Raw genomic sequence first — 57,671 nt, forward strand, 5'->3', positions numbered from 1 at the left:
CGGCCTTCGCCGCGGCGGCCGCCCGGGACGTGCCGGTGTTCCTCTCGATCGGCTACGCGGCCTGCCACTGGTGCCACGTCATGGCCCATGAATCCTTCGAGGACCAGGACACCGCCGACTACCTGAACGCCCACTTTGTCTCCGTCAAGGTGGACCGGGAAGAGCGCCCCGACGTCGACGCCGTCTACATGGCCGCCACCCAGGCCATCAGCGGCGAGGGCGGCTGGCCGATGTCCGTCTTCCTCCTGCCCGACGGCCGCGCCTTCCACGCCGGCACCTACTTCCCGCCCYGGCCCATGCCCGGCCGTCCGTCCTTCCGCCAGGTCCTTGAGGCCGTGAGCGAGGCCTGGGCCGAACGCCGCGGCGGCGTCGAAGCCAACGCCGCCACCCTGGCGCGCGGCATCGCTGCGTCCCAGCCGGCCGCCGCCGTCCGCCTCGACGGGCCGCCCGAACCCCTGGACGCGGCGCTCCTGGGCGAAGCCGTTGCCGCACTGTCCGGTGCCGAGGACCCGGCCCACGGCGGCTTCGGCGGCGCGCCGAAGTTCCCGCCCTCGGCCGTGCTCGAGTTCCTGATCCGGCACGCGGCGGCCGGACGGCCGGCTCCCAGCGCCCCGGACACTCTCGACACCCTGGCACCGGACGCCGAAGCCGACACCGCCGCCGACACCCCCGCCGCGGCCCGGGACATGGCGGGCCGCGCCCTCGCGGCAATGTCCCGCTCGGCGTTGTTCGACCAGCTCGATGGCGGCTTCGCCCGCTATTCGGTGACCGGTGACTGGTCCGTTCCGCACTTCGAGAAAATGCTCTACGACAACGCCCAGCTGCTGCGCGCCTATGTCCACTGGGTCCGGCTGGGCGGCACCCGGGAATATCCGGCGGACGAGGCCGCAGTGACCGCCGGGCGCACCGCCGACTGGCTCCTGGCCCGGCTCGGGGTGAGGGCGAATCCGGCGACAGGCCGGTCGACAGACCCCGCCGCAGACGTGGAAGTCGTGGCCCTGGCGTCGTCCCTGGACGCGGATACGGTGGTGGACGGCGTGCACGCGGAGGGGGCCACCTACCTGTGGACCCCGGCCGGGCTGGAGGCGCTCCTGGGCCCGGCGGACGGCGCCGCCGTGGCGGACCTCATGAACGTCCGCACGCCCGGGAGCGTGGAGGCCGGCGGTTCGCCGCTGCATCCGGGCCGGGAGATCACCGGCGAAGACGCCGCCCTGTGGCAGCGGGTGCGTCCGCTGCTGGAGCAGGCGCGCAGCGGGCGGGCCCAGCCGGGCCGGGATGACAAAGTGGTGGCCGGCTGGAACGGGCTGGCCGTCGCGGCGCTCGCCGACGCCGGGGCCGTCCTGGCGCGGCCGGAGCTCGTGGACGCCGCGGAACGGATCGCGGCCTATCTCGAGCGCGTGCACTGGCGCCCCGCGGCGGGCGGGCCCGGCCGGCTCACGCGCGTCTCCCACGACGGCGTGGCGCGCGGAATCGGCGGCCTGCTGGAGGACTACGCCCTGTCTGCCGAGGGGCTGTTCGCTCTCTACGGGGTCACCGGCCACACCCGCTGGTATGACCTGGCCGAAGCTATGCTGGACGCCGCCTGCACGCGGTTCGCGGCCGACGGAATCCTGAAGGACGCGGCGGGGGAGTCCACCCAGGTCACGGCCGCCCAGGGCGGCCGGGACGGCATGGACCCGTTCGACAGCGCCACCCCCAGCGGTGCCGCCGCGTTGGCCGGCGCCCTGGTGACCCACGCAGCGCTCTCCGGCTCGTCCGAACACCGCACCCTGGCGGCCAACATCCTCTCCCTGCTGGTGCCCGCGCTTGCGGCCCGGGCGCCCCGCGCGGCCGGCTGGCTGTTCGCGACCGCCCAGGCCGCGCTCGCCGGCCCTGTCGAGGCCGCCGTCACCGGCCCGGACACGCCAGAACGGGCCGCGCTGCACCGGGAGCTGCTGCTCTCGGCCAGCCCGGGACTCGTGGTCGCGGTCCAGGACGACGACGCCGCCCCGCAAGTGCCGCTGCTGCGTGGCCGGGGCGCGGGCCCGGACGGCGCCCCGCGGGTGTTCCTGTGCCGCGGCATGGTCTGCGACCTGCCCGCGGGTTCCGTCGAAGGAGTCCGCGAGCGGCTGGCTACGATGGCCTGATGAGAAATCAGGACGGTTTTGAGCTGGTGGTGTTCGATTGCGACGGCGTGCTGGTTGATTCCGAGGTGATCTCCATCCGGGTGGACCAGCGAGTGCTGGCCGATCTTGGCTGGGAATTGGAGCTCGACGAAATTGTGGAACGGTTTGTCGGGAAGTCCGAGGCGCACTTTGTTGCCGCCGTCGAACAGCAGCTCGGCGTGCGGCTGGCCGAGGGCTGGGACCGGGACTACGGACGCTGGTACCGGGACGCGTTTGAGCGCGAGCTCGAAGCGGTCGATGGCATCGAGGAAGCCCTGGACCGGCTGACCCTGCCGCACTGTGTCGCCTCCAGCGGCAGCCACGAAAAAATGCGCCGGACCTTGGGCAAGACCGGCCTGCTGCACCGCTTCCAAGGCCGTATCTACAGCGCCACGGAGGTCGCCAACGGCAAACCCGCACCCGACCTGTTCCTTCACGCCGCCGCGAGCCTGGACACCGCGCCGGAGCGGTGCGCCGTCGTCGAAGACAGTGCCTACGGCGTCCAGGCCGCCCGGGCCGCCGGAATGCACGTCTTCGCCTACGCCGGAGGCGTCACGCCGGCCGAACGGTTGGCGGGCCCCGGGACCACAGTCTTCTCCGACATGCGGCAGCTGCCCGGGCTCATCGCGGCGGGACCGCCCGCCTGAGGCCAGGCTGCCCCGGCCCCCGCCGGCCCGCGCAGTCCCGCGCCGTCGGAATTTCCCCACCTTTGACGCCGGTGTCCTGTGTGTCGGACAAAGGCGCCGGTGATTCCCGCCGTCGCTGCCTCAAAGGTGGGGAGAATCCGCGGCAGGCGGGCGGGCAGGCGGGCAGGCCGGCAGGGTCAGCTCAGGACCGCGATGGCAATGGCAATGTAGTGCGCGGCGAAGGCACAGACCGTCAGGGCATGGAACAGCTCGTGGAAGCCGAAGTGCTTGTAGCTGAAGTTGGGTTTCTTCAGGGCGTAGAAGACGGCCCCGGTGATGTACAGGACGCCGCCCACGCAGATCAGCACCGCCGAGGCGGCGTTGGCCGCGAAGAACTCCGGGAGGTAGAACAGCGACCCGCAGCCCAGGGCGATGTAGATCGGCACGTAGAGCCACCGCGGGGCGTTGGTCCACAGCAGGCGGAACAGCACACCGAGGATGGCGCCTGACCAGATGACCCACAGCAGCAGTTCGGCCTGCTGCCGGTCCAGGAGGGCCCAGGCAAGCGGTGTGTAGCTTCCGGCGATCACCAGCAAGATGTTCGTGTGGTCCAGCCGCTTCAGGACCATCTTGACCCGCGGTGACCAGTTCCCGCGGTGATAGACGGCGCTGACGCCGAACAGCAGCACACCGGTGACGGCATAGACCGCGCAGGCGACCTTCAGGTCCGGCGGGGCCAGGATTACAAGCACCAGCCCGGCGGCCAGCGCCAATGGGGCCGTCACGGTGTGGATCCAGCCGCGCCATTTGGGCTTGATCATCAGCAGCTCGGCCAGCTTCACCGCGGCGTCGTCCACCGGGGTTCCCCGCTGCGCCGAAGGCTCCGGCCGCGGCTCCAAACTGTTGCTATCCATGCCGCAATAATATCTTACGCACTAGTAAGTTACTGATAGGTAACAAGAGTTCCGGGCCCGTTCACAGGCGAAGCTGCGCGCGGCAGTGGCCTCCGGCGGGTACCCTAGGATGTGCACTGAACAAGGACCTCAAGGAAGCCAGGTGAAACTCCGGATGGAAATGCCCGGGTTCCTTTACGGCTTTTATAAGCGCAAGCTGCAGCGTTCCCTCGATCCGGAACGCATCCCCCGGCACGTCGGCGTCATGGTCGACGGCAACCGGCGCTGGGCCCGCCAGTTCAACGCCCCCACCAGCCAGGGACACCAGGCCGGTGCGGACAAGATCCACGAATTCCTCGGCTGGTGCCAGGAACTCGGCGTCAAGGTAGTCACCTTGTACATGCTCTCCACGGACAACATGAACCGCTCCGGTGAGGAACTGGACCTCCTGATGGGGATCATCGCGAACACCCTGGACCGGCTGGACGAGGACGCCAACATCTCGGTGCACGCCATGGGCGCCCCCGAACTGCTGCCGGACTACCTCGCCGAGCGCCTGAACAATCTCACGGCGCGCACGCCCGCGCAGGAAAAGCTGCACGTCAATGTAGCCGTCGGCTACGGCGGACGGCGGGAGATTGTCGACGCCGTCCGGGAACTGCTGCACGACGCCGTCGGCCGCGGAGCGGACATCGGCAAACTCGCCGATGACCTCACCGTGGACGACATCTCCCGGTTTCTCTACACCCGCGGCCAGCCGGACCCGGAACTCGTGATCCGGACCTCCGGAGAGCAGCGGCTGTCCGGGTTCCTCATGTGGCAAAGCGCGTACAGTGAGTTCTACTTCTGCGAGGCTTTGTGGCCGGCGTTCCGCAAGGTCGACTTCCTGCGGGCCCTGCGCGATTACGCCGGCAGGCAGCGCCGCTTCGGCGCCTGAGCCGTTCACACGGAGTTCACGAGACGGCAACAAGAATCGCCGAAAAATTATCGGACAAACCCGGCCCCGGAGACGTACGTTTATCCCATCGGCGGGCAATTCGCCGGCCGATCGGGGAGGCCAGTACATGGAGCGGATTTTCGCACCGGGTGTATGGGAGGCCGCGTCCGGCCTCCAGGCCGAGCCGCCTCACCAATAACAAATCCGGGCATTTGCCCCGGGGCTGGAGTCGATGTGGCTATTTCTGAGCAACTGCCCGACGTTATTTCCGATCAGGGAGATCAGGGACAGAAAGCTACCTCTCGCGCCAAGCGAGCCACCTCAAAGACCGGTGCGGCACGTAAAGATGCTGCGGCCGGTCTTGCTGTTTCCGGGGAAGGAACAGGGAATCGGGGCACGGCCCGCAGTTTCGTGATCGATACCTCCGTGCTGCTCTCCGATCCGCGGGCCCTCCTGCGCTTCGCCGAGCACGAAGTCATCCTGCCAATCGTCGTCATCACCGAGCTCGAAGGAAAACGCCACGACCCGGAACTGGGTTACTTTGCGCGCAAGGCCCTTCGGCTGCTGGATGACCTGCGGCTCGAGCACGGCGGCCTGGACCGCCCCATCCCGCTAGGCCCCGACGGCGGCACGCTCATGGTGGAGCTGAACCACATCTCCGCCGAGGTGCTGCCCGCGGGCTTCCGCGGGGCGGACAACGACAGCCGCATCCTGGCCGTGGCCAAGAACCTGGCCAACGAGGGCCGCGACGTCACAGTGGTGTCCAAGGACCTGCCGATGCGCGTCAAAGCCTCGGCCATGGGGCTGCTGGCCGACGAATACCGCAATGAACTCGTCAAGGACTCCGGCTGGACCGGCGTGGCCGAGCTCGACGCGGGCGAGGACCAGGTTGCGACCCTGTACGGGCACGAGCCGGTCTTCATCCCGGCCGCGGCCGAGATGCCCACGAACACCGGGCTGGTGCTGCTTTCCAGCCGGGGCTCGGCCCTGGGGCGGGTAGGGGCGGACAAGCAGGTGCGGCTCGTCAAGGGGGACCGCGACGTCTTCGGACTCCACGGACGCTCGGCCGAGCAGCGGCTGGCGATCGACCTCCTGATGGACCCGTCGGTCGGCATCGTGTCCCTGGGCGGTCGGGCCGGAACGGGCAAGTCCGCGCTGGCACTGTGCGCAGGCCTGGAGGCCGTGCTGGAGCGCCGGGAACACCGCAAGGTGATCGTGTTCCGTCCCCTCTACGCGGTGGGCGGCCAGGAGCTGGGCTACCTGCCCGGGTCCGAGGCGGAAAAGATGAACCCGTGGGCGCAGGCCGTCTTTGACACCCTGGGCGCGCTGGTCAGCCAGGAAGTCGTGGAGGAAGTGATGGACCGAGGCATGTTGGAGGTCATGCCGCTGACGCACATCCGCGGACGCTCGCTGCACGACGCCTTCGTGATCGTCGACGAGGCGCAGTCGCTGGAGAAGAATGTGCTGCTGACGGTGATGAGCAGGATCGGCCAGAACTCGAAGATTGTTCTCACACACGACGTCGCCCAGCGGGACAACCTTCGGGTTGGACGGCACGACGGCGTGGCAGCCGTCGTCGAGACCCTGAAGGGGCACCCGCTGTTCGGCCACATCACGCTCACCCGCTCGGAACGCTCACCGATCGCGGCCCTGGTGACGGAGCTGCTGGAGGGGGCGGAGATCTAGGCCCGCCCTGGTTTGGGGCCGTGGTCCGGTTACCGGACCACGGCCCTTCGCCGTTGTTGGGTGCCTTATTTGACGTGCTGTGGTTGCCGGTGCCGTGGTTGGGTTTGCCGGGACGCGGCCTTTCGCCGTCGCTTAGACACGGCGCATGGGGACCCGCTGCGGTCGCTGGGCGACCTTCGGGGTCCGATGCGCCGCGATGCGCTCCTTTGCGAAAGACCGCGTCCCGGCTTGGTGAGCCTCCCACCTTCGCGGGGTTGCGGTGTTCCGCTAAGGAGCGCATCGCCGACCAAAGCGAAGCGAAGGTCGCCCAGCGACCGCAGCGTAGCGGCGGGAGGTGTCTAAGCGACGGCGGGGCGCCGCAGCACCGCAAACCCAACCACGGCACACAGCGAAGGGGAGGTGTCTAAGCGACGGCGGGGCGCCGCAAACCCAACCACGGCACACAGCGAAGAAGCGGTGTCTATGGGCTGGCGGGGCGCCGTAGCACCGCTGCGGCGCCGTTGTTGCTATGCGTCGATGCCCAGGTACTTCGCTGTTGCTTCGTGGCCCTTTACCTGCAGATTCCAGTCGGGGCGTTTGAAGGTTGCTGGGGTGAGGCGGACGTTTTGGACCTCCTGGGCCTTGCCGCCCCAGGCGGCGCGGGTGACACCGTTGAGCTCGTAGCCGAGGGAGCGTGAGACGCCCAGGGACTGCTGGTTCCAGCTGGCCGCCTCGGATTCCGCCACTTCCGCGCCGAGCCAGTCGAAGGCATAGAGGGCGACGGCGGCCCGCATCTCCTTGCCGAGGCCGCGGCCCTGGACGCTCTGACGGAGCCAGGAGCCCGTGGTGACCGTCTTGAGGGTGGCGAAGTTCTTGGCCGCGATGTCCTGGCAGCCCACGAAGTCGTCGTTGTGCCAGATGCCGAGCAGGAGGGTCCAGTCCTCGGGGCTCATGGTGCCGCGGCACCGCCAGTACCACTGGGCCATGTTGGTTCCGAGCTCGTGGGCCGGGACTTCGGTCCAATGGTTGCTGAACGGGTTCCGGCCCGGCTCGTGCACGCCGCTCAGGGCTGCCTGAACCGCGGCGGGGATCTCCTCGTCGCGGATGGGGCGCAGCTCTAGGTGCGGCGTGGTGAGGGTCAGGCCGAAAGGGGGCCAATAGCCGACGGGTTCAGTCATCGGGGAAGCCTAACGGTGCCGGCGCCCGGATGCCAGTCACAGGCCGGCTACTCGGCGGGAACGTCCCAGCTGATGTGGCGCCGGACGTCTGTGAGGTTCATCGATTCGGCCAGGAACAGGTCATCGAGCATGTATTCATCGACGCCCAGAATCCTGAGCCAATGGCCGTAGCCGTCCTGCGCGTTGCCGCCCCCGGGCCCGTCCAGCCAGCGGCTCGCGACGCAGACGCCCGTGCCAGAGTCGATCCTCAGCAGCGTGTGTCCGGGCCTGCACAGCGGGGCCACGGGATCGGCGGGGCGGTACGAAAGGTTCGGGCTGACCGTGGTTTCCAGGGCGGGCCGGCCCTCGTGGTCAACCTCAGTGATGGGCCCAAGCTCCACAGCGTTCGAATTGGGGAACTCCAACGGAACAGGTGAGTTCCCCGCCAGCTCCACCGGGTCCAGGACGGCGGCGAAGCGGCCGTTGCCGAACGACGGCTCGCCGTAGGCTGCCTCCGGGCGGCGGCGGACCAGCCCGTCGTCGTCGTACACCGGGGTGACCAGATGCGGCGGCAGGAGCCAGGTCTTCCGCGTGGAACTGACATATTGACCGCCGCGTGAATCATTGATGCCGGTGGTGCTGCCGATCACGAGGCCGCCGGCGGTCTCCAGCCGCAGGGCACCGGGCCTGCGCAGCCACCCCCTGACGAGGTCGTCGGGAGAGGGTACGGCCGTCAGGGAGCCCGCCGAAGCCGCGAGGGGCCGGTCGAGGTATTCGAACCTCAGCGACTGCCACTTCCAGGGCGAGGACCGGCACAGGTCCCGGAAGGCCGACGCCTGGTTCCCCGGGCCGCGGGGCGCGGCCGCTCCGTTCCGGTCCCTGCTGTCCCATGCGGCCATATCCACAGTTTACGCGCGGGGACCGCCGGGCCCGACGAATATCCAGTAGCATCCGAGAGTGATCGAACGACTCGGCACCCTGGGCGCCGCCAACCCTTTGGCCTTCTGGCTCGCCCTGGCCGCGTGCGCCTATTTCGCCGTGATGGCCGTCCGGCTCAGCGTCATTGACGTCCGGCACCACCTGCTGCCGGACCGGATTGTGTTTCCTTCCTATGTGATCGCCGGAGTTCTCCTGCTGGGTGCGGCCGCCAGCCTGCTTCTTCCCGGCGGGCAGGACATGGCCGGCACGGCGGACGCCGGAGCGTTCGGAGTCCCGGGGCTGCGTGTCCTCGCCGGCGGGGCGGCACTCTGGCTCTTCTATTTCCTCCTGCACGCGGTGTATCCGCCGGGAATGGGGTTCGGCGACGTAAAGCTCGCCGGCGTCCTGGGGATGTACCTGGGGTTTCTCGGCTGGGAGCACGTTCTGGCCGGGACCCTGGCGGCGTTCGTCCTGGGCGGCCTGTGGAGTGTCGGAATGCTCGCCGCACGCCGCGGCACGCTCCAGTCGGCCATTCCCTTCGGACCGTTCATGCTGGCCGGCACGGCGGCCGCGATGCTGCTGATTCCGGCCGGTTAGGCTGACGCATGGCCACCCCGGACTTCATCCTGAGACTGCGCGAGAAGATCGGACACGAACCCCTCTGGCTGCCCGGCGTCAGGGGAGTGGTGTTCGACGACGCCGGCAGGGTCCTGCTCGGCCGGCGGGCCGACAACGGACAATGGGGCCTGATTACCGGGATCCTGGAACCGGGCGAGGACCCCGCTCCCGGGCTGCTGCGGGAGATCTTCGAAGAGACCGGCGTCGTGGCCGAGGCGCAGCGGCTGGTCTCGGTGGACGCCGTGGGTCCCACCCGCTATCCCAACGGCGACGTCTGCCACTTCCTGACATTGGTGTTCCGCTGCCGCTTTGTTTCGGGAGAGGCCCGGGTCAATGACGACGAATCCCTCGACGTCGGATGGTTCCATCCGGAGGACATCCCGGACCTTATGCCCGGGCACCTGGAGATGATCCGGCAGGCCACCGACCCCGCCGGCGAGGTCCACTACCGGCGCTGACCGGGCCCCGCCTTCTGACCGGACGCCCGCCTGCTGACCGGCGTCGACCGGCCGGGAACGCAGCAGGGGCGCCGCAACCCCCAAGATTGCGGCGCCCCTGCAGGCATTGCCTGTTGGCTGACGCCAACTACGGACGATCAGCCCCGCAGGCGGGTGAGTTCCTCGCCGTGCGTGTGGCCTTCGGTCCCGGGGTTCTCGGTGCCGGGCTCGTCCCTGCTGGGTTCCCCGTCATTGCTGTCCGCGCCGTCGGCGGCGTTGCGGGCTGCTGCCCGTTCCGCCTCGAGCCGCTCGGCCTCCTCGCCGCCCACCGCTTCGCCGCGGGCCACCATTCCGGCGGTGTCCGAGAGCGGAATCTGCTTGAGGGTCAGGGCCAGGATCAGGGCGATGCCCAGGAACGGCAGCAGGTACCAGAAGACCGGGGCGAGTGAATCCGCGTAGGCGTTGACGATCGCATCCTTGAGCTGTGCCGGGAGCTGGCTGAGCATCTGCGGGTCCATGGTCCTGGTGGACTGCGCCGCCTGCTCGGCGGATGCCCCGGCGCCGGTGAAGGCATTGGTGAGGGATTCGGCGAGCCGGGTGGTGAAGATGGAGCCGAACACGGCGACGCCGAGGGACGCGCCAACCTCACGGAAGTAGTTGTTGGTGCTCGTCGCCGTGCCGATCTGGTCCGCCGGCACCGAGTTCTGCACCACCAGGACAATCACCTGCATGATCGAGCCAAGGCCGGCGCCGAAGATGAACAGCTGCACGCAGATGACCCAGATGGGGGTGGCGGCCGTGAGCGTGGTCAGCCACAGCATTGCCGCGATGGTCAGGGTGGCCCCGAGGACCGGGAACATCTTGTACTTGCCGGTCCTGGAGATCCGGATGCCGGAGAAGATGGCCATGCCCATGAGCCCCACCATCATGGGGAGCATCAGCAGGCCGGATTCCGCGGCGGAGGTTCCGGAGGACATCTGCAGGAACGTCGGGACGAATGCGATCGCGGCGAACATGCCCAGCCCAAGGGTGAAGCCGATGGCAGTTGAGTTCACGAAGATGCGGTTCTTGAACAGGCTCAGCGGAATGATCGGGTCCTCGGCCCGGCGCTCCACCAGGACGAAGGCGGCAGCGGCGAGCACCAGCCCTGCACCGAAGGCCCACGTCAGCGGCGAATCCCAGCCCTCGTCCTTCTTGCCGCCGAAGTCGGTGAAGAAGATCAGGCACGTGGTGGCGGCGGAGAGCAGCAGCACGCCGAGGATGTCGATGCGCTTCTCGGCCTTCTTGTTCGGCAGCGTCAGGGTGAACCAGGCAATGGTGAACGCGGCGATGCCGATCGGGATGTTGATGTAGAAGGCCCATTCCCACGTCAGGTGGTCCACGAAGAAACCGCCCAGCAGGGGTCCGGCGACGGCGGAGAGGCCGAAGATGGCGCCCAGCGGACCCATGTACTTGCCGCGTTCCTTGGCCGGAACGATGTCGGCGATGATGGCCTGGGACAGGATCATCAGGCCGCCGCCGCCCAGACCCTGGATGGCGCGGAAGATCACGAAGCCCCAGAAGTCCGTGGCGAGGGCGCAGCCGACGGACGCGAGGGTGAAGAGTCCGATGGCGACCAGGAACAGGTTCCGGCGCCCCAGGATGTCGCCGAACTTTCCGTAGATCGGCATGACGATGGTGGTGGCCAGCAGGTAGGCCGTGGTGATCCAGGCCTGGTGCTCCACGCCGCCGAGTTTGCCGACGATCGTGGGCATGGCGGTGGAGACGATGGTCTGGTCGAGGCTGGAGAGGAGCATGCCCGCGATGAGGGCGGAGAAGATGATCCAGATGCGTTTCTGGGTCAGCAGCAGCGGCTCGGCTGCTGGTTTGGTGCTGACGGCGGCGCTCATTGCGCTCCTTCGGAGGAGATGGGCTGGACGGTTTTGGAGGGGACGCTGTCTGAGAGAACGCCGTCGGAGGGGACGGCATCTGTTGCGGRCAGGTCGAAGTGGGACGGGTCGAACGGGAGGGAGAACAGCGCGCGGGCGGCGGAAATGTTCTCGATCAACATGTCCTTGTACGGCCGGGTGTTGCCTTCGGAGAAGTAGTCGGCGCTGGTCCTCCTGGCGATGTTTCCCAGGACCACCACGGCCATGCGGACCACGGGATGGTCGGCGGTAACGCCTTCCCTGGCCGCGAGCAGGAGGGCGAACTCGGCCTCGCGCTCCTCGGAGGCGCCGATGATCCGGAGCATCAGCTGGGGCTCTTTCTTGATCACCCCGATCAGCTGGCGCGTCTCCTCCTCGGAGCCGCTCATCCGTTCGGCCAGGTCGAGGGAGAGACGGACGAGGTCGGCGAGCAGGGAAGCCGATATTTCGCCGGGCGGTGAGCCCGCCCCGCCCGCCATGAACCGCGCCACGACTTCTTCGGGGAAGTCGTCGTCGACGTGGCCGAGGATCGCATCTTCCTTCGCCGGGAAGTAGTTGAAGAAGGTCCGGCGGGAGATGCCGGCGCGCTCGCAGACTTCCTCCACGGTGTAGCCGTTGAGGCCGCGTTCGGCGGTGAGGGAACGGGCGACGGCGGTGATGGCCGCCCGGGTTGCGGCCCGTTTGCGCTCGCGGTGGCCGCCCGCATTAGTTGCACTGTTTCCCATAGAGTGTATTTTTGCACTTAATTACAAATAGTGCAAAAGATGGTTCGGGGGGCGTGACCCGTGGCCTGCGCAGGCGGACAGCGCTCGCGGTCGGGCCGGGCCGATCGGCCCACAACGACGACAGCGGCCGGCGCCTTCCAGCTGCTAGGCCTTGTGCGGCGGACGCGTCATGGACATGACGTCCAGGGCGGTGTCCAACTGCTCCTCGGTCAGTTCGCCGCGCTCAAGGAAGCCCATGGCCACGACGGTTTCGCGGATGGTCAGGCCCTCGGCCACGGCCTTCTTGGCGATCTTGGCAGCGTTCTCGTAGCCGATGAACTTGTTCAGTGGGGTCACGATGGACGGCGAGGCCTCGGCCAGGAAGCGGGCGCGTTCGACGTTCGCGGTGATGCCGTCGATCATCTTGTCGGCCATGACGCGGCTGGTGTTGGCCAGCAGGCGCACGGACTCGAGCAGGTTGGCGGCCATGACGGGGATGCCGACATTGAGTTCGAACGCGCCGTTGGTGCCGGACCAGGCGATGGCGGTGTCGTTGCCGATGACCTGGGCGCACACCATGATGGAGGCTTCACAGATGACCGGGTTGACCTTGCCGGGCATGATCGAGGAGCCCGGCTGCAGGTCCGGGATGGCGATTTCGCCGAGGCCGGTGTTGGGCCCGGATCCCATCCAGCGCAGGTCGTTGTTGATCTTCATGAAGGAGATCGCGATGTTGCGCAGCTGGCTGGAGGCCTCGATCAGGCCGTCACGGTTGGCCTGGGCCTCGAAGTGGTCGCGGGCCTCGGTCAGCGGCAGGCCGGTGTCGGCGGCGAGGAGTTCGATCACGCGTTCGGGGAAACCTGCCGGGGTGTTGATGCCGGTGCCGACGGCCGTGCCGCCCAGGGGTACTTCGGCGACGCGGGGGAGGGAGGCGTTGATGCGTTCGATGCCGTAGCGGACCTGCGCGGCGTAGCCGCCGAACTCCTGGCCCAGCGTGACGGGGGTGGCGTCCATCAGGTGCGTGCGTCCGGACTTCACGACGTCCTTGAACTCGACGGCTTTGCGCTCCAGCGACTCTGCCAGGTAGCCGAGGGCCGGGATCAGGTCGTTGATCAGGGCGGAGGTCGCGGCGACGTGCACGGAGGTCGGGAAGACGTCGTTGGAGGACTGCGAGGCGTTGACGTGGTCGTTCGGGTGCACGACTTTCTCGCTGCCGCCGGCCTTGAGGGCGCGGGTGGCCAGCTCGGCGAGGACCTCGTTGGTGTTCATGTTCGAGGACGTGCCGGAGCCGGTCTGGAAGACATCGATCGGGAAGTCGCCGTCGTATTTGCCGGCCGCAACCTCGTCGGCGGCGTCGGCGATCGCCTGGGCGAGCTCGCCGTCGAGCACCCCCAGTTCGGCGTTCGCCTGGGCGGCGGCCTTCTTCACCCGTGCCAGGGCTTCGATGTGGGCGCGTTCCAGGGTCTTGCCGGAGATCGGGAAGTTCTCGACTGCCCGCTGCGTCTGCGCGCGGTACAGGGCGTTCACGGGAACGCGGACTTCGCCCATCGTGTCGTGTTCAATGCGGAACTCTTCGGTGTTCAACTCATCTGTGGAAGTCATGGGGCTAGCTTATTGGGAGTGGGAGTCCCATCGAAAACCGGGATCTGGCCACACGGGCCGGGTGTCGGGGTTTAGAGCCGTCCGATGCTGGAGACGAGGTCGGCCCGGCCGTCGGCAAGGCTGTAGGCGAGGCCCACCACGGCGGTGCGGCCGCTGTCGACGGCGCCCGAAATCACCCGGGAGCTGTCCACCAGCCGCTGCGAGGTCTGCTTGACGTTTTCGATCACCATGTCGTTGATGTCGGTCTGATTGTTACGCAGCGAGGTCAGCACTGACGGGGTGATCCGCTCCACCAGGCTGCGGATGAATCCCGCCGGCATCTGGCCGGTTTCCACGGCGGCCTTGGTGGCGGTGACGGCGCCGCAACGGTCGTGCCCCAGGACGACGATCAGCGGGACGTCCAGTTCGCTGACGCTGTATTCCAGTGAGCCGAGCACGGCGTCGTCGATCACTTGGCCGGCGGTGCGGACGACGAAGGCGTCCCCGAGGCCGAGGTCGAAGATGATCTCGGCGGCGAGGCGGGAGTCGGAGCAGCCGAAGATCACGGCGAAGGGGTGCTGGTTTTCTACCAGTGACGAGCGCCTCGACGCGTCCTGGTTGGGGTGTGAGGACGTGCCGGCGACAAAGCGCTTGTTGCCGTCACGGAGACGCTGCCAGGCGAGTTCGGGTGTCAGGTATGTAGCCACGTGGCTACTTTACGGTGAAGGGCTGGCCGAAGGGGAAACTGTTGCGCCCGGTGTGGGCGCCGCGGTGCCGGACGGTGCCACGGCGGGCGGGTTGCTTTCCAGCGATTTCACGACGGCGGCCGCCAGGGTGGTGAACTCATCCAGCGTCGCGGATCCGGACAGGATGACGGTGGTGCCGCGATCGGAAAGCACCATGGACTTCTCGCCCTTGCCGGTGTCGCGCAGCTCCCAGTCGCGGCCGCCGGCGTTGCGGGTTCCGGTTACGGGCGCGTTCTTGGTCTGCTGCAGGAGCCAGGTCGGGTTGGCCTGGCGGGTCTGCACGAGGCCAATGAAGGACTCCTTGGGCGTCAGGTAACCGACCTCCCAGGTCGGGACGCCGCTGCCGGCGCCGGATTCCCAGCGGGCGTAGTTGGCACGAAATGTGTCGCCGGTATCGGCTGTCACGGGTGTGAATCCCGCCACATCCGTGGCGTTGTGCGCGATGGAGCTGACGTTGATGTCCGGCCGGTAGCCGTCGGACTTCGGCGAGGGGTTCATGAGGACGATCGGAAGGAACGCGGCGATGCTCACCACCAGGGCGATGATCATGCCCATCACTGAGGCGTTGGCGCGTTTGGCCGCCGCGGCGGCGATGACGGGCTTCACCGCAGGCTGTCCGGAAGCGTCCGGGCTGGCTGCGGGGGCGCTGCCAGCCGGAGAACCGGGGGCGGCGGGGGCGGTGTCCTGCTTTTCACTCACCCTTCTATAGTCGCCCATGTCCGGTCCGATCTCACATTCGCGGCTTTGCCGGCCGCCCGGAGGTGAAGTGCGTCACGCACGGGTCATCCCATGACCTGAGGAGCCCGCCCCGACTATGATCAATATCAGACGAATCACCGCGACGGATCGATCCTGGCCGTACGGGTTCAACGACCGCCACTCGAAGAAGAGGTTCACGTGACACCAGCGCCCATGTCCCAGAAGTACTCCACACTTTCCCCCTCGCTCGCAGTCGGGATCGACGAGCCTGACCGCAACCTCGCACTGGAACTTGTCCGCGTCACCGAGGCCGCGGCCATCGCCGGTGGCCACTGGGTGGGCTTCGGCGACAAGAATAAGGCCGACGGCGCCGCCGTGGATGCCATGCGCTCGTTCCTGCAGACCGTCCACTTCAACGGCGTCGTGGTCATCGGCGAGGGCGAGAAGGACGAAGCCCCGATGCTGTTCAACGGTGAGCGCGTGGGTGACGGCACCGGCCCTGAGTGTGACGTCGCCGTCGACCCCATCGACGGAACCCGCCTGACCGCCCTGGGCATCAATAACGCCCTGGCCGTGCTGGCCGTGGCCGAACGCGGCTCCATGTTCGATCCCTCCGCCGTGTTCTACATGGAGAAGCTGGTCACCGGCCCCGAAGCGGCCGACATGGTGGACCTGCGCCTGCCGGTCAAGCAGAACCTGCACCTGATCGCCAAGGCCAAGGGCGTCAAGGTCAACCAGCTCAACGTCATGATCCTGGACCGCGACCGGCACCGCCCCCTTGTCGAGGAAATCCGCGAAGCCGGCGCCCGTACGAAGTTCATCATGGACGGCGACGTCGCAGGGGCCATCGCCGCCGCGCGCGCCGGCACCGGCGTGGACGCGCTGATGGGCATCGGCGGAACCCCGGAGGGCATCGTCGCCGCCTGCGCCATCAAGTCCCTCGGCGGCGTCATCCAGGGCCGGCTGTGGCCCACGAGCGACGAAGAGAAGCAGAAGGCGATCGACGCCGGCCACGATCTGGAGCGCGTGCTCTCGACCAACGACCTCGTCTCCAGCGACAACTGCTACTTCGCCGCCACCGGCATCACGGACGGTGACCTCCTCCGGGGTGTCCGCTACTCCAAGGACAAGGTCCTCACCCAGTCCATCGTGATGCGCTCCAAGTCCGGCACCATCCGCTTTGTCGACGGCGAGCACCAGGCCAGCAAGTGGGAGGGCTACGCCCGCAAGAGCTAGCACCTGCTGCAGCACTGCGCTGCGCCACTGAACTGCACAGCGAATCCCGGGCCGCCTCCGCGTCCCGGGATTCGTCGTCTTAATCCCGCTGCCTGATGCCGTGTCCATTGCCGCGGTGCGCGTAGCGCCCAACGGATTAGATAGGGTGGAGCCATGACGTGGCTCGTAACTGGCGGTGCAGGATATATCGGTTCTCATGTGGTTTCCGCCTTGCGCGGTGCCCGGATCCAGCCGGTGGTGATCGATTCCCTCTCCAGCGGACACCGCGAGTTTGTGCCCGCGGATGTGCCGTTCATCCACGGCAGCATCCTCGACGCCGAGCTCGTGGCAGACACGTTGCGCAAGCACGCGGTGACCGGCGTGATCCACCTGGCCGGCTTCAAGTACGCCGGGGTCTCCGTCCAGGAGCCGCTGCTGACCTACGAACAGAACGTTACGGGCACCGCGGAGCTGCTCAAGGCCATGGAGCTCGCCGGCGTCGACAAACTGGTTTTCTCCTCCTCCGCCGCCACCTACGGCACGCCCACCGGTGACATCGTCACCGAGGACACGCCCACCAACCCGGAATCGCCCTACGGCGAGAGCAAGCTGATCGGCGAGTGGCTGATCCGGGACCAGGGCCGAGCCCGGGGCCTGAAGCACACCTCCCTGCGGTACTTCAACGTGGTCGGCTCCGGCGCGCCCGAGCTCTACGACACAAGCCCGCACAACCTCTTCCCGATCGTGCTGCGCGCGCTCACGGCGGGCCAGACGCCGCGCATCAACGGCGTCGACTACAACACCCCGGACGGAACCTGCGTGCGCGACTACGTACACGTGGCCGATCTGGCCACCTCGCATGTGGCGGCCGCCCAGGCCCTCGCCGCCGGCAAGCCGCTGGAGCGTGTGTACAACCTCGGATCAGGGGACGGGTTGTCCGTGCGCCAGATCATGACGGCGATGGCCAACGTCACCGGAATCGATTTTGAACCGGAGATCGGCCCGCGCCGGGCCGGGGACCCGGACCGGATCGTGGCGGACGGCACGCTGGCGGCCCGCGACCTGAACTGGAAGATGCGGCATTCGGTGGACCAGATGGTCGCCAGCGCCTACGACGCCCAGCGGCACGCGATTACCGCTGCCAGCTAGCAGCGCCGGGCAGCCGGTTCCGGCGGCCCGGGCGCTGCTGCGCCGTCAGCGGTTCGTGAGGGCCTTGGACCGGGCGCGCAACTTCTTGGCGAACTGGGCGCCCTTGCGGGCCAGCTGGTAGCTGCCGTAGCGGACTTTCCGGACCGGCAGGTCCCACGTCCCGGGGTAGGCGATCCCGCGCCCGCCGAATGATTTCTTGAAGGCCGTGAACCCTGCCCACTTGTGGTCGGGCTGGTCCTCGGGCGCCACACCCCACAAGTCCACGTGCTTGAGGCCCTTCGCCTGGGCATCCGCGATCAGGGTGACCAGCAGGGGAATGCCTGCGCTGAGCTTGCGGTGGGTGTCATCGAGCGCCGCGTGGGCGTAGGTCCGGGTGTCGGCCGAATCGTAGACCAGGGCCGCGGCGATCGGATGGCCGTCGAGCTCGGCGATGAACAGCGTCGCGGCGCCGGCCCGCATCAGCGAGCGGGCCACCTGGCTCAGGTATTCGTCGCTTTGGGGCTTGAAGCCGTTGCGGGCGGCCGTCATGTGCAGGAACTGCAGGAGGACACTGATCTCCGCCGGATCCTGGCTGGAGCGGAACGTCACGCCCTTCTTGTGAATGTTGCGGTAGAGATTCCGGTTCGCAGGCTTCATGTCCGCGAGGACGTCCTTGAAATCGCGGTCGAGGTCCACAATCCAGCTGTGCTCCGGCTGATTGCTGACCGGAGCCGGCTGCAGGCCGCGTCCGCGCAGGACGGAGTCTGCCTCGGCGGCGGTGAACCCCGCGGCGACCGGTTCAACCCGGACAAACACAGCCCCGGTGGCCCGGGCGAGGTCCGTCAGGGCCGCAAGGGCGGCGTCGAACGCTGCCAGCGACTCGGCGACCGGGCCGTAGGGGGAGTACAGCAGTTTCCCGGCCGGGTTGGATTCCTCGACCGCCAGGAAGCGCCATCCGGGGCCGGACTGTTCGTGGACCGTGCGCCCCAGCGCGCGCAGGAACTGTGCCCATTGCGGGCTCTGCAGGAAATAATCCATGGTGTCAGGCTTCCAATGCGGTGGTGACGGCAAACGCCACGGCGGTGCCGGTGGCGCCGGAGACAGCGTGGACGTTGACCGGGGCCTCGGCGGCGGGCAGGAAGGCGCTGGCGCCGCGTTCGAGCCGCAGCTCGCCCTTCGGGGAGTCGAGGCGGACGGATCCGGCCGTGACGATGACGACGGCGGCACCGGACTGCGCCAGCGGGACGGGCTCGGCGCCGGGCGCCAATTCAAGGCGCTGCAGCTGGAATTCCCGGAACGGCGGCCGGAAGAGGTCCTGGCCCAGCATGGTGGTTTCGGCGCGGAGCATCGGCACGGCGACGGCCTCGAACGCCACCGTGTTGAGCAGTTCCGGCACGTCCACGAATTTCGGCGTGAGCCCGCCGCGCAGCACGTTGTCCGATGACGCCATGACCTCGATCCCGAGGCCGTTCAGGTAGGCATGGACATTTCCGGCAGGCAGGTAGACCGCCTCGCCCGGCGCCAGCGAGATCCGGTTCAGCAGCAACGAGATCAGGACACCTGGGTCGCCGGGGTAGTCACGGTTGAGATCCACGACGGTGGTCAGCTCCGCCACGTACGCTCCCATCGGGGCACCGGAGACGAGGGCCGCCACGATCGCCGCGGTGGCGCCGGAGACGTCCCCGCCGCCGGCGATGAGCCGCTCAAAGGCGGCGCGCAGGGCGGCCGGTTCGTCCGGCTGCGCCAGGTCTTCGAGCAGCAGCGGAACAAGCGGCGGCAGCTCCAGCCCGGCGAGGTCGAAGCAGGCCGCCAGGTGCTCGAAGACAGCACGGGAAGCGGCTGCCGGCCGGAAACCGCAGAGGGCCTCGAACGGGGTCAGCGCGAAGATCATTTCCGGCTTGTGGAAGGCATCCTTGTAGTTGCGTTCCGGTGAGGCGGCGTCCACGCCCGCGGCCTCCTCCCGGGCGAAACCCTCGCGGGCCTGCTCGAGCGTCGGGTGCACCTGCAGGGACAACGGCGCCTCGGCCGCGAGGACCTTGAGCAGGAACGGCAGGCGCGGCCCGAAAGCGTCCACGCTTGCGCTGCCCAGGCAATGCTCCGGATCCTCGGCGATCAGGGCATCCAGGGCGAGCCGTCCGCCGTCGTGCGTTTCGGGCGCATGCCGCCCGGTGCCGGCCGGCAGCGTCAGGGCGACGGAGGGCGAGTCCGGGTGGGCGCCGATCCAGAGCTCCGCTTCGGGACCTCCGGAGGCCGGCCGGCCCAACAACTCGGCGATGGCCGTCGGGGAGCCCCAGGCATAGGGCCTGAGGACGTTCTCAAGTTCGTACATGGACGGGTCCCTGTCTTTGGAATGAACTGTCTCGTCAATGAAATGCGGTTACGCTGGCTGGCGGCCCTAGAGCGGCGCGCACTGCCCGTTGGTGGCGACGAGGTCGCGAATGGACTGTTCGTCGCCATTGCGCTTGAACTGGTTGAGCATCTCCTCGGTGATCGGCTCCCCATCCGGGGTGGTGGTCACCGGGGTGAAGTCCGACGTCGACGGCGACGGGGAGGGCGCGGTGGCCGGCACGGCTCCGGCCGCGGACAGCGGCCCCGCGCCGGTTCCAGGCTGCACCACTGTGTCGTCGACAGAAGAGTCCCCAGCCGCGCCGCTGGACGGGCTGGCCAGCAGTTTGGCCACCCGCGCGTGGATGACGTCGAAGTCCGGGGACGTGGAGAAGGACGCATCGAAATCGGGCGGACCGATGGTCAGGCGGCTGACGTCCTGGCCCTTGGCCTTCATGGCCAGGTCCACGAAACTGCCGAGCTGGCCGGAGGAGATGTTCGATTCGACCACCTTGGTGCCGGCCTTGGCGATGTCCTCAAACTTGGCCAGCAGGGTTGCCGGGTCGAGCTGCTTCAGCATCGCCTGCTGGACGCACTGTTGGCGCTGGATGCGGGCGTAGTCGTCCACGAATTCCCGGGACCGGCCGTACCAGAGGGCATGGAAGCCGTCGAGGGTCTGGTCGCCGGCCGGAATCCAGCCGTCCGGCATGCCGTGGATGCCGTGGGCTTCATCCACCATCGGTCCGCTGATGGGGACCCACCCGCCGGCCTTGATCCGGATGCCGCCCATGGCGTCGATGAGCTTGGAAAAACCGTCCATGTCCACCAGGACATAGGCCTGGACCTTGATGCCCAGCGTTCCGGAGACGGCCTCGAGGGTTGCCTGCGCGCCGGGGTCAGCCACCCCGGGGTAGAGGTCCTTGTGCTCGTTGGTGACCTCGGTGTTGATGGCGTTGATCAGGCATTCGTCGCCGCAGTTGTAGCCGTCCGGGTACACCTGGCGCATCGGGGATTCCGCGCTGAACTGGGCGTTCTGGAGGTTGCGGGGAACGGAGATGATCGCCGTGGTGCCGGTCTTGGCATCGACGCTGATCACCGAGAGGCTGTCCGGCCGGCGGCCCGTACGGTCCGCTCCGGCGTCGCCGCCCATCATCAGGAAGTTGTAGCGGCCGTCGGAGGGCTCCAGGGTGGGGCCGGAGCCGGAGAAGATGCTGCCGATGGCGTCGCGGCTGACGTTGAGCAGGTAGGCCGCGTAGCCCAGGGACCCGCTGCTGAGGATCATGGCCAGCACGAGCGCCAGCACCACCGCGGGACGGATCCTGGGGGTGAGCAGCCCGGGCCGGATCAGCCGCAGGGTGTTCAGGAACAGGGCGGCCCAGCCGATGGCCAGGAAGGCGAGGCCGAGCACCAGCAGAAGCGAGGGAACGGGGCCGGCCAGGATGTTGATCAGGGTGGAACGGGACACGAGCAGGAGCAGCACGGCCAGCAGGGCCAGCGCCCAAACGATGAGGGTCACGCGCAGCGCCGCCCGGCCGAGCCGGCGCTTGCCCGCGACGATCTGGGCGCTGCCGGGAACCAGCAGCGTCATGAGGATCAGGACGAACGCCCGTTTGGTCAGCACCGGGGCCGGGGCGCCGGTCGGGTGCCGGAGCGGGTTGCCCGGTGCCCGCCCGGACTCCCCGGTGCCCTCAGGGCGGTGCGTGGGGGCGTAGCTGTTGCTCATGCCGGGATTCCTAATGGCTGCCTTTTTGGCTGCTGGGATTTTGGCTGCTACGAGTGGAGACGTTTCCTTCGGCAAACACTTCGCTGACCTTCTGGCGCAGGCTCGCACCCTTCCGGGTCGCGACGTCGTTGAGTTCCTGGGCGAAGTCCAGGAGGTCGGCGCGGAGCTGGACGGCGAGTTCGTCCGTGCCCGAGGCCAGCACGCGCACGGCCAGGAGCCCGGCATTGCGCGCCCCGCCGATCGAGACAGTGGCGACAGGCACACCGGCGGGCATCTGCACGATGGACAGCAGGGAGTCCATGCCGTCCAGGGTCTTCAGCGGCACGGGGACGCCGATCACGGGCAGCGGGGTGACCGAAGCCAGCATGCCAGGAAGGTGCGCGGCGCCGCCGGCTCCGGCGATGATGAGGCGAAGGCCGCGCTCGTGGGCGCTCTGGCCGTAGCGGATCATCTCCGTGGGCATGCGGTGGGCCGAGACGACGTCGGCCTCGAACGGGATCCCGAACTCCGCGAGGGCTTCGGCGGCGGCCTCCATGACCGGCCAGTCCGAGTCCGAGCCCATGACGAGGCCTACGATCGGGGTTCCTTCGCTGCTCGGTGCGGTGCTCATGCGCTCTCCTCGGGGGTTGCCGGCATCGAGCCGGCGTGGGCCCGGCCGTTCCGGATGATGTCGGCCACGGCAGTAGCCCGCTGCCGCACGGAGTCGACGTCGGCCGCTGAGGTCCCCACCAGGTTGACGTGGCCGATCTTCCGGCCGGGCCGGACGGCCTTGCCGTAGCAGTGCACCTTCGCGGCCGGTTCGCTCGCGAGGGCGGCGGGGTAGGCGGAATAGAGGTCTTCGTTGGCGCCGCCCAGGAAGTTCTTCATCACGACGATGGGCCCCAGGAGGTCCGTGGCGCCCAGGGGCAGGTTCAGGATGGCCCGCAGGTGCTGCTCGAACTGGCTCGTCACCGAGCCGTCCTGGGTCCAGTGCCCCGTGTTGTGCGGGCGCATTGCGAGCTCATTGATCAGGAAGCCCGCACCCACGCCCGGGGTCTCGAAGAGTTCGACGGCCATGACACCTGTCACGCCGAGCTCGTTGGCAATCCGGACCGCCGCGTTCTCGGCGGCCGCGGCCACATCGAGGGGAATGTCCAGGGCGGGGGCAATCACTTCATCGCACACCCCGTCCACCTGGATGGTGTGCACCACCGGCCAGGCCCGTGATTCACCGTCCGGGGTCCTTGCCACCATGGCCGAGAGCTCCCGGCTGAATTCGACCTTGGCTTCGGCCAGCAGGGGAGACATGGCCTCGAACCAGTCAGCGGAAGCGGCAGYGTCCTCGGCCGAGGACACGATCCGCACGCCCTTGCCGTCGTAACCGCCGCGGGGCATCTTCAAAACCACCGGCCAGCCGGTCTGTTCGCCGAAGGTGACGAGGTCCGAGACATTGGCGACGGCGGCCCACGTGGGGTTGGGCAGCTCGAGCCGGTCGATCGCGGCACGCATCACAAGCTTGTCCTGGGCGTTGACCAGCGCATCCGGGCCCGGGTGGACGTTCACGCCGGCGCCGATCAGGGACCGCAGGTGCTCCGTGGGGACGTGTTCGTGGTCGAAGGTCAGGACGTCCAGGCCGCGGGAGAACTCGAGCAGGTGCTCGAGGTCCTTGTAGTCACCGACCGGGGCCTTGGCCACGGCAGAGACAGCGGAGACGTCCTCGCCTTCGGCTAGGACACGGAGCTCGAAGCCGAGTGCGGTCGCGGCAGGGGCCATCATGCGGGCAAGCTGGCCGCCGCCAACAACACCGATTACAGGAAAAGTCACAAGTCCCAGCCTACCGAAAACCTCACCGGAACCCGGCTTTTGGGCGTGGGGACCGCAGGAACAGCGCCGCTTTGGCGGTTCCGTGCCCGCCCGGGCGCCGCCCGGCGTCGGGTGCGCAGCGAGCCATCTCACGGTCCCGCCCGGGCAAACTCCCGGGAAACGGCGCTAAAATGGCAGTTTGGCCCAATGGCCGACAGTTCCAAAAGGCCATGGAGGGTCATGATTACTGCACTTAATGAGCGCATGCGCGGGCTGGCCTCGCTGTTTTGGCGCGAAGTGGCCAAATTCGGCGCCGTTGGCGGCATCGCGTTCGTCATCGACAACGGCCTCACGTTTTACCTGATGCACGGTCCCATGACCGACAGTGAGGCCAAGGCCCGCTTCTTCGGGGCCAGTGTTGCCACTGTGTTCTCGTGGATTGCGAACCGTTTTTGGACCTTCCGGCACCGCCGGCAGGCCAACGTGCTGCGCGAGTTCGTGATGTTCGTCATCATCAACGGGATCGGCATCGGCATCTCTACCGGCCTCACCGCCATCGCGAAGTACGGCATGGGCATTACCGACAAGAACATGCTGTTCCTGGCCGGGGTCGTCGGCATCCTGGTCGCCACGGTGGTCCGCTTCTTTGCCTACCGCTTCCTGGTGTTCAATCAGGAACTCGACGCAGAGCCGGAGTTCTCGCACGACCACGAGATCATCGAACGGCACCCGCACGCCCGGGCTAATGCCAGCGTCGCCAGGGAAGCCGTCAAGGATCCGGAGCTGCCCGGCCCCCCGGCCTGACGCTCAGCCCAGCTGCTCAGGTCCCGCTGATCCGCTCGGCGTCCCGCAGCTTGCCGGTCACCTCTACCTCGGGGTGTACCAGGACGACGGAACCGTCGGCCTTCCAGGTTCCCAGCGACTGCGCCAGGACCGCTTCGAGGCCGTCTGCCGCGGGAACGAGCAGCCGTACCCCCGTACCGCGGGCCGCGGCAAAATCGTCCAGGAGCGCGCCATGCGCGTGGACCGTGCCGTCCGAGGTGCGGACGGCGAGGCGATCTGCTTCCGGATCGAGGTGGGGCATGAAGATGTCTCCATGGGAGCGGACCTCCGCGGCGTAATCGAGGACGCCGGTGGGCAGCTCGCCTGTCCATCGCATGGCCAGCGCCGGCAGCGACACGGCCAGGACGGCGTCGAATCCGCCCGCCGCGGCGCCGGGACCCGGGTCCGCGGTGGCCAACAGGTCCGCCTCGGCGTCGTCGAAGACCACTTCCATGCCCAGCTGCCAGGCCGCCAGGGCCAGGATCACCGACTTCCAATGCGCGGGCAGGTCCAGGCGCAGCCGCGTGCCGGGTTCGGCGTCGAGTTCGTCCTGCAGCAGGTTGGAAGTCTTGGCCACCCAGTTGTCCAGCACCCGTCCGGAGAGCTCAACGCGCTCCGAATCCGGGCCATACCAGGTCAGCCGGGGCGAGGTGGACTGGCCGGACCGCAGCGCTGTCATCAGTTCGATTGCCGGAATGCTCATGCCCTCATCTTGCCACGGGCCATTCGGCCGGCCGCGATGTGACGTCCGTCATAGCGGCGGCTTCTGACCTCCCGCGACCCCGGTCCGGGAGTGCTGGGAATTTCCCGTAAATTCAATGAAAACCCCCAAAAGTGCTCAGTACCCTGATTATTCCGCGTGATCCTGCGGGCGGCGCGAAAAAAATTCGGGCGTGGCGTGCCTGCACTTTGTGTATCAAGTTGATTATTATCTCCGCCGTGGCTTGACTCCCGGATACTTACACGCGTGTAATTAGTTATCTAAAGCCACTGCGCATAAACCGGCACTCAACCGAGCGCCAAGGGGGTCTTGCAGTGGCTGCAAATCAGGAGGGGGACGCCATGGGGCTAGCAGAGCGTATCCATGAAGATGCCGTAGTTGCCGGCCAGGCCACGGCGAAATACCGGTCACGCGGCGTGCCGAGTGACTGGTATGTAGATCCGGCCGATCCGGACGCAGCTGATCGCTATAACGAACACAGCCAGGATTCCCTGCAGGACGCGGCCACGGCCTTCCTTGCGGCGCACGATGAACTGCTCGCCGGCCCGGATCATGACGCCGATCCCCTCGACCCGCCGATGGAGCTCCATTCTCCCGGTTCCGATACCACCGCGCAGCCGGTCTGGATCGGGCTGCCGTCCCGGCAGGACTTTGACGACGAGGGCGAGCTCGGCTGGCAGACCGACGCCCTGTGCGCCCAGACGGATCCCGAAGCCTTCTTCCCGGAAAAGGGCGGCTCAACCCGCGACGCCAAGAAAGTTTGCGGCGCCTGCAACGTGCGTTCCCAGTGCCTCGAATACGCCTTGTCCAACGATGAGCGTTTCGGGATCTGGGGAGGCCTCTCCGAGCGCGAGCGGCGCCGGCTTAGGAAGCGAGCAGTCTAATTCTTCAAGAAGTACGGGTCACCGCCGTCGTGGTCTCACACGACGGCGGTGATTTTCTCCCCAGGACCCTCGCGGCGCTGGCGGCCCAGACCAGGCCCGTCGACGCCGTCATTGGGGTCGACACCGGCTCCCGTGATCACTCCACAGCCCTCCTCGAACAGGGATTGGGCAAGGCCAACGTCACAGTCTTTGACCAGCCCAAGTCCGGTTTCGGCGGCGCGGTCATGGCCGGGCTCAAGGCACTGGCGCCGTGGCCTGCGGACGAGGCCGAAGCTGCCGCGCCGGGCGCCGACTGGATCTGGCTGCTTCACGACGATGCCGCGCCGGCACCGGAGGCCCTCGCCGAACTCCTCCATGCGGTCGAGCGCGCACCGTCCGTCACGGTCGCGGGCTGCAAGCAGCTGGACTGGCACGCTGAGCGGCGGCTGATGGACGTTGGCCTCTCGACGAGCCGCTGGGCCGAGCGGCTGACGCTGATCGACGCCGATGAGCTCGACCAGGGCCAGTACGACGGCCGCAGCGATACGTTTGCCGTCAATTCCGCCGGCATGCTGGTCCGCCGCGACATCTGGGAGGAGCTCCGGGGTTTTGATCCGGCCCTTCCCGGAAGCGGCGACGACGTCGACTTCTGCTGGCGCAACCGCCTCGCCGGGCACCGCGTGGTGGTGGTTCCGAGCGCGAAAATGTTCCACGTCTCGCACCGTCCCCACGGACTGGGCAATGCCTCCGCCGCGCGCAAGGCGCAGGTCCACCTGCGGCTCAAGCACGCGTCAGCCTGGAAAGTCCCGCTGCACGCTGTCGGCGCCCTGCTGGGCAGCCTTTTCAAACTCGTCCTGAGCATCGCGGTCAAGGACCCGGGCCATGGGTTCTCCCAACTGCTGGCAACCTTTGGCGCGCTGGGCCGCCCGGCCGCGGTGATCCGCGGACGGCGCAACGCCGCGCGCACCCGCAGGATCCGGCGCTCCGTCATGAAGGGCCTGCAGACGCCGCGCCGTGAGGTCTGGGCGCACCGGCGCTCCCTGATCGAGGCGCTCGGCGCAGACGACTTCGGCCCCGGGCCCGCGGGGGCCGACCAGCTGGCAGAGCAGCCCACCGGCGACACCGACGACTTCGCCGCCATCGCCACCCCGGACCGCGGCTGGGTGGGCAACGGCGCCCTGCTGGCCATCGTCCTCACCCTGGCGGTCTCCCTGACGGGACTGCTCAGCCTGTTCCGGGCCCCGGCGGTTTCCGGCGGCGCGCTGATCCCGGTCTCACTGCGCCTCTCCGAAATCTGGAACCATGCCTCCACCTGGTGGATCAGCCTCGGCGCGGGCCTTCCGGGCCACGGCGACCCCTTCGGCTACGTCCTGTGGGTGCTCGGCGTGCTCGGTGCCGGCGACGCCAACGGCGCAGTCGGCTGGCTGCTGATCCTTGCGATGCCGCTGTCCGCACTGGGCGCCTGGTTCGCCGCGGGCGCCCTGACCACCCGCAGGAGCCTGCGCCTGGCGGCCGCCCTCGTGTGGGCCGGGGCGCCGGCCCTCCAGGTGTCCCTCAACCAGGGCCGGCTGGGCGCCTTACTTGCCCATGCCATGATCCCGGTTGTGGTCCTTGCGCTGCTCCGGGCGACCGGCACGGCGACAGGCCACGGCGTCCATGCCGCCCCGGCCCCGGGGCAGGGACGGCTCACGCCCCCGCCCGCCGCCCGCCCCGGCGTCAACGGAACGCCGTCGTGGACGGCTGCGGCCGCCGCAGGCCTCGCGCTGGCCGTGGTCACTGCGGCGGCGCCGTCGCTGCTGGCGCCAGCGGTCGCCGTCGTTGCCCTGTGCGGCCTGCTTCTGGGCCGCCGCGGCCGCACGGTCTGGTGGGCGCTGCTGCCGAGCCTGGCATTGTTCCTGCCGTTCGCCTTCTCTGTCCTGGACCGGCCGCGGGCACTCCTGGCCGACCCCGGCCTTCCGCTCGGATTCGACGCCGCCCCGCTGTGGCAGCAGGCCCTGGGCCAGCCGCTGAGTTTCGACGCCGGCGGGGGACTGACCGGACTCAGCGCCTTCGCCGGGTCCGCCGCGGGCGCGAGCGGGCTGGCGGGACTGCCGTGGGCATTGCTGCTGGCCCTGTTGTTCGGGCTGCCGGTGCTGCTCCTGGCCCTCACCGCACTTTTCATGCCGCGCAGGCTTGTCCTGGCGGGACGCACCTGGACGGCACGCTGCCTGTGGGCCGTGGCCGTCCTGATGCTGGCCGGCGGCTGGCTCGCCGGGCACGTCGCCTCCGGCGCCAGCGCCGACGTCCTGGTGACGCCGTTCCCCGGCCCCGCCGTTTCGGCGGCCACCTTCGCGCTCCTCGGCGCGGCCCTCATCGCGGCCGAAGGACTCCTGGACGCCGCCGGCCGGTCGGCCGGCACCGGGCTGGCACGCAAGGTCCTGATCCGCGGAACGGCCGCGGCAGCCCTGACCCTGCTGCTGGCCTCCCCGCTGGCCGGCTTCACCATGTGGACCGCGCAAAACCTGCTGCAGCCCACCGCGATGTCATCCGCCCCGTCACAGCCATCGGCACCCGCCGGCGGGCCGGCGGGTCTCGGGACCCCGAGGCTCGTTCAATCGGCCCAGGCCCGTACCCTCCCCGCCACGGCAGTTGACCGCGGCGAGGGGCCGGAACAATCCAGGACGCTGCTGATCTCCAGCAACGAGGACGGCAGCTTCGACGCCTCACTCATGCGCGGCGCCGGCACCACCCTGGACGCCCTGTCCACCATCGCCGCGGCGCGCGGCATCATGGGGGAACCGGGCCACGAGACGGTCCGCGACGACGACGCCGTCGCCTCATCGCTGCGGAACGTCGTGGCCGCCATTGTGGCGGGCCAAGGCGTGGACCCGCGAGGAGACCTCGAACGGCTCGGCGTCGGATTTGTCGTGCTCCGGGTGGCAGATTCGGCCTCCGAGCTGACCGCCAGCCGCATGGACGCCGTCCCCGGGCTTGTCGCCGTCGGGCAGACAGGCACGGGCTGGCTCTGGCGGGTCAGCCCGCAAGAGGGGCCAGGCATCAAGGCCTCCGACGTCGCGCACCGGGTCCGCGTGGTGGACGGCGCCGGCGCCACCATCGGCCTGCTCCCGTCAGAGGACGTCTCCGCGGCCGGCACCGTCCCGGCCGGCCCCGAGGGCCGCCTGGTGGTTCTCGCCGACCGGGCTGATCCGGGCTGGAGCGCCTGGCTCGACGGCCGCCGACTGACCTCCACGACCTCCGGATGGGCCCAGGCCTTTACGCTGCCCGCCCAAGGCGGCCAGCTGAGCATCCGCTACGAAGCGCCCTGGGCCGTCCTTACCGGAATCGCGCAGGCCGTAGTGATCGGCTTGACCATCCTGCTGGCCGTGCCCATGCCTGCCCGCCGGTCCAGCGCCGGCCTGTCCAGGGACGAAGCCTCCCTGCGTAAGGAACATCAGCATGTCTAAGGGCAACAACGGCAACCCAAACACCATGAATCCGGACGATGCGGCCCCGGGAACCACCGCGAACGCTGAAGCGTCCGACGCCGGTAACCCCTCAGCCAGTAATCCCTCAGCAGGTGCGAAGCAGCGGAAGAAGGGCGTGCCGCGGGGCGGGGTGATCGGGGGAGTCCTCTCCGCCGTCGCACTCGTTGCAGCGGGGGCAGGCCTCGTCTCGGCGGCCTCGCTGACACCCCAAAGCACCGCCAGCCGGCACCTTGAGGCTCCCGTTGCCGCGGTGCCGGCCGGCAGCAGCGTCGGAGTCTGTCCGGGTCCGGCCCGGCTGCTCGAAGGCACCCCCGTAGGCACCGACCCCCAGTTCAGCCCGGACTCCGGCACCGCGAAGACCGCCGTCAGCGCCGCCGTGCTCGGCTCAAGCGCGGGGGTCGTTCCCGCCAGCCGGCTGGCCCCGCTCAAGGGCGCCCCGCTCGCCGAGATCGCCCAGGGCGCCGCTGCTGGATCCACCCCCGCGCCCGCGGTCCGCACCCCGGTACTGCTTGCCGGCGTCGTGTCCCAGCGCGAGGTGGACAACATCAGCGTCCTGAGCGCAGATGCCCAGGACAACCACCAGGCAGCGGCCGGCGCCGTCCTGAGCTACACGGCCGAGGACGGGGACCTCCAGGGCTCCGCGGCCGCAGCCTGCCAGCAGCCCGGCAACGATCTCTGGCTGGTCGGCGCCAACACTGCCCTGGGCCGGTCCGCAGTCCTGAACCTCACCAATGCCTCCAGCACGCCCGCGACCGTGAGCCTGGATCTCTTTGGCTCCGAGGGCCCCATGCAGGCGCCCGGAAGCCGCGGCCTGCTCGTGGCGCCCGGCAGTACCCGCGCCATCGTCCTGGCCGGGCTCGCGCCGGGACAGGAACGGCTCGGTGTGCGGGTCCGCAGCACCGGCGGCCCGGTGGCTGCCGTCATCCAGCAAAGCGTGCTCCGTGGCCTCACGCCCGGCGGCGTCGACTTCATCACCCCCGGCACCGCCCCGTCGGTCGGCCAGGTGGCGTCCGGTCTGCAGATCCAGGATCCGGCCGCCCTGGCCACGCTCACGGCGAAGCCAGGCTTCGCGGATGCTGGACCGGCCCTGGAAATCGCCGTGCCCGGGGCCGCCGACGCCGTCGTCGAAGTTAAGTTGTACGGGCGCGACGGCCAGAAGGCCCTGCCCGGCGGGGGCGTGGTCACGGCGAAAGCCGGCGCGGTCACGGAAGTTTCGCTGGCCGGGGTCCCGGCCGGGACCTACACCGTGGCGGCGAGCTCGGATGTCTCCTTTGCGGCCACCGCCCGACTCACACAGGGGCTGAAGCCCGAGGACGCAGCGGACATCGCGTTTTCCGCTGCCTCGGCCCGGCTGGGCAGCCAGCACATCGTCGCCGTTCCCGGCACGGGCGACCGGCAGCTCGTCTTCGGCGCACCCGAGGGCAAAGCAAGCGTCTCCTACACACCCATCACGGCGGATGGCAAGATCCGTGCCGCCGCCACCGCTGATATTGCCGGCGGAACCACCGTGGCCATCAAGATCCCCGCGGACGTGGGCGGCTCCCCGCTCGTGGGCTACGTGGTGTCCGCCGCCGGGGACCCTGCCTACGGTGCGCTGCTCCTGGGCCGCGACGGCGGGCAGGATATTTCCACGGTGGCCGTGGCACCGGAAGCGGCAGGAGAACAGAAGGTCCCAGTCACTCTGGGGTACTGAACCAACTCCATAGACCGGAGCGCGGGCCGGCTAGTACCGCCGGCGGTAGACCGGGTCCAGGGACTCTGGAGGCACGCCCAGCATCTCGGCCGTGTATTCCACCACGACGTCATGGACCAGGTCCTGGAGTTCGTCCCGGGTCCCGCACGCCTGCTCCACCACCCGGCGGTACAGCGTGATGACCGGTCCGTCCTCGGCCGTCGCTGCGGTGAAGGCGCCCATCGGCGCGGGCGCGCGGTCCGCCACGAGCTGTTCCAGGCCCGGAGGGATCTCGTCAACAGCGAAGCGGACCCCGTCCAGGGGTTTGCCCCAGATATCGTGAAGCCGCTGGGCCGAGTCCAGGACAAAGTCATCGAAACGGTCGGAACGGGTCCGGTAGCCCGGCAGCGTGGGGAGCATGAGCTCGCCGCGAAGCCCCCGGCCATGCCGGTTCCTGCGGCGCTGCCGGAAGTTCTTTCCCTGGACAGCGGTGGACGACCCCGTCAGGGGCGCCCCGGCGGGGCCGTAACCGGCGCCTGCACGGCCGGCGTCGGGGTCAGCCAACCGGACCGTAAATCCCGAATCGTGGTGCGATGACTGCATATCTTGACTCTAAACCCGCGCAATGATTTACGCGACAAGTGCCAGCCGGCGATCCGCCGCCACACCGCCGCGGAACAAACACCAGCGTTTCAATGCGGGGCCCCGCCCCGAGGGAGAGTAGTCTGTGATGTCGTGGGTGCAATTCGTCTTTGTTCGAGGTCTGCCTGCCGCAACTCTGCGGTGGCCACTTTGACGTACGTATACGCCGACTCCACCGCCGTCCTGGGCCCGCTCGCCACGTACGCAGAACCGCATTGCTACGACTTGTGCGAACAGCACGCCGACTCGCTCACCGTCCCTCGCGGCTGGGAAGTCATGCGGCTGGCCATGCCGGCCACACCGGCCGGTCCCGGCCCCGACGACCTCCTGGCCCTCGCCAACGCAGTCCGCGAGGCGGCCTCCCGTCCTGCCGCGGCCGAACCGGCGAAGGGGCAGCGCAGCCTGCACCCGGCCCTGGAAGCACCGGCCCCGGCCGAGGGCACCCGGCGCGGGCATCTGCGGGTCCTGCGCGAACCTTCGTAGCCGGCCAACTGGCGGTAGGGTGGAAACTGCAAAAAGCCGTCAGCCACCGGCGCCCTTTCGCGGCGCCCACCAGGAAGCGTTCACCATGCCCAAGCTCAGTCCCGAATTGTTGTCTGTCCTGCGATGCCCCGTCACCGGCTCCGCCCTGGTCCAGGACGGCGAGGAACTTGTCGCCGTCACGGCGGATGAATCCGGGAACAAGCTGCGGTACCGGATCGAGGACGGCATCCCGCTGCTGCTGCCGCCGGAGCTCCTGCCCGCCGCCGCGGCGGCCCCCGCCGACCAGCACGACGCCGGTCAGCACGACGCCGGTGAGCACGGCACGGCGCCGCGCCACGCGGCGGAATAACGCGCACCCACCAAAACCCGCCGGACACCCATCGCGGACGCCCCCGGCAGCGAATGACTGCTTAGCCCCAGAACCAGCAGGAATTACCCAGCTCCAGAGATGCCAAGCCACCGGCCACGACAAAGGATTCAGATGACTTTCGATTACAAGATTGCGGACATTTCCCTGGCCGAGGCGGGCCGCCACCAGATCCGCCTCGCCGAGCACGAGATGCCCGGACTCATGTCCCTGCGCGAGGAGTTCGGCGCCAGCCAGCCGCTCAAGGGTGCCCGCATCGCCGGCTCGCTGCACATGACGGTCCAGACCGCCGTGCTGATCGAGACCCTGACGGCGCTCGGCGCCGAGGTCCGCTGGGCCTCCTGCAACATCTTCTCCACCCAGGATGAGGCCGCGGCCGCCGTGGTGGTCGGCAACGGCACCGTCGAGAACCCGCAGGGTGTCCCCGTCTTCGCCTGGAAGGGCGAGACGCTGGAGGAATACTGGTGGACGGCCCAGCAGATCCTCACCTGGCCCGGCGCCGACGCCAACCCCGAGCTCGGTCCGAACATGATCCTGGACGACGGCGGCGACGCCACCATGCTGGTGCATAAGGGTGTCGAATTCGAGGCCGCCGGTGCCGTTCCCGCCGCCGCAGAGGACGAGTCCGAGGAAGGCCGGGTCTTCCTCGATGTGCTGCGCGCCTCGCTCCAGGCCGACCCGCAGAAGTGGACCCGCATCGGCGCGCTCCTGCTCGGCGTCACCGAGGAAACTACCACCGGCGTGCACCGCCTGTACCAGCTCGCGGAGCAGGGCAAGCTGCTGTTCCCGGCGATCAACGTCAACGACTCCGTCACCAAGAGCAAGTTCGACAACAAGTACGGCATCCGCCACTCCCTGCCCGACGGCATCAACCGCGCCACGGACGTCCTGATGGGCGGCAAGGTCGCCGTCGTCTGCGGTTACGGCGACGTCGGCAAGGGCGCCGCGGAGGCCTTCCGCGGCCAGGGATCGCGGGTGATCGTCACCGAAATCGACCCGATCTGCGCGCTCCAGGCGGCCATGGACGGCTACCAGGTGGCGAAGCTCGAATCCGTCCTCAGCGAGGGCCACATCTTCATCACAACCACCGGCAACAAGAACGTCATCATGGCCGAGCACATGGCCGGCATGCGTGACAAGGCGATCGTGGGCAACATCGGCCACTTCGACAACGAGATCGACATGGCCGGACTGGCCCGCGTCCCCGGCATCAAGAAGGTCGAGATCAAGCCGCAGGTCCACGAGTGGGTCTTCGACTCAGACCCCGACACGGGAAAGGGCAGTCGCTCCATCATCGTCCTCTCCGAGGGCCGACTGCTGAACCTCGGCAACGCCACCGGACACCCCTCGTTCGTCATGAGCAACTCCTTCGCCAACCAGACGATCGCCCAGATTGAACTGTTCACGAAGGCCGGCCAGCCGGAGGGCCAGCGCGAATACGAAAAGCAGGTCTACGTGCTGCCGAAGATCCTCGACGAAAAGGTGGCCCGGCTTCATCTGGGCGCCCTCGACGTGGAGCTGACCGAGTTGTCCAAGGAGCAGGCCGAGTACCTGGATGTCGAGGTGGCCGGGCCGTACAAGCCCGCCCACTACCGCTACTAGGAACCCTCCAAAGGGTCCCGGACGAAGGTCCGGGGCCCTTTTTTGTGACCGTTTTGTGGGCCCTTTTGTAACCGGATCGTGGTCGAATCCGCCCGGGGTTCCAAGGTAACTCGCATATGCTGGCAAGATGACGTGTGGAAACGCCCGGGTCCTGTGATGACCCTGAAGACCTGGAGTACCGGCCGCAAAATCGCCTTGCTGGGGGTGGTTTGCGCCCTGGCCGCCAGCGGCGGAGCCTTCGCCGCCGCGGCACCGGGGCTGGCCCAGTCCGCGATTTCCTCCGAGGCAGGATCCCCGGCCCGGACGACGCCGGGACTCGCCGTCCCCGTGGTTGCCCCCGCTGAACTCGCCGTCACACCCGCCGATGACGCCAAGCAGGTCAACCCGGCCGCGCCGGTGTCACTCAAGGTCACTAACGGCCGCATTGACCGTGTGGCGCTCACCAGCGCCGACGGCGGCACTGTCGACGGCACCCTCAGCGCGGACGGGTCGGCCTGGACTTCGTCCGCTGACCTCGCGTTCAACACCCGCTACAGCTACACCTACTCCGTGGTGGACGGCGCCGGGCGCCAGACCCACAGCACGCGGACGTTCACCACCGTCTCGACCGCCAACGAGGCCGACGCCGCCATCTACCCCCTGGACGGGATGAAGGTGGGCGTGGCCCAGCCCCTGCAGATCACCTTCAGCGAGCCGGTCCTGAACCGGAACGCCGTCGAGAAGGCCATCAAGATCACCTCCACGTCCGGCCAGAAGGGCGATTTCCACTGGTTCAGCAAGAACACGGTCCGGTACCGGCCTGAGGCTTTCTGGGCCGCGAACAGCACCATCACCATGGAAATGAAGATGTTTGGCGTCGAACTGGGGAACGGGCAGGTCGGCAACTTCAACAAGACCGTCACCGTCCACATCGGGGACAAGAAAGTAGCCGTGGCCGATGCCAAGGCGCATACGTTCTCGGTGAGCATCAATGACAAGCCGGTGGGGCAGTGGCCGGCGACGATGGGCGACACACGGTTCCCCTCGGCCCGGGGCTTCCTGGTGTTCATGGAGAAGCACCGCGTGGAGCACATGGATGCCTCCACGATCGGGCTCAAGCCGGGGGACCCTGCCTACTACGGCCAGCTTGACGTCAATTACGCCACGCGCCTGACGCCGAGCGGGGAGTTCATCCACCAGGCCACGGACACCGCAATGCCGTACCTGGGCAAGGCAAACCTCTCGCACGGCTGCATCGGCCTGGGCCCGGACGGGGCGCAGTGGGTCTTTGACAATATGACCACTGGCGACGTCGTCCAGGTAGTGAACACCGAGGGGGACTTCGCCAACTTCGACGACGGATTCGGGGATTGGAACATCCCTTGGGCCCAATACGCCAACTGACGGGGTGGCACCTCGCCGAGCCTAATCCTCTGACGGTAGGCTCGGAGCCAGATAAGTTGCGCAGCCGGGCGCAGGCCGGGCAGCACGAAAGCCTACGGAAGCGAAGCTCCACGTGACTGACAAAAGTCCTACCACTCCCGACCGTCCGGATCCGCACCTGGATCCGACGGACGACACCGACGAGCCGGCGTTCGACTGGATGAAGCCGGCCCCGGCCGCCAAGCCCGCACCCGATTCCTCGGCGAAGTCCGCCGCCAGCTCGTCCGCCGGGTCCGCCGCCGTTCCGGCGGCCCATGAGGAACATGGCGCGCCAGAGGCCGGCGCAACAGCAACCGGCACAACGGCAAGCAGCACAGCGGCAGCGGCGGGCACGACGGCGCCGGGCACTGCAGCGGCGGGAATGACGGCGGCGGGCACGGCGGCGCCGTCGGCCGTGTCCACGGCGGGCCAGCCGGAAAGCCGGGCCGACCGTAAGGCGGCCGAGGCGGCCGCCACTGGTCAGGACGCTGCCCGGCAGGATGCAGGCCAAGTTGATGCCGGTACCGCGCAGGACGATCTCGAGCGCCGCAATGCCGAGCGCCGCACTGCCGAACGCGAGCAGGCCGCCAGGACCAAGCCGGTCCTCCCGCGGGTGATGCAGGTGCTTCTGGCTGTGTTCTACCCGCTTATCCTGCTGGTGCTGGCCGTCCGCGCCGTGACCAGCCCCTTGTTCCTCTGGGTCGAATACAACCGTCCGGGCTTCCCCGGCGACGGCTACGGCTTCAGCACCGATGACCGCATGACCTACGGCTCCTACGCCGTTGATTACCTCAGCAACTGGTCGGGCCCGCGCTACCTCGGCGGCCTCGTGGACCAAAGCGGGGAGCGGCTGTTCAGGGACGGCGAGGTCAGCCACATGGCCGACGTCAAGGCCGTCATCCTCTCGACGTTCGGTGCCGGCACGCTGCTGATCCTGCTGGGCCTGGTTGCGGTGATCTACCTGAAGCGCAAACATACAGGCGGAGTCCGCCGCGGCCTGTTCGCCGGCTCGATCGTCACCCTCGCGGTGATCACCGGCCTCGGAACCCTCGCCATGCTCGGCTGGGAGCAGTTCTTCACCGATTTCCACCGGATTTTCTTCGCCAACGGGACCTGGACGTTTTCGCTCCAGGACACCCTGATCCGGCTGTTCCCGGGCCAGTTCTGGATGGACGCCGGGATCGTCATCGGCGCCCTCGTCCTGCTGGCTTCCCTGGTCACCCTCATCCTGACCTGGCCCACGCGCCGGCGCCGCGGCCTTGGCAAGAAGAAGGCATCGGACGCGTCCAAGGGCGCGGACACGGACCCGGACACGGACTCCGGCGTCACCGCCGGGGCTGCGCCGGCGGACGGCGCGGAAGGAATCGCCGGCAACTCAGGCAACACCGGCAACTCAGGCAACGAAGAAACGGGAACAGAGCGGACCCGGCACACCGTCTAAGGCGCCGGACGCCCGTGCGGGCTCAGCCGTAGATGCGGTTGATGTGCTCCTCGTAGTCCCGCACGACGGCGGCCCGCTTGAGTTTGAGGGAGGGCGTCAGGTGCCCTGATTCCACGGTGAAATCGGCGTCCAGGATGACGAAGCTGCGGATGGACTCTGCCTTGGAGACCGTGCGGTTTGCCTCGTCAACGGCGCCCTGGATCGAGGCCCGGACGCTTTCGTCGGCAGCGGCTTCGGCGGGGCCCATGACGGGCACTTTCCGGGCGGTGCACCAGTTCTGCAGGCCTTCGGGGTCCAGGTTGACCAGTGCCGAGACAAACGGCCGGCCGTCTCCAACGACTACGGCCTGTCCCACGAGCTGGTGCTCGCGGATTTTCTCCTCGAGCGGGCCCGGGGCGACGTTCTTTCCGCCGGCGGTGACCAGCAGGTCCTTCTTCCGGCCTGTGATGGTCAGGAAGCCGTCCTCGTCGAGGGAGCCGAGGTCGCCGGTCCGGAAGAACCCGTCCACGAACGCCTCAGCGTTGGCGGCCGCGTTGGCGTGGTAGCCCTTGAAGACGCCGATGCCCTTGACCAGGATCTCGCCGTCGTCGGCCACCCGCACTGTGGTTCCCGGTACCGGGATGCCCACGGTCCCCACCTTGGTCCGGGCCGGGGTGTTGGCCGTGCACGGCGCCGTGGTTTCGGTCAGGCCGTAGCCTTCCAGCACGGGAATGCCCGCGCCGCGGAAGAAATGGGCGTCATGGGAGCTCAGCGGGCTGGCACCGGAGACCGTAAACCGCAGCTGGCCGCCGAAGGCCTGGCGGAGCTTGGGGTAGAACAGCCGGTCGAACAGCGCGTGCCGGGCACGCAGGAGGAACCCGGGTCCGGCGCCGTCGCCCCGGGAAGCGGCGTCCAGGGCCTTGGAGTAGTCGATCGCGGCCCCCGCCGCAGCCGTGAAGATCCGCTCCTTGCCTGCGGCGGCCGCCTTTTGCGCCGCTCCGGCGTAAACCTTTTCGAAAATCCGGGGGACCACCAGCAGGAAGGTGGGCTTGAAGCTGGCCAGGTCTTCCAGGAGTTCCTTGGCGCTGGCGGTGTGGCCAACCGTGGTGCCGGAGCTCAGGCAGATCACCTGCACCGCCCGGGCCAGAACGTGGGCCAGGGGCAGGAACATCAGCGTCCGGGAGCGCGGCTGCATGAGGATCTCGGGCAGGAAGAGGATGATGTTCTTCGCGACCAGGGCAAAGTTGGCGTGTGTGATCTCGCAGCCCTTGGGCTTGCCGGTGGTGCCCGAGGTGTAGCCCAGGGACGCCACGTCGGCCAGGGACGCAGTGGTCCGGTGGCGTTCGAGCTCGGCGTCGGTGACCCCGGTTCCGGCGGCCGCCAGGCTCGCCAGGTTCGGTGCGTCGCCGTCGTGCTCCATCCGCACGACGGCGATAATCCGGTCGCCAAGGACAGTGGAGGCGTCCAGGACGTCCTGGACGAGGGCCGCCTTGGCATGGTCCTGGACGAACACCCGGCGGGCGCCCGAGTCGTGCAGGATCCACTCGACCTGGCCCGCGGAGGAGGTCTCATAGATCGGTACGGTGACCCCGCCGGCGAACCAGATGGCAAAATCGACCACCGTCCACTCGTACCGCGTGGCGGACATGACAGCGACGGTTTCGCCCGGGGCGAGTCCGCCGGCAATCAGGCCTTTGGCCAGTGCGGTGACCTGCTCCAGGAAGTGGTGGACAGAGACATCGGCCCAGCCGGCGGGGCCCTTGCGGGAGTAGAGGGCGTGCACGGGGTCCTTCGCGTGCTGCTCCAGGAGCAGGTCCGTCACGTTGCTCCCCGGATCCAGCTCCACGAGCAGTCCGGTGCTTGCTTCTCTCACAACCGAGTCTCCATTTCCTGGTCCGCCCGGAGTGCGGCGGACTTTCCCCTGCAATCCTGCCTTAGATCCAGGACGGCATCCACATCCGCATGCGCCAGTCCTGGTACGGGATCACCTCGGCAGTCCAGACCGGATAGAAGAACGCGGACAGCAGCACAGCCGCCACCACGAACAGCGCCACGAGGTAGAACCCGGACCGCCGGCGCCAGAGGGGGTCGGTCCGCTGGCCGAGCACCAGCCCCAGGCAATAGACGAGCCCCAGGATCAGGAACGGTTCAAAGGACACGGCGTAGAAGAAGAACATGGTGCGTTCCGGGTACATGAACCAGGGGAGGTAGCCGGAGGCCACCCCCGCCAGGATCGCGCCGGCGCGCCAGTCGCGGCGGCCGGCCCACCAGAACAGCAGGATGCCCAGGCTGACGGCCGCGCTCCACCAGATCAGCGGGTTGCCCACGGAGAGGATGGCGGTGGTGCAGTTGCTGAGATCGCAGCCGGGGCTGCCCTGCCCGGGGGATTCGTAGAAGAACGACGTCGGCCGGCCCATGACCAGCCAGCTCCAGGCGCTGGCCTCGTACGGGTGGTCGGAGTTCAGGCCCTGATGGAACTTGTAGGCCTCCAGGTGGTAGTGCGCGAGGGACCGGACGGCGTTCGGGAGCCAGCCCCACTCGGCCGAGGGGTTGGTCTCGGCCCAGTGCCTGAAGTACGCGTCCTTGGACCGGAACCAGCCGATCCACGTGGCGCCGTAGACCACGGCGGCCACCGGGACGATGCTCAGGAAGGCCGGGACGCCGTCCTTGAGGATGCCGGCGCTGATCCAGGCATGCACGCCGGCGATGCGCCGGGCGCTGAGGTCCCAGAACACGGTCAGCAGGCCGAACCCGGCCAGGAAGAACAGGGCGGACCATTTCGTGCCGACGGCCAGGCCCAGGCAGACGCCGGCCGTGAGCCGCCACCACCGGATGCCGAGCCACGGCCCGGAGGTGAGCTGGAGCGCCGAGGGATGCCCCGTGGCCGAGGCCGCGGCCTGCCGCCCGAGCCGGGCCGCCAGCCGCCGCCGGCCGTCGTCGCGGTCCATCAGCAGCGCGCCGAACGCGGCGAGGATCCAGAACATGAGGAAGATGTCCAGCAGCGAGGTCCGGGACATGACAAGGTGGTGGCCGTCCACGGCTAGCAGGACGCCGGCCACGGCGCCCAGGGTCAGGGAACGGAAGAGCTTCTGCGCGATCAGGGCCAGCAGGAAGATCGACAGCGTCCCCGTCAGTGCAGCGCCGAACCGCCAGCCGAAGGGATTGTCCGCCCCGAACAGCCACATGCCGAAGGCGATCATCCACTTGCCGACCGGCGGGTGCACCACATACTCCGGCGTGTTCAGCAGCACGCCGGGGTTGCCGGCAATGAAGGCGTCGTTCGCCCGGTCAGGCCAGCTGCGCTCGTACCCGCTGACCAGGAACGAGTACGCGTCTTTGACGTAGTAGGTTTCGTCAAAGACCAGGTTCCGCGGGGTGTCCAGCCGGACGAACCGCAGGACGCCGCCCAGCGCCGCCGTGAGGGCAGGAATGAGCCAGTACCAGAGCCGAAGCGACGCCGGGTAGTCCCGCCAGCTCTGGATGCTGCCGATCAGGCGTTCCTTGAGGGCATCCGGAGTGAAGGCCTCGGCGGGGCGGCCGATCCAGCGGTGTCCCTCCAGGTTGCGGCCGGTGCGGAAGCGGCCCCGGGCTTTGCCGGTTCTGCCGTTGGCGCTGTCCGAACCAGAGGTCTGCGATGCGGCGGGGCCAGTCTCGGGCTGCCGCGTGGGGGTCTGGGTCACGTTGCCCATGCTACCTTTCGCGGCTGTGCCCGCAGGGCTGCCGCCCCGGCGGCAGTAGGCTGGACGTGTGGACCACGAACCCAGCACCTCCCCCCTTCCTCCTCTCGATGACGATGCCCCCGCCGCCGTTCCCTCAGCTGGCGTTCCCGCCACTGATGTTCCTGTCACAGGCGGGCCCGGCAGGATCGTCCTCGCGGCGACGCCGATCGGGAACGCCGGCGATGCCTCGGCGCGGCTCGTGGAGTTGCTGACGACGGCGGACATCGTCGCCGCCGAGGACACCAGGAGGCTGCACCGCCTCGTGCAGAACCTCGGCATCACCGTGGCCGGCCGGATCATCAGCTATCACGAGCACAATGAGGCAGCCAAGACGGCGGACCTGCTGGAGCAGGTCCGTGCCGGCAAGACCCTGGTCATGGTGACGGACGCCGGAATGCCGTCCGTCTCGGACCCGGGGTTCCGGCTGGTTGAAGGTGCCGTGGCGGCCGGGCTCACCGTCACCGCGGCGCCGGGACCCTCCGCCGTGCTGACCGCCCTGGCACTGTCCGGCCTCCCGACTGACCGTTTTTGCTTCGAAGGGTTCCTGCCGCGCAAGGCAGGCGAACGCAACTCGCGGCTGGCAGACCTCGACGCCGAGCGGCGCACCATGGTCTTTTTCGAGGCCCCGCACCGGCTGGAGCCCATGCTGCGGGCCCTGCACGAAAGCTTCGGCGCCGACCGCCGGGCCGCCGTGTGCCGTGAACTCACCAAGACCTATGAAGAAGTCATCCGCGGTACCCTTCGCGATCTGCTCGAATGGGCGGAGTCCAACGAGGTCCGCGGAGAAATCGCCGTCGTGGTGGGCGGCGCTCCCGAACGCGAACCCGGCCGTCCGGAGGACCACGTGGCCGCCGTCAACGGGCTGATAGCCCAGGGCATCCGGCTGAAGGAGGCCGTCGCGGCGGTGGCCGACGACGCGAAAGTCAGCAAGCGCGAGCTCTATTCCGCGGTGCTCGCCGCACGCTGATCCGGAAGCAGATTTTCGGGCCCGTCGGACCTTGTGGGACGGCTTCGCCAGGGCACGCATTCCGTTAAGCGGGCCCGCGCCGATCAGTTGTGCAGCTGCACAGCATATGCTGGATCGGGTAGTGCGCCCATGCATAGACTTGCCAGTGAGCGCAGCAGTACCGTGGCAGTAATCCAGACGCCCGGGCCTGCCTGTGGGAACGTGCGCCTGCACCAAGAACTATTTCAACAAACTAGTGCCAACAAACTAGGCAAACCGAATTGCTGACGAGGGAGTCGTTGTGACTGTAACTGCCCAGCCCATTGTTTCCGCGGAGCGGGAGAGCGCCCTTCTGGCCTCGGTCCCGACGGGCCTGCTGATCAACGGCGAATGGCGTCCGGCCGCGTCCGGGAAGACCTTCGATGTGGAGGACCCCTCGACCGGGAAGGTGCTGCTGAGCATCGCCGACGCCGGTCCTGAGGACGGGGCGGCGGCGCTGGACGCGGCCGCCGCGGCGCAGGAGTCCTGGGCGAAGGTCCCGGCCCGGGAGCGCGGGGAGATCCTGCGCCGCGCCTTCGAACTCGTGACGGAGCGTGCGGAAGACTTCGCGCTGCTGATGACCCTGGAGATGGGCAAGCCGCTGGCCGAAGCCCGCGGCGAGGTCACCTACGGCGCGGAATTCCTGCGCTGGTTCTCCGAAGAGGCCGTCCGCGCGTTCGGCCGTTACTCGGTCTCCCCGGACGGCAAGTCCCGGCTGCTGGTGACCAAGAAGCCGGTGGGCCCGTGCCTGCTGATCACGCCGTGGAACTTCCCGCTCGCGATGGCCACCCGCAAGGTCGCCCCGGCGGTCGCGGCCGGCTGCACCATGGTGCTGAAGTCCGCGAACCTGACCCCGCTGACCTCCCAGCTGTTCGCCGCAGTGATGCTGGAGGCCGGGCTGCCCGCCGGCGTCCTGAACCTCATCCCGACCTCCACGGCCGGGGCCACAACGGGTCCGCTGGTCAAGGACTCCCGGCTCCGGAAGCTCTCCTTCACCGGTTCCACCGAGGTCGGCCGCCGGCTGCTCGCCGACGCGTCCGAGACGGTGCTGCGGACCTCGATGGAGCTCGGCGGGAACGCCCCGTTCGTCGTGTTCGAGGACGCCGACGTCGACGCCGCGGTCGCGGGGGCCATGCTGGCGAAGCTGCGGAACATGGGCGAGGCCTGCACCGCCGCGAACCGGTTCATCGTCCACGCGTCCGTCGCGGACGAGTTCGCGACGAAGTTCGCCGCGAAGATGGCGGTCATGACCACGGCCCGCGGCACCGAGCCCGAGTCCAAGGTCGGCCCGCTGATCGATGCCAAGAGCCGGGACAAGGTCCACGAGCTGGTCACCGACGCCGTGAACGCCGGCGCAGTCGCGATCACCGGCGGCTCCGCCGTCGAGGGCCCGGGCTACTTCTACCAGCCCACCATCCTCAAGGGCGTCACCGAGGGCACCCGGATCCTGTCCGAGGAAATCTTCGGCCCCGTCGCCCCGATCATCACCTTCGACACCGAGGACGAGGCCGTCCGGCTCGCCAACAACACCGAATACGGCCTGGTCGCGTACGTCTTCACCCGGGACCTGAACCGCGGCATCCGGATGGGCGAACGCCTCGAGACCGGCATGCTGGGCCTGAACGCCGGCGTCGTCTCCAACGCCGCCGCACCGTTCGGCGGGGTCAAGCAGTCCGGCCTGGGCCGTGAGGGCGGTCTGGAGGGCATCGAGGAATACCTCTACACCCAGTACATCGGCATCGCCGATCCCTACGCAGGCTAGGAACTCAACCTAGGCACAGCCTAGCCACGGCGCACCCGGCGGACGGAGTTGCGGATCTTCCCCCAGGATCCCGCGAGTCCCCGCCGGGTGCGTTGTGCTGTCCGGGACAGGACCCTGCCGGGCAGCGCGAGGGCCCGTCGCCAGCCGGACATCACCGACGGCGGCAGCCAGGCCGCGCGCAGCCGGACCAGGGGACCGGCGTTGGACCGCAGCGCGGCCTGCACCAGGGCAATCCTGGCCGCGGCGGAGTCGGCCGGGTCCGCGGTCCCTGCGTTGTCCGCCGGACCGGCGCCACCCGGGCGGCCGTACTGCTCACGTTCAAAGTCCTCGGTCAGTGCTGCCGCGGCGCGCTGCCCGGGTCCGTCCGTGACGCCGGGTTCACCCAGCGCCGCCGAGGCGCGCAACCGCGCCGAGAAATGCCGCGGCGTCTCGCTCGCTCCGGGCGCCACGCCGTAGTCCGTGGCGAGGTCCCGCAGTTCCGCCCAGGCCGGCAGGGCCGTGCCGGCGCCGGGATAGCCGCGGGCCGCCGTCATCAGCCTGCGCCGCCGCACGCCGCTGCGTACCAGCCGCGGGGAGGCCACGATCAGGGCCAGCAGCAGAGCCGCGCCAAGGCCGTAGAGCGCCTGTGCCGGGTGCGTGCCCGCAGCCGCCGGAGTTCCGGTGCCGGGCAGGGGAACCGCGCCGGGGGCCGGGACCGGTGACTGGGTGGAACCGTCCCCGGGAGTCAGGGCGTCGTTGCGTTCATTGGTGCTGGCCCCGCTGGGCGCTGCGGCCGCCGTGGCGTAGGCCGGAACGACGCCGCGGGACGGCGTAGGCTCAAACGCGACCCAGCCGACACCCTGGAAATAGAGTTCCGGCCAGGCGTGGGCATCGCGCGCATCGACTTCGAACTCCGGCAGGGGACCCTGGCCGGAGACCGCCACGGTGGCTCCGGTGGGGCGCCCCGGTGCGTAGCCCACGGCGATCCGGCTCGGAATGCCTTCCAGCCGGGCCATCACGGCCATGGCGGAGGCGAAATGAATGCAGTAGCCGCTCTTCTGGGTCAGGAAGTCCGCCAGCACCGACAGGCCGTTGCCGTCGTAGCCGCCCTGCACGGGGGCTTGCAGGGAATAGCTGAACTCGGTGGAGCGCAGGTACCGCTGGATGGCCATGGCCCGCGCATACGGTGTCGCGGCTCCGGCGGTCACGGTCTGGGCCGTGCTCCGCACAACCTCCGGAACGTTCGATGGCTGCCGGAGGAACTGCTCGGGAACTCCGCGCACCGGCTCGGAGGCCCGCGCCAGCAGCGCGGCCGTGAGCTGGGGCGTGACGGACGTGACCACATACTGCTGGTCGCGGGAGTTGGTGTCGATTCCCTTGATGCTCAGCGTGGCCGGATCCCAGCTCCAGCGCCCCGTGAGGCCGTTGACTGATTCCGGTGCATACGGCGAGGGCAGGTAGGGGCTTGTGTACTGGCCGGTGTTGACGGCGGTGATGACGCGGAACTCCGTCGCGGCGGTATCGAGACCGGATTCGATCCTGCCCGTGCCCGGCTGCCGGGTCGATTCCCGGTCATCCGGTGACCAGGAATCGCCCTCGAAGCTGTCCACCGTCACAGAGCGCAGGTACGGCGTCGTCGGCGCGTTCGTCGCGAAGGTGATCCTGCCGTCCCCGGACGGGCTGCGCAGGCTGTTGCCCAGGCTGATCATCGGATTCAGGCCGGTGGCGCCGCCGAACGGGTTCAGCCGCGAGCCCTGGGGGAACGTGCCCTGCTCGAAACCCGGGATGACCGGCTGCAGCAGCAGCGTCAGGGTCAGCGCCGCGGCGGCCGTGACCGCGCCGCGCCGGAGCTGCCCGGGGTTCCGGGCGGTGTCGGCCAGGGTGCGGGCATCCGGTGTGAACCAATGGCTGCACCCCAGGATCAACAGATACCCGACGGCGGCGCCAAGGAACCCCAGCGCCCCCACGCTCTGCGGCTTGACGATGGCCGGCACCACGAGGATCGCCAGGATCCCCAGCCCGCTCGTGGCCGGCAGCGCCAGCGGGAACGCGAGGGCATCGATGAGGATCACCAGCAGCCCGAGGACCGCGCAGATCAGCATCACGATGCCGGCGTTCGGGGCCACCGGGGTGCTCTCGGCCAGGACGGTTTCGCTGGCGCGCCTGAGGAATTTGCCCAGGTACGTCATGGTCTCCGGGGACGGGATGAACCCGGCGATGCTGTGCTGCCGGAAGAAAATGAAGGTCAGGGACACTACGAGTGCCACCAGGCCGCCGGCAGCCACGAGCCAGGTCCGGGTCCGCAAGGACCGGAGCGTCGCCATGGAGAATGCCACGGCGAGGACGGTACTGAACACCGGGGAGTACCAGGCCCACCCGCGCAGGACGCCGTTGAATCCGAGGGCGGCGCCGGCGACGGCCACCGCGACGACGGTCCCCATCACCCAGGGCTGGGCGCCGGGTCCTTCCCGCCGGGAGCCTGCGCCGGGGGACAGGACTGTCGTTTCGTCCGTGCCGGCCTCACCGGTGCGGGATGCGGAGCTGCGCTGCGGTGTGAGCGTCATCGCCGGCCTCCCACGCCTCGGCGGACGTCCGCTGCGGCGGACATCGTCGGATCGGCCTCGTCGAACGCTGTCCACGCTGCGGGCAGCGGGCTCCGGTCAGAAACCGCCACGGCCCGCCATCCGCCCAGCCTCAGTGCCTCCAGCACCTCTGGCATCGCGCCGTAACCATGCGCCTGGTCCGTGACCAGCAGCGCGAATGCGTTCGCGCCGAACCCGGCCGCCGGGGACAGAGCCTGGGCCTCGGCCAGGGACAGGGTGCCCAGGATCGCCAGGACCGGTCCCCGCAGCCGGTGCGCGGAGAGCTTGTCCATCAGGGCGTCGTCGAAATCCCTCGGCGCGTTCCCGGCGGCCGCGGTGTTCCTTGCGCCCCCGGCGGTTTCGTGCGCGCTGGACACGGCAGGCGGTCCCGAGCTCTCCTGCGGGCTTGGCAGCCGGCGGGAATCCGGGGTGCGGGTGCGGTGCGGGTGGCCGTGGTGCGGGCCGGAGAGCTCGATGGCGGCCAGGCTTTCCGCGATGGACTGAAGCCCGGCCGTGCCGGTGTATTCCTCGGCCTCCGGGTCGGGAGCGGACGGCGAATTGCGGAAGGCGGGGGCGCCCGCGCTGTCCAGGAACCGCAGCGTGTAGTTGCGTTCGGCGAGGTGCGCCGCGATCGACATCGCCGCCGTGACGGCCCATTCGAAGGCGTCGCAGCTCAGCAGGTCGTGGCCGTCGCCTTCGCCGTTGCCCGAATGCCCGGAGGAATGGCCGGCACGGCCAAATACGCCGTGCGGATACGCCGAGAGCCGCTGATCCAGGATGATGGTCGCCTCGGGGGTCGTGACGGATTCCTCCTGCCGCACCATGAGGGACCCGTGGCGGGCAGTCGCGGCCCAGTGCACGCGGCGCATCGGATCGCCATGGCGGTATTCGCGGGTCATGACGTCGTCGTCGCTGGGATTCGCCCGGGCGCGCGTGGCTGTCACACCGTCGTGTCCGCGGGCGCCGGCCAGCCCTGTCTCGGGGAGCTGGACGGCGGCGGGGGTCACGGTCAGGAGGTCGCCGTCGTCGATCGCGTGGCGGTGGAAGGACAGCCCGAAGGGGTCGCTGAACTCCGCCGTGACGGGCCCGATCAGGAACTGGCCACGATTGGCCGAGCGGAGATGGTACTCATAGCGGCTGGCGCCGCCGGTGGCCCTGCGGGCCGGGAAACGGAAGACGGGGGATTCGCCGAACCGGGCCGGCAGGTGCTCCTCCATGACGGCGTGGCCGGTTCCCGGCCCGGTCCGCGCAACGGCCAGCCGGACCGTGGTGCGGGCGGACGTTTCGACCGGCGCCGGGCTGAATTCGCGGTAGACCCGGAACCTGGGCTTCAGGACCCGGCTTCCGGCCAGGGCCAGCAGGGGCAGGACCAGCAGCAGGACGGCCAGCGCGAGCAGGTCCCGGCGGCCCATGATCTGGGCGGCCAGCAGGGACAGCGCCCCCGCGCCGAGCAGGCCCCAGCCGCGGGTGCTGAAGATGTGTCCGGGGAACCGATCCCTCAACGCCACGCCGGGACCGCCTCCTAGCGCGGATTCGGCAGTTTGGGCGACGGCGCGGCAGCCATGGCCTTGTTCCGGCCAGGGCGGCCGGTTCCGTTGTTCGAGGCCGACACTTCCGGGGTGACGGGAATCTTGGCGATGATGGCCCGGATGACGCTTTGCGGCGTCTCGCCCGCGCTGGCCGCCTTGCGGTCGAGGATGATCCGGTGGGCCAGCACAGCCTCGGCGACGCTGACGACGTCGTCCGGCAGCACGAAGTCCCGGCCCTCCAGCGCGGCGGTCGCCTTCGCCGCCCGCAGGAGCTGCAGCATGGACCGCGGGCTGGCGCCGAGCCGGAGAAGCCCGCTTTCACGCGTTGCCCGGCCCAGGGCCACCGTGTACTCCTTGATGGACCGGGACACGTAGACCTGCTGCACCGAGGCAATCATCGCAGCCACCTCCGCCGCCGTGACAACAGCCGTGACGCGGGCCAGCGGAGATGACGCCTGGTGGGTTTCGAGCATCTCCATCTCGGACTCCCGGTCCGGGTAGCCCATGGAAATCCGGGCCATGAAGCGGTCCCTCTGGGCTTCCGGGAGCGGGTAGGTGCCCTCCATCTCAATGGGGTTCTGCGTCGCAACCACCATGAACGGCTCATCCAGCCGGTAGGACGTGCCGTCCACCGTGACCTGGTGCTCCTCCATGCACTCCAGCAGGGCCGATTGGGTCTTGGCCGAGGCGCGGTTGATTTCGTCGCCGATGACGATATTGGCGAACACCGCGCCGTGCCGGAACTCGAAGGTCCGGGTGGCCTGGTTGTAGACGGACACGCCGGTGACATCGGACGGGAGCAGGTCCGGGGTGAACTGGATCCGGCTGACGGTGCAGTCGATGGTCCGGGCCAGTGTCTTGGCCAGCAGCGTCTTGCCCACCCCCGGGACGTCCTCCAGGAGCAAATGGCCCTGGGCCAGGAGCACCGTGAGCGCCAGTTTCGCCGCTTCTGCCTTGCCGTCGATGACCGTATTGATGGCCGTCAGGATCCGGGTGCTGGCCGAGTGGAAGGCGTCCGCGTCCAATGCCGGGGCTGGGGACCGGTGTCCGCCTGCGTCGGGGTCAAGGGCTGATCGGCTCGGGAAGCTCTGTCCTTCGGGGAGGACGTCATCTACGGAAGTGCGCTGGTAATCCATCGGCAGCCTTTCAGGCCTTGTGGGTCCCGGAACGGACCGCCAGCGGCCGCCGGGCCCCGCAGTGGCGTTCGCCTGTTTCCTTACGGGGAAATAACAGAGTATTAACAGACTACTAACACAACTGCCGGCCCTGACAGAGAGTTCCAAGGAATTCTGGGCGCCGGATAGGGTGGAAGAATGCTCAATCCCCTCACTCCCGTCCCATTCCGGGTGCCTGGAACCGACGGTACCGGACGCGGCGGGTATCCGCCCGCACCCGCGCCGCTTCCCGTGCCGGTCATGGACAACCACACACATTTGGACTTTCCCGAGGCGGAGCTCCTGGTGGGAGTCAAGGATGCCCTCGACGCCGCCGAGGCAGTGGGTGTCCAGGGTGCGGTGCAGGTGGGCTGCGACCTCGAATCGTCCCGGTTCACGGTCCAGGCCGTTGAGCTCGATTCACGGCTCCTGGGCGCCGTGGCCCTCCACCCCAACGATGCCCCCGACTACGCCCGGGGCGGGACCCTGGAAGAAGCCCTGGCCGAGATCGAGGCCCTGGCCGCCCACCCGAGGATCCGGGCCATCGGCGAGACGGGCCTGGACTTCTTCCGCACCGAGGGGGAGGGCCTGGTCCACCAGCGCTACTCGTTCCGCCGCCACATCGACATCGCCAAACGCCTCGGCCTGACGCTGCAAATCCACGACCGCGACGCACACGACGACGTCGTCCAGGTGCTGCGCGAAGAAGGGGCCCCGGAGCGCGTGGTCTTCCATTGCTTTTCCGGCGACGAGGCCCTCGCCAGGACCTGCAACGCGGAAGGATGGTACATGTCCTTTGCCGGCACCGTGACCTTCAAGAACGCGGCGAACCTGCGCGCGGCGCTCGCCATTGCGGAGCCGGACCGGATCCTGGTCGAGACCGACGCGCCCTTCCTCACCCCGCACCCGCATCGCGGCCGCCCGAACGCCAGCTACATGGTTCCGTACACCGTCCGGGCCATGGCCGATGTGACTGGATCGGAGCTGTCCGGGCTGTGTGCGCAGATCGCCGAAAATACCGTGCAGGCATACGGATCCTGGGACTGAACCGGCCTCCTCCGGCCCTCCGCAGTGGATACCGGGTATGCACAATTACTTGGCCCCTTTATAACGCTTCGGTTACAGTGGTCAACTATTAGCCGGGGTCGGGGAAGGCCTACGGAGAATTTCACTCAAGCAGGGCGTGCATCGTGGCAAACAAACCACATGTGCGCTCTCGTTTTGGGTGAGGCAGTGCATGCATGTTTCGTGACGATCCGGACTCTGTTCGGAGCCGCCTTTGGCGCGCTCACGGAGGGTGGTCACGTGTACTTATCCCCGTGCCCGGAAGGTCCAAGAGATTCGGGCAATCGTGGTCAAGTTCTTCACATCGGACGGCAAGATCAGCTTCGTCAAGGTTGGCACGCAGCTCGTAGTGCTGGTGGCACTGGTGCTGGGCCTCGTGGCCTTCGTCGGCAACAACAAGACGATCACACTCAACGTGGACGGCAAAGTCAGCTCCGTCCAGACCTTCGGCGGAACTGTCGGACAGGTCGTCAAGGGTGCCAAGGTTGAACTCCAGCCATCTGACAGGGTGTCGCCTTCGGTGGACTCCCATGTGCAGGACGGATCAGTCATCAACGTCAACCTCGCCAAGGCCGTCAAGGTCAGCCTGGACGGCGCCGAACGGACCATCTCCACCACCTCGCCCACAGTCGAAGGGCTCGTGACCGAACTCGGCGTCGCCAGCGCCTCGCAGGTCTCCGTGCCGAAGGACGCCCAGCTCGCCGTCTCCGGCTCGTTCGTGTCCATCTCGACGCCGAAGACCGTGAGCATCGTCGCGGACGGCAAGGCAGCCGCGACCACCACCACGGAGGCCACCGTGGCCAAGGTGCTCGAGGACGCCGGCATTGCGCTCGGAGCCAGCGACCGCCTCTCCCAGCCCGGGAACGCGCCGGTCGTCAACGACATGGTGATCAAGGTTTCCCGCGTCGACGTCAGCAAGACGGCCAACACCACCGAACCGGTCGCCTTTGAAACACTCACCACCGAGAACGCGGACATGTTCAAGGGTGAGAAGAAGGTCACCCAGGCCGGCGTCGCCGGCACCACGGCCAAGAGCTTCAAGCTGGTCCTCGTGGACGGCCGCGAAGCCTCCCGGACCCTGGTGTCCGAGACCGTCAGCGCCCAGCCGGTCACCGAAAAGGTGACTGTGGGCACCAAGGAAAAGCCCCAGGCCGCCGCCAACACCGGCGCCTCCGCCCCCGCCATGATGAACCAGGGCATGTGGGACAAGATCGCCCAGTGCGAGTCCGGCGGCAACTGGTCCATCAACACCGGCAACGGCTACTACGGCGGCCTGCAGTTCGACGTCCGGACCTGGCTCGGCTCCGGCGGCGGCGCGTACGCCCCCAACGCCGCTGCGGCCACCAAGGCCCAGCAGATCGACATCGCCAACCGCGTCTACGCACAGCGCGGCCTGGGTCCCTGGGGTTGCGGCTGGGCCGCCTCCAGCTAGCACACCAGCCAGTAAAGCCAGGCCGGCGCCTGACCATCAGCTACTGACCGCCGGCCACTGACCGCCCGAGTTCCGCCGCTTCTGACCACAGCCAGGGGACCGCACAGGCCGGGTCCGGATTCCTTCCGGGCCCGGCCTGCGGCGTACCGGGGCCGGGATAGGATACCTAGGTGACTGAACCGAGCCCCTCCGCCCCCGAAAGCCTGCCCGGAGCGGCGCCCGCACCGCTGATGGGTGCCTCCGATATCCGCCGGCTGGCAGAGGAAATCGGCGTGCGGCCCACGAAGACCCTCGGCCAGAACTTCGTCATCGACGGCAATACCATCCGGCGCATCGTGAACGCCGCCGACATCCGGGCCGATGAGACCGTCCTGGAGATAGGTCCCGGGCTCGGGTCGCTGACCCTTGGCCTGCTGGACGCCGCCCGGACCGTGGTCGCCGTCGAAATCGATCCCGTCCTTGCCGGACGCCTGCCGGCCACGGTCGCGGCGTGGCGGCCGGACGCCGTCGGGAATTTCCATCTCGTCCTGGCCGACGCCATGAAGGTCACGGAGCTGCCCGCCGAGCCGACAGCGCTCGTGGCGAATCTTCCCTACAACGTTGCCGTCCCCGTGGTGCTGCACCTCCTGCAGCACTTTCCGAGCCTGCAGCACGGCCTGGTCATGGTCCAGGACGAAGTCGCCGACCGGCTGGCCGCCGGGCCCGGTTCCAAGACCTACGGCGTGCCTTCGGTCAAGGCAGCCTGGTACAGCAGCATGCGCAAGGCCGGCGTGATCGGCATGAACGTCTTCTGGCCCGCGCCCAAGATCCATTCCGGACTCGTCGCTTTCACGCGCCGGGAGCCCCCTGTTACCACCGCGACCAGGGAACAGGTCTTCGCCGTCATTGACGCCGCCTTCGCGCAGCGCCGCAAGACCCTCCGGGCGGCGCTGGCCGGCTGGGCAGGCAGCGCCGCCGAGGCCGAACGCTGCCTGCGGGCCGCCGGCGTCGACCCCACATTCCGCGGCGAAGTGATCGACATTGCGTCGTTCGCCAGAATCGCCGAGGCCCACGAACAGCCGGCCTCCTGAGCCCCCGGTGGGCTCTCTGTGGGCTGTTTGCGAGCCCGGCGGGCGGCGTTACGTGCTTGGAGCCCGGGCCGCGATGCCATAGCGTGGAGCCATGAACGCAGTGAGAGGGCGCTTTGCCGCGAGGACTGTCCGGGTCAAGGCTCCAGGCAAGGTCAATGTCTCACTGGACGTAGGGCCGCTGCGGCCCGATGGCTATCACTCGGTGGCCAGCGTCTACTTGGCTGTTTCACTTTACGAAGAAGTTGCCGCCACCAGCACCGACACGGGTGAGATCACGGTCAGCATCAGCGATGCGAGCACCGTGGACCTTGACGGCGTGGACATCCCACTCGATCACCGCAACCTTGCCTACAAGGCGGCAGCGATCATGGCCGACGTGTCGGAGCACTCCACCGGTGTCCACCTGGAGATCACCAAGCGGGTGCCGGTGGCCGGCGGCATGGGCGGCGGGTCGGCTGACGCCGCCGCCACCCTGCTGGCCTGCGACGCATTGTGGAACAGCGGGCTGTCCCGCGATGAGCTGGCCCACCTGGCCGCCGAACTCGGCGCGGACGTTCCCTTCGCACTGCTCGGCGGCACCGCCGTCGGCCTCGGCCTCGGTGACGAACTGTCGCCGGCCCTGGTCAAGGCCCAGACGGACTGGGTCCTGGTCACCGCCGACTTCGGCCTGCCCACCCCGGAGGTCTACCGGACCCTGGACCGCCTGCGCGCAGCCGAAGGGGTGGCGGTTGACGAACCCGACGCGGTGGATCCCGGCGTGCTCACGGCCCTGCGCGCCGGCGATGCCGACGCCCTCAGCCGGGTCCTGGTCAACGACCTGCAACGGGCCTCGATCGAACTGGCCCCGGGCCTGCGCGAGACCCTCGGGCGCGGCGAGGCCTGCGGGGCGATCGCGGGAATTGTCTCCGGTTCCGGACCCACCGTCGCCTTCCTGGCGCACAGCCCCGCCGCTGCCGCCGGACTCGCCGAAGAGCTCCGCCACCGCAGCTTCGACGCCCTGGCGGTGCACGGCCCGGTGCACGGGGCCCGCATCATCTCCGATACGCTCCTTTAGGAGCTTTTGGCGCACCGCACCTCCTGACTTAACAGCAACACCTTCACCGATACACCTAAGAAAGCAGTTCCCTGTGGCACACCTGCTCGGCGGCGAGAACCTCACGGTCTCGTATGCAACCCGTACCGTCCTCGATGGCATTACCCTCGGCCTTGAAGAGGGCGACCGGATCGGCATGGTGGGCCGCAACGGTGACGGCAAGTCAACCCTCATGCGGCTGCTGTCCATGCGCTCCACCCCGGACTCCGGCCGGGTGACCAAGCGCAGCGAGGTCAACATCGGCTACCTGGACCAGAGCGACGTGCTCGACGGCGACCTCACCGTCGGCGCCGCGATCGTGGGGGACCAGGCCGACTATGAATGGGCCCGGAATCCGCAGATCCGCGAAGTCATGGGCGGCCTCGTGTCCGACGTCGACTGGCACGCCAACGTCCACATGCTCTCCGGCGGGCAGAAGCGGCGTGTGGCGCTGGCCAAGCTGCTGATCGAGGACCACGACGTCATCATGCTCGATGAGCCCACCAACCACCTCGACGTCGAAGGCGTCGCCTGGTTGTCCCGGCACCTGAAGTCCCGCTGGCGGCCCAACCAGGGCGCCTTCCTCGTGGTCACCCACGACCGCTGGTTCCTCGATGAAGTCTGCAACAAGACCTGGGAAATCCACGACGGCATCATGGACCCGTTCGACGGCGGGTACGCCGCCTACGTGCTGGCCCGGGCCGAACGCGACCGTTCGGCGTCGGTCATGGAAAGCAAGCGCCAGCAGCTCGTGAAGAAGGAGCTCGCCTGGCTGCGCCGCGGCGCCCCGGCCCGCACCGCCAAGCCCAAGTTCCGGATCGAGGCGGCCAACGCCCTGATCGCCGACGTCCCTGAGCCGCGCGACTCGACGGCGCTGAGCAAGATGGCTACCGCCCGGCTCGGCAAGGACGTCCTGGACCTTGAGAACGTCTCGCTGGACTTCCTCGGTGGCGATGCCGGGCAGAAGCTCTTCGACAACATCACCCTGAGGCTGGCACCCGGGGAGCGGCTGGGCCTGGTGGGCGTCAACGGCGCCGGCAAGACCACCCTGCTGAAGCTGCTCAACGGCGAGATCCAGCCCAGCTCCGGGAAGGTCAAGCGCGGCAAGACGGTGGTCACAGCCGTGCTGACCCAGGAGGTCAAGGAGCTCGACGATGTCTCGGACCTGCGCGTGATCGAAGTGATCGAACGCGAAAAGCGCTCGTTCAACGTCGGCGGCAAGGAATTCACCGCCGGACAGCTCGTGGAGCAGCTCGGCTTCACCAACGAGAAGCAGTGGACCCCGGTCAAGGACCTCTCCGGTGGCGAACGCCGGCGGCTGCAGCTGCTGCGCCTGCTCGTGGGCGAACCGAACGTGCTCATGCTTGACGAACCGACCAACGACCTCGACACCGACACGCTCGCCGCCGTCGAGGACGTGCTCGACGGCTGGCCAGGCACCCTCGTGGTGGTCAGCCACGACCGGTACCTGCTGGAGCGCGTCACGGACCACCAGATGGCGCTGCTGGGCGACGGCAAGATCCGTGCCCTGCCCCGCGGCGTGGACCAGTACCTCGAACTGCGCGAAGGCGCTCTTGCCGGCTCCACGATCACCGGCGGCGGGAACCCCGTCACCTCCTCCAGCGCCGGTTCCGCGCCCGCCGCCGCGGGTCCGTCGGAGGCCGAGAAGCGCGACGCCCGCAAGGCCAAGAACCGGATCGACCGCCAGCTGGGCAAGCTCAAGCAGCAGGAAGACAAGATCCATGCCCAGATGACGGCCGGGGCCGGGGACGCCAGCAAGTTCGACCAGCTCGCCGACCTCAACAAAAAACTCCTGGAACTCGCCGGGGAACGCGAAGCCCTCGAACTCGAATGGCTCGAGGCCCTGGAAGTGCTGGGGGAGTAGCCTCCTCGCCGCGGGACATGCCCAGCGTGTGTGGGCACGGATGGACATGCCCCTCGGAGAAAGTGGCCTCCTCGGGACATGCCCCTCTTTGCGGGCCAACAATGGGCATGTCCCGCGCACGGCTCAGTCCCCGCCGGACATGCCCCACGGTTCGGGCAAACACTGGGCATGTCCCGAGCGCGGCTGAAACCCGCCGAACATGTCCCATGGTGCGGGCAAACAATGGGCATGTTGGTGTTATGTCCATTCTTCGAGGCCATCGGTGGACATGTCCCCTGGAGCACTAAGGCCTTAGCCCGCGGCGGGTAGGACATGCCCCTCGGTGCGGGCCAAGGATGGGCATGTCCCGCGGTAACACCAGACTCGCCAGCCCGGAACCTAGCCCTCGCTGCGGATCTCCGGGTCCTTTTGCAGCCCGGTCAGGCCGTTCCAGGCCAGGTTGACCAGGTGTGCGGCGACTTCGCGCTTGTCCGGGGTGCGGCTGCCCTGCCACCACTGGCCGGTCATCGCGACCATTCCCACGAGCATCTGGGCGTACATGGCCCCGTCGGCCGGGCTGAAGCCGCGGCGGGCGAGTTCGTCCTCGAGGATGTGCTCCACCCGCGCCGTCACTTGTGACAGCAACGTGGAGAAGGCCCCCTCCGGCTGCGACGGCGGTGCGTCTCGCATGAGGATGCGGAAGCCGTCGGTCCGGTCCTCGATGTAGGACAGCAGGGCAAGGGCGGCCCGTTCCACCAGGACGCGGGGCTTGGCATCCTCTGCCAGGGCGTCGTTGATCGAAGCCAGCAGGATGTGGAACTCATATTCCACCACCTGCCTATACAGGCCATCCTTGGAGCCGAAGTGCTCGTAGATCACCGGTTTGGAGACGCCCGCAGTGGCGGCGATTTCCTCGATGGTGGTGCCGTCCAGGCCGCGGAGTGCGAAAAGCCCACGGCCGATGCCGAGCAATTGTGTACGGCGCTGCGGACCTGTCATGCGGGGCCGGGCAACGTGGACGGGGACACGTTCGGGCCCGCCGTGGCCGCCGTCCGCCCCAACGGATCCGCCCGTACTGTTGATCACAGCACCATCATGCCCTACCGCGTGGCCGCGTTCGCCCGCTGCCCGTCCTGCCGCGCTGAGCCGCCCTGTGCCGCGCTGAGTCGCACGAGCATCATCGTTCGTGGCAGAATTGGTTCTCGTGCCACAGGTCAAGCCCGGCACGGTCCGCTCTGGTGTAATGGCAGCACCCCGGCCTTTGGAGCCGTGGAGTATAGGTTCGAGTCCTATGGGCGGAACTGGCGAGACACACCGCGCAACCTAGCAAGGAGAGCCAATACGTGAGCCCCGAGAACACTGGCCCGGCCGCCGTGATCGTCCTAGCTGCAGGGGCCGGTACCCGGATGAAATCCCGTACGCCAAAAATTCTCCATGAGATCGGCGGCCGCTCCCTGGTCGGCCACGCGCTCCAGGCGGCCCGCAGTATTAACCCCCGTGAGCTGGCCCTCGTGGTCCGGCATGAACGCGACCTCGTGGCCGCCCACGTCACCGCCCTCGATCCGAAGGCCCTGATCGTGGACCAGGATGAGGTGCCTGGCACCGGCCGCGCGGTTGAAGCCGCACTGGAAGCCCTCGACGCGCTTCACCCCCAGGAATCGCTGAGCGGCACCGTCGTGGTGACTTATGGCGACGTCCCGCTGCTCACCGGCGGACTTCTCGGTGAGCTTGTCGCCGCCCACGAGGCCGAGGGCAACGCCGTCACTGTCCTCACCGCCGTGCTCGAGGACGCCAGCGGCTACGGACGGATCCTCCGTGCCGAGGATGGAACGGTCACGGGTATCCGCGAGCACAAGGACGCGACCGACGTCGAACGCGAAATCCGCGAGATCAACTCCGGCATCTACGCCTTCGACGCCGCGGTGCTGCGCGACGCGCTGGTCCACGTCACCACGGACAACGCCCAGGGCGAAAAGTACCTCACCGATGTCCTGGCTCTGGCCCGCGCCGCGGGCGGCCGCGTCGCCGCCGTCGTCACCGAAGACCGCTGGCAGGTGGAGGGCGCCAACGACCGCGTCCAGCTTTCGGCGCTCGGAGCCGAACACAACCGCCGCACCGTCGAAGCCTGGATGCGCGCCGGCGTCACGGTGGTGGATCCCGCCACCACGTGGATCGACGCCACAGTGACGCTCGAGGAGGACGTCCGCCTGCTGCCCAACACCCAGCTGCACGGCGCCACCACGGTGGCCCGCGACGCTGTCGTCGGCCCGGATACCACACTGACCGACGTCACGGTGGGGGAGGGCGCCACGGTAATCCGCACGCACGGCTCCGGCTCCGTGATCGGTGCGCGCGCCAGCGTCGGACCCTTCACCTACCTGCGCCCCGGCACCGTCCTGGGTGAGACCGGCAAGATCGGCGCGTTCTACGAAACCAAGAACGTCACGATCGGCCGCGGCTCGAAGCTGTCCCACCTCGGCTACGCCGGAGACGCGGAAATCGGCGAGGACACCAACATCGGCTGCGGCAACATCACCGCCAACTACGACGGCGAGAAGAAGCACCGCACGGTGATCGGCTCGGGCGTGCGCACCGGTTCCAACACCGTTTTCGTGGCTCCGGTCAGCGTGGGCGACGGCGCCTACAGCGGTGCCGGCGCCATCATCCGCCAGGACGTCCCTGCCGGCGCTCTCGCCCTCTCCGTGGCCAGGCAGCGGAATTCCGAAGGCTGGGTGGCGGCCAACCGCCCCGGCTCCATCTCCGCCGCCCTGGCCGGGACCGCCCTGGCCCGATCCG

General features: G+C 68.6%; 46 protein-coding genes and 1 tRNA gene (2 of these 47 only partly in view). 26 read left to right on the plus strand and 21 right to left on the minus strand.

Annotated elements, in window-relative coordinates; genetic code table 11:
- Both AB4089_RS16165 and AB4089_RS16170 read left to right on the plus strand, forming a co-directional pair.
- Positions 1 to 2,126: the 3' portion of a thioredoxin domain-containing protein gene (locus tag AB4089_RS16165; RefSeq protein ID WP_441410291.1), read on the plus strand. The gene continues 136 nt to the left of window position 1, outside the view; 2,126 of the gene's 2,262 nt are visible here — the last part of the coding sequence; its start codon lies off the left edge, out of view; its stop codon occupies positions 2,124 to 2,126.
- Positions 2,126 to 2,791, plus strand: coding sequence for an HAD family hydrolase (locus AB4089_RS16170; RefSeq protein WP_441410292.1), 666 nt, complete (start codon positions 2,126 to 2,128; stop codon positions 2,789 to 2,791). The genes AB4089_RS16165 and AB4089_RS16170 overlap by 1 nt, the downstream gene beginning before the upstream one ends.
- A gap of 176 nt (positions 2,792 to 2,967) precedes the next feature.
- On the opposite strand, the gene trhA is transcribed toward AB4089_RS16170, so the two are convergent.
- A complete protein-coding gene (gene trhA / locus AB4089_RS16175) occupies positions 2,968 to 3,684 on the minus strand; it encodes a PAQR family membrane homeostasis protein TrhA (RefSeq protein WP_441410293.1) in 717 nt (238 codons plus the stop codon).
- 154 nt (positions 3,685 to 3,838) lie between these two features.
- On the opposite strand from trhA, the gene AB4089_RS16180 reads away from it, so the two are divergent.
- The gene (locus tag AB4089_RS16180; RefSeq protein WP_441410340.1) at positions 3,839 to 4,600 is read left to right on the plus strand and encodes an isoprenyl transferase; all 762 of its coding nucleotides are present in this window, start codon (positions 3,839 to 3,841) and stop codon (positions 4,598 to 4,600) included.
- A 234-nt stretch (positions 4,601 to 4,834) separates the two neighbouring features.
- On the plus strand, positions 4,835 to 6,286 hold the full coding sequence (locus tag AB4089_RS16185; RefSeq protein WP_441410294.1) for a PhoH family protein: 1,452 nt from the start codon (positions 4,835 to 4,837) through the stop codon (positions 6,284 to 6,286).
- 506 nt (positions 6,287 to 6,792) lie between these two features.
- On the opposite strand, the gene AB4089_RS16190 is transcribed toward AB4089_RS16185, so the two are convergent.
- Entirely contained in the window at positions 6,793 to 7,443 is a 651-nt protein-coding gene (locus AB4089_RS16190) for a GNAT family N-acetyltransferase (RefSeq protein WP_441410295.1), read from the minus strand.
- Between the two features lie 47 nt (positions 7,444 to 7,490).
- On the minus strand, positions 7,491 to 8,321 hold the full coding sequence (locus AB4089_RS16195; protein ID WP_441410296.1) for a hypothetical protein: 831 nt from the start codon (positions 8,319 to 8,321) through the stop codon (positions 7,491 to 7,493).
- Between the two features lie 58 nt (positions 8,322 to 8,379).
- Here AB4089_RS16195 and AB4089_RS16200 point away from each other — a divergent pair, with 58 nt between their 5' ends.
- Together AB4089_RS16200 and AB4089_RS16205 are read left to right on the plus strand one after the other, a co-directional pair.
- Positions 8,380 to 8,937, plus strand: coding sequence for a prepilin peptidase (locus tag AB4089_RS16200; RefSeq protein ID WP_441410297.1), 558 nt, complete (start codon positions 8,380 to 8,382; stop codon positions 8,935 to 8,937).
- An 8-nt stretch (positions 8,938 to 8,945) separates the two neighbouring features.
- Positions 8,946 to 9,416 (plus strand): NUDIX hydrolase, encoded by a 471-nt coding sequence (locus AB4089_RS16205; RefSeq protein WP_441410298.1) that lies wholly within the window; start codon positions 8,946 to 8,948, stop codon positions 9,414 to 9,416.
- 137 nt (positions 9,417 to 9,553) lie between these two features.
- Here the strand turns inward: AB4089_RS16205 and AB4089_RS16210 are convergent, their stop codons facing one another.
- From AB4089_RS16210 to AB4089_RS16230, 5 genes are all read right to left on the minus strand, one after another.
- Positions 9,554 to 11,284, minus strand: a complete 1,731-nt coding sequence (locus AB4089_RS16210) for an MDR family MFS transporter (RefSeq protein WP_441410299.1) — start codon at positions 11,282 to 11,284, stop codon at positions 9,554 to 9,556.
- Positions 11,281 to 12,027 (minus strand): TetR/AcrR family transcriptional regulator, encoded by a 747-nt coding sequence (locus AB4089_RS16215; protein ID WP_441410300.1) that lies wholly within the window; start codon positions 12,025 to 12,027, stop codon positions 11,281 to 11,283. Before AB4089_RS16215 ends, AB4089_RS16210 begins: the two co-directional genes overlap by 4 nt.
- A 144-nt stretch (positions 12,028 to 12,171) precedes the next feature.
- Entirely contained in the window at positions 12,172 to 13,608 is a 1,437-nt protein-coding gene (locus tag AB4089_RS16220; RefSeq protein ID WP_441410301.1) for a class II fumarate hydratase, read from the minus strand.
- A 71-nt stretch (positions 13,609 to 13,679) separates the two neighbouring features.
- Complete coding sequence (locus AB4089_RS16225; protein WP_441410302.1) at positions 13,680 to 14,294, minus strand: carbonic anhydrase; 615 nt, start codon at positions 14,292 to 14,294, stop codon at positions 13,680 to 13,682.
- 9 nt (positions 14,295 to 14,303) lie between these two features.
- Entirely contained in the window at positions 14,304 to 15,032 is a 729-nt protein-coding gene (locus tag AB4089_RS16230) for a DUF4245 domain-containing protein (RefSeq protein WP_441410303.1), read from the minus strand.
- Between the two features lie 213 nt (positions 15,033 to 15,245).
- Here AB4089_RS16230 and glpX point away from each other — a divergent pair, with 213 nt between their 5' ends.
- Positions 15,246 to 16,268: a class II fructose-bisphosphatase gene (gene glpX, locus AB4089_RS16235; protein ID WP_441410341.1), complete on the plus strand. Its 1,023-nt coding sequence runs from the start codon at positions 15,246 to 15,248 to the stop codon at positions 16,266 to 16,268.
- A gap of 153 nt (positions 16,269 to 16,421) precedes the next feature.
- Positions 16,422 to 17,396 (plus strand): UDP-glucose 4-epimerase GalE, encoded by a 975-nt coding sequence (gene galE / locus AB4089_RS16240; protein WP_441410304.1) that lies wholly within the window; start codon positions 16,422 to 16,424, stop codon positions 17,394 to 17,396.
- Positions 17,397 to 17,441: 45 nt separating this feature from the next.
- Here galE and AB4089_RS16245 read toward each other — a convergent pair whose 3' ends face one another.
- The 5 genes from AB4089_RS16245 to AB4089_RS16265 all read right to left on the minus strand — a co-directional run bounded on the left by AB4089_RS16245 (position 17,442) and on the right by AB4089_RS16265 (position 23,178).
- A complete protein-coding gene (locus AB4089_RS16245) occupies positions 17,442 to 18,413 on the minus strand; it encodes a lipid II:glycine glycyltransferase FemX (protein ID WP_441410305.1) in 972 nt (323 codons plus the stop codon).
- Between the two features lie 4 nt (positions 18,414 to 18,417).
- The gene (gene manA, locus AB4089_RS16250) at positions 18,418 to 19,704 is read right to left on the minus strand and encodes a mannose-6-phosphate isomerase, class I (protein WP_441410306.1); all 1,287 of its coding nucleotides are present in this window, start codon (positions 19,702 to 19,704) and stop codon (positions 18,418 to 18,420) included.
- A 66-nt stretch (positions 19,705 to 19,770) separates the two neighbouring features.
- Positions 19,771 to 21,423, minus strand: a complete 1,653-nt coding sequence (locus tag AB4089_RS16255; protein ID WP_441410307.1) for an LCP family protein — start codon at positions 21,421 to 21,423, stop codon at positions 19,771 to 19,773.
- Positions 21,424 to 21,433: 10 nt separating this feature from the next.
- Positions 21,434 to 22,033 (minus strand): 5-(carboxyamino)imidazole ribonucleotide mutase, encoded by a 600-nt coding sequence (gene purE / locus AB4089_RS16260; protein WP_441410308.1) that lies wholly within the window; start codon positions 22,031 to 22,033, stop codon positions 21,434 to 21,436.
- Entirely contained in the window at positions 22,030 to 23,178 is a 1,149-nt protein-coding gene (locus AB4089_RS16265; RefSeq protein WP_441410342.1) for a 5-(carboxyamino)imidazole ribonucleotide synthase, read from the minus strand. The genes purE and AB4089_RS16265 overlap by 4 nt, the downstream gene beginning before the upstream one ends.
- Positions 23,179 to 23,445: 267 nt before the next feature.
- Between AB4089_RS16265 and AB4089_RS16270 the strand changes: the two genes are divergently transcribed.
- The gene (locus AB4089_RS16270; RefSeq protein ID WP_441410309.1) at positions 23,446 to 24,009 is read left to right on the plus strand and encodes a GtrA family protein; all 564 of its coding nucleotides are present in this window, start codon (positions 23,446 to 23,448) and stop codon (positions 24,007 to 24,009) included.
- A 16-nt stretch (positions 24,010 to 24,025) separates the two neighbouring features.
- On the opposite strand, the gene AB4089_RS16275 is transcribed toward AB4089_RS16270, so the two are convergent.
- Complete coding sequence (locus AB4089_RS16275) at positions 24,026 to 24,730, minus strand: TIGR03089 family protein (protein WP_441410310.1); 705 nt, start codon at positions 24,728 to 24,730, stop codon at positions 24,026 to 24,028.
- A gap of 359 nt (positions 24,731 to 25,089) precedes the next feature.
- Between AB4089_RS16275 and AB4089_RS16280 the strand changes: the two genes are divergently transcribed.
- The 3 genes from AB4089_RS16280 to AB4089_RS16290 are packed head-to-tail and all read left to right on the plus strand — an operon-like array spanning position 25,090 to position 30,768.
- Complete coding sequence (locus AB4089_RS16280) at positions 25,090 to 25,632, plus strand: WhiB family transcriptional regulator (RefSeq protein ID WP_441410311.1); 543 nt, start codon at positions 25,090 to 25,092, stop codon at positions 25,630 to 25,632.
- Positions 25,633 to 25,661: 29 nt separating this feature from the next.
- Positions 25,662 to 29,054, plus strand: coding sequence for a glycosyltransferase (locus AB4089_RS16285; protein ID WP_441410312.1), 3,393 nt, complete (start codon positions 25,662 to 25,664; stop codon positions 29,052 to 29,054).
- Positions 29,047 to 30,768, plus strand: a complete 1,722-nt coding sequence (locus tag AB4089_RS16290) for a DUF5719 family protein (protein WP_441410313.1) — start codon at positions 29,047 to 29,049, stop codon at positions 30,766 to 30,768. The genes AB4089_RS16285 and AB4089_RS16290 overlap by 8 nt, the downstream gene beginning before the upstream one ends.
- A 30-nt stretch (positions 30,769 to 30,798) precedes the next feature.
- On the opposite strand, the gene AB4089_RS16295 is transcribed toward AB4089_RS16290, so the two are convergent.
- On the minus strand, positions 30,799 to 31,350 hold the full coding sequence (locus AB4089_RS16295; RefSeq protein WP_441410314.1) for a metallopeptidase family protein: 552 nt from the start codon (positions 31,348 to 31,350) through the stop codon (positions 30,799 to 30,801).
- Between the two features lie 132 nt (positions 31,351 to 31,482).
- On the opposite strand from AB4089_RS16295, the gene AB4089_RS16300 reads away from it, so the two are divergent.
- The 5 genes from AB4089_RS16300 to AB4089_RS16320 all read left to right on the plus strand — a co-directional run bounded on the left by AB4089_RS16300 (position 31,483) and on the right by AB4089_RS16320 (position 36,683).
- Positions 31,483 to 31,872: a DUF3499 domain-containing protein gene (locus AB4089_RS16300; protein WP_441410315.1), complete on the plus strand. Its 390-nt coding sequence runs from the start codon at positions 31,483 to 31,485 to the stop codon at positions 31,870 to 31,872.
- Between the two features lie 85 nt (positions 31,873 to 31,957).
- Entirely contained in the window at positions 31,958 to 32,221 is a 264-nt protein-coding gene (locus AB4089_RS16305) for a Trm112 family protein (RefSeq protein ID WP_441410316.1), read from the plus strand.
- Positions 32,222 to 32,353: 132 nt separating this feature from the next.
- A complete protein-coding gene (gene ahcY, locus AB4089_RS16310; protein ID WP_441410317.1) occupies positions 32,354 to 33,841 on the plus strand; it encodes an adenosylhomocysteinase in 1,488 nt (495 codons plus the stop codon).
- A 156-nt stretch (positions 33,842 to 33,997) separates the two neighbouring features.
- A complete protein-coding gene (locus AB4089_RS16315) occupies positions 33,998 to 35,224 on the plus strand; it encodes a L,D-transpeptidase (protein ID WP_441410318.1) in 1,227 nt (408 codons plus the stop codon).
- A 112-nt stretch (positions 35,225 to 35,336) separates the two neighbouring features.
- Positions 35,337 to 36,683 carry a TIGR01906 family membrane protein gene (locus AB4089_RS16320; protein ID WP_441410319.1) on the plus strand — a complete coding sequence of 449 codons (1,347 nt, stop codon included), beginning with the start codon at positions 35,337 to 35,339 and terminating at the stop codon, positions 36,681 to 36,683.
- Between the two features lie 22 nt (positions 36,684 to 36,705).
- Here the strand turns inward: AB4089_RS16320 and AB4089_RS16325 are convergent, their stop codons facing one another.
- Both AB4089_RS16325 and AB4089_RS16330 read right to left on the minus strand, forming a co-directional pair.
- Positions 36,706 to 38,535, minus strand: a complete 1,830-nt coding sequence (locus tag AB4089_RS16325) for an AMP-dependent synthetase/ligase (RefSeq protein WP_441410320.1) — start codon at positions 38,533 to 38,535, stop codon at positions 36,706 to 36,708.
- Positions 38,536 to 38,596: 61 nt separating this feature from the next.
- The gene (locus AB4089_RS16330; RefSeq protein ID WP_441410321.1) at positions 38,597 to 40,351 is read right to left on the minus strand and encodes a dolichyl-phosphate-mannose--protein mannosyltransferase; all 1,755 of its coding nucleotides are present in this window, start codon (positions 40,349 to 40,351) and stop codon (positions 38,597 to 38,599) included.
- Positions 40,352 to 40,409: 58 nt separating this feature from the next.
- On the opposite strand from AB4089_RS16330, the gene rsmI reads away from it, so the two are divergent.
- Both rsmI and AB4089_RS16340 read left to right on the plus strand, forming a co-directional pair.
- Positions 40,410 to 41,348: a 16S rRNA (cytidine(1402)-2'-O)-methyltransferase gene (gene rsmI / locus AB4089_RS16335; RefSeq protein WP_441410322.1), complete on the plus strand. Its 939-nt coding sequence runs from the start codon at positions 40,410 to 40,412 to the stop codon at positions 41,346 to 41,348.
- A gap of 280 nt (positions 41,349 to 41,628) precedes the next feature.
- Positions 41,629 to 43,128 (plus strand): NAD-dependent succinate-semialdehyde dehydrogenase, encoded by a 1,500-nt coding sequence (locus tag AB4089_RS16340; protein ID WP_441410323.1) that lies wholly within the window; start codon positions 41,629 to 41,631, stop codon positions 43,126 to 43,128.
- Positions 43,129 to 43,148: 20 nt separating this feature from the next.
- On the opposite strand, the gene AB4089_RS16345 is transcribed toward AB4089_RS16340, so the two are convergent.
- From AB4089_RS16345 to AB4089_RS16355, 3 genes are read right to left on the minus strand one after another with little or no spacing between them, the layout of a single operon-like run.
- Entirely contained in the window at positions 43,149 to 45,671 is a 2,523-nt protein-coding gene (locus AB4089_RS16345; RefSeq protein WP_441410324.1) for a transglutaminaseTgpA domain-containing protein, read from the minus strand.
- Positions 45,668 to 47,197 (minus strand): DUF58 domain-containing protein, encoded by a 1,530-nt coding sequence (locus AB4089_RS16350; RefSeq protein WP_441410325.1) that lies wholly within the window; start codon positions 47,195 to 47,197, stop codon positions 45,668 to 45,670. Before AB4089_RS16350 ends, AB4089_RS16345 begins: the two co-directional genes overlap by 4 nt.
- 14 nt (positions 47,198 to 47,211) lie before the next feature.
- Positions 47,212 to 48,354 carry an AAA family ATPase gene (locus AB4089_RS16355; protein ID WP_441410326.1) on the minus strand — a complete coding sequence of 381 codons (1,143 nt, stop codon included), beginning with the start codon at positions 48,352 to 48,354 and terminating at the stop codon, positions 47,212 to 47,214.
- A gap of 177 nt (positions 48,355 to 48,531) precedes the next feature.
- Here AB4089_RS16355 and AB4089_RS16360 point away from each other — a divergent pair, with 177 nt between their 5' ends.
- The 5 genes from AB4089_RS16360 (at position 48,532) to AB4089_RS16380 (ending at position 54,896) form a co-directional block, all read left to right on the plus strand.
- Positions 48,532 to 49,419 (plus strand): TatD family hydrolase, encoded by an 888-nt coding sequence (locus tag AB4089_RS16360; protein WP_441410327.1) that lies wholly within the window; start codon positions 48,532 to 48,534, stop codon positions 49,417 to 49,419.
- A 304-nt stretch (positions 49,420 to 49,723) separates the two neighbouring features.
- Positions 49,724 to 50,869 carry a transglycosylase family protein gene (locus tag AB4089_RS16365; protein WP_441410328.1) on the plus strand — a complete coding sequence of 382 codons (1,146 nt, stop codon included), beginning with the start codon at positions 49,724 to 49,726 and terminating at the stop codon, positions 50,867 to 50,869.
- Between the two features lie 170 nt (positions 50,870 to 51,039).
- On the plus strand, positions 51,040 to 51,939 hold the full coding sequence (rsmA, locus tag AB4089_RS16370) for a 16S rRNA (adenine(1518)-N(6)/adenine(1519)-N(6))-dimethyltransferase RsmA (RefSeq protein ID WP_441410329.1): 900 nt from the start codon (positions 51,040 to 51,042) through the stop codon (positions 51,937 to 51,939).
- Positions 51,940 to 52,030: 91 nt separating this feature from the next.
- The gene (locus AB4089_RS16375; protein ID WP_441410330.1) at positions 52,031 to 52,993 is read left to right on the plus strand and encodes a 4-(cytidine 5'-diphospho)-2-C-methyl-D-erythritol kinase; all 963 of its coding nucleotides are present in this window, start codon (positions 52,031 to 52,033) and stop codon (positions 52,991 to 52,993) included.
- 73 nt (positions 52,994 to 53,066) lie between these two features.
- Positions 53,067 to 54,896 carry an ABC-F family ATP-binding cassette domain-containing protein gene (locus AB4089_RS16380; RefSeq protein ID WP_441410331.1) on the plus strand — a complete coding sequence of 610 codons (1,830 nt, stop codon included), beginning with the start codon at positions 53,067 to 53,069 and terminating at the stop codon, positions 54,894 to 54,896.
- A 378-nt stretch (positions 54,897 to 55,274) separates the two neighbouring features.
- On the opposite strand, the gene AB4089_RS16385 is transcribed toward AB4089_RS16380, so the two are convergent.
- Positions 55,275 to 55,874 (minus strand): TetR/AcrR family transcriptional regulator, encoded by a 600-nt coding sequence (locus AB4089_RS16385; protein ID WP_441410343.1) that lies wholly within the window; start codon positions 55,872 to 55,874, stop codon positions 55,275 to 55,277.
- Positions 55,875 to 56,104: 230 nt separating this feature from the next.
- Here AB4089_RS16385 and AB4089_RS16390 point away from each other — a divergent pair.
- Positions 56,105 to 56,176 (plus strand) — tRNA-Gln (locus AB4089_RS16390).
- A 42-nt stretch (positions 56,177 to 56,218) separates the two neighbouring features.
- Positions 56,219 to 57,671: the 5' portion of a bifunctional UDP-N-acetylglucosamine diphosphorylase/glucosamine-1-phosphate N-acetyltransferase GlmU gene (gene glmU, locus AB4089_RS16395; RefSeq protein WP_441410332.1), read on the plus strand. 77 nt of this gene lie beyond the right edge of the window; the window shows 1,453 of its 1,530 coding nt (coding positions 1-1,453); its start codon is at positions 56,219 to 56,221; its stop codon lies off the right edge, out of view.

Origin of the sequence: Arthrobacter sp. 2MCAF15 (genome assembly GCF_052115605.1) — a bacterium.
GTDB lineage: Bacteria > Actinomycetota > Actinomycetes > Actinomycetales > Micrococcaceae > Arthrobacter.

Bases quoted from the DNA above. Each gene is read 5' to 3' on its own strand.
- AB4089_RS16170 (WP_441410292.1), top strand. From the start codon at position 2,126: ATGAGAAATCAGGACGGTTTTGAGCTGGTGGTGTTCGATTGCGACGGC.
- trhA (WP_441410293.1), bottom strand. From the start codon at position 3,684: ATGGATAGCAACAGTTTGGAGCCGCGGCCGGAGCCTTCGGCGCAGCGG.
- AB4089_RS16180 (WP_441410340.1), top strand. From the start codon at position 3,839: ATGGAAATGCCCGGGTTCCTTTACGGCTTTTATAAGCGCAAGCTGCAG.
- AB4089_RS16190 (WP_441410295.1), bottom strand. From the start codon at position 7,443: ATGACTGAACCCGTCGGCTATTGGCCCCCTTTCGGCCTGACCCTCACC.
- AB4089_RS16195 (WP_441410296.1), bottom strand. From the start codon at position 8,321: ATGGCCGCATGGGACAGCAGGGACCGGAACGGAGCGGCCGCGCCCCGC.
- AB4089_RS16205 (WP_441410298.1), top strand. From the start codon at position 8,946: ATGGCCACCCCGGACTTCATCCTGAGACTGCGCGAGAAGATCGGACAC.
- AB4089_RS16210 (WP_441410299.1), bottom strand. From the start codon at position 11,284: ATGAGCGCCGCCGTCAGCACCAAACCAGCAGCCGAGCCGCTGCTGCTG.
- AB4089_RS16220 (WP_441410301.1), bottom strand. From the start codon at position 13,608: ATGACTTCCACAGATGAGTTGAACACCGAAGAGTTCCGCATTGAACAC.
- glpX (WP_441410341.1), top strand. From the start codon at position 15,246: ATGTCCCAGAAGTACTCCACACTTTCCCCCTCGCTCGCAGTCGGGATC.
- galE (WP_441410304.1), top strand. From the start codon at position 16,422: ATGACGTGGCTCGTAACTGGCGGTGCAGGATATATCGGTTCTCATGTG.
- AB4089_RS16245 (WP_441410305.1), bottom strand. From the start codon at position 18,413: ATGGATTATTTCCTGCAGAGCCCGCAATGGGCACAGTTCCTGCGCGCG.
- manA (WP_441410306.1), bottom strand. From the start codon at position 19,704: ATGTACGAACTTGAGAACGTCCTCAGGCCCTATGCCTGGGGCTCCCCG.
- AB4089_RS16255 (WP_441410307.1), bottom strand. From the start codon at position 21,423: ATGAGCAACAGCTACGCCCCCACGCACCGCCCTGAGGGCACCGGGGAG.
- purE (WP_441410308.1), bottom strand. From the start codon at position 22,033: ATGAGCACCGCACCGAGCAGCGAAGGAACCCCGATCGTAGGCCTCGTC.
- AB4089_RS16270 (WP_441410309.1), top strand. From the start codon at position 23,446: ATGATTACTGCACTTAATGAGCGCATGCGCGGGCTGGCCTCGCTGTTT.
- AB4089_RS16275 (WP_441410310.1), bottom strand. From the start codon at position 24,730: ATGAGCATTCCGGCAATCGAACTGATGACAGCGCTGCGGTCCGGCCAG.
- AB4089_RS16280 (WP_441410311.1), top strand. From the start codon at position 25,090: ATGGGGCTAGCAGAGCGTATCCATGAAGATGCCGTAGTTGCCGGCCAG.
- AB4089_RS16290 (WP_441410313.1), top strand. From the start codon at position 29,047: ATGTCTAAGGGCAACAACGGCAACCCAAACACCATGAATCCGGACGAT.
- AB4089_RS16295 (WP_441410314.1), bottom strand. From the start codon at position 31,350: ATGCAGTCATCGCACCACGATTCGGGATTTACGGTCCGGTTGGCTGAC.
- AB4089_RS16305 (WP_441410316.1), top strand. From the start codon at position 31,958: ATGCCCAAGCTCAGTCCCGAATTGTTGTCTGTCCTGCGATGCCCCGTC.
- ahcY (WP_441410317.1), top strand. From the start codon at position 32,354: ATGACTTTCGATTACAAGATTGCGGACATTTCCCTGGCCGAGGCGGGC.
- AB4089_RS16315 (WP_441410318.1), top strand. From the start codon at position 33,998: ATGACCCTGAAGACCTGGAGTACCGGCCGCAAAATCGCCTTGCTGGGG.
- AB4089_RS16330 (WP_441410321.1), bottom strand. From the start codon at position 40,351: ATGGGCAACGTGACCCAGACCCCCACGCGGCAGCCCGAGACTGGCCCC.
- AB4089_RS16345 (WP_441410324.1), bottom strand. From the start codon at position 45,671: ATGACGCTCACACCGCAGCGCAGCTCCGCATCCCGCACCGGTGAGGCC.
- AB4089_RS16355 (WP_441410326.1), bottom strand. From the start codon at position 48,354: ATGGATTACCAGCGCACTTCCGTAGATGACGTCCTCCCCGAAGGACAG.
- AB4089_RS16360 (WP_441410327.1), top strand. From the start codon at position 48,532: ATGCTCAATCCCCTCACTCCCGTCCCATTCCGGGTGCCTGGAACCGAC.
- AB4089_RS16375 (WP_441410330.1), top strand. From the start codon at position 52,031: ATGAACGCAGTGAGAGGGCGCTTTGCCGCGAGGACTGTCCGGGTCAAG.
- AB4089_RS16385 (WP_441410343.1), bottom strand. From the start codon at position 55,874: ATGACAGGTCCGCAGCGCCGTACACAATTGCTCGGCATCGGCCGTGGG.